The sequence below is a fragment of the Marimonas lutisalis genome, assembly GCF_005434965.1.
Lineage (GTDB): Bacteria > Pseudomonadota > Alphaproteobacteria > Rhodobacterales > Rhodobacteraceae > Marimonas_A > Marimonas_A lutisalis.
In genome coordinates this window covers 222,229-279,899 of record NZ_SKCI01000003.1, presented here as the reverse complement: position 1 = coordinate 279,899, position 57,671 = coordinate 222,229, and the positions used below count along the sequence as shown (strand labels likewise).

Sequence of the window (57,671 nt, the reverse complement as noted above, 5' to 3'; positions counted from 1 at the left end):
CCGCGGGCGGTGCCGAGGCCGTTCTGCACGCAGCCGGAATAGAGGCCGTCCTCGATCTCGCGCATGACGGAGACGCCGTTGAGCGAGAGGCAGAGGTGCCCGGCCCAGCTGTATTCCATCTTCATGCCCGCAAGCTGGGGAAAGCGGCTGTCGAATTTCGCGCGCATCACGCGTGAGGCGCGGGCAAGATCACCCGCACGCGCGGCGAGCCCCGAGCGCAGCACGGCGCAGGTGCGGGTGACGATGCGGTTGCCGCCCTGGTCGGTGTTGATCCGGCGCATGGTGGTGCCCATCGGATCGGAGGGCGTTATGCCCCAGCGGGGATGCCCACCCAGCCGGGCCAGCGCGTCGGCGTCGAGTTCGGGGGTCATCGTGGCGAAGAGGAAAAGCTGCATCAGCCGCCCGGCGGTGATGCCGAAGCTTTCGAGATGGCCGTTGACGGTGAGGATCACCTTGCCCGCCGCAAGTCTGGCCCTGGGCGTTTGAATGCGCCAGTTGCTGCCCACGCGGGCAAACCCGGTGGCCGGCGTGTTTTCATGGATCGCGACACCGGCGCGCGCAAGGCCGTCGGCCATTCCAAGGACAAAGCCCGCGGGTTGCAGCATCACCGTACCGGGGGTGTAGAGCCCGGACTGGTAGTGGGGGCTGCCGGTCATCTCGGCCATCTGCCGGGCATCGAGCATCCGAGAGGTTTCGCCGAGGCTGTCGAGATGGCGGGCATAGCTGACGTTATGGGCGTGGGCGGCTTCGCTGGCGGCGCCGTTCACCTTGCCGGCGCGGTCGAAATAGTTCGGGTCGATGCCATACTCTTCGACCGCCTGCGCGGCAAAGGCCTGGGCTGCGCGGTTGAGCGCGATCAGCGTGCGGTCGTCGCCCGTGCCGGCATAATCTTCGCTGGTCAGTTCGTGCGGCAGGTCGATCATGAAGCCCGAGTTGCGGCCCGAGGCGCCTTGGGCCACGCGGCCGGCCTCGAGCACGGCGATGCGCGCGCCCGAGGCAAGCTGAGTGAGCCTGCGCGCCGCGGCCAAGCCGGCAAAACCGCCGCCGATGATGGCGAAATCGACGGTCCGATCGGTGTCGAGCGCGGGGCGCGCCGCGCGCGGCGGCAGGATCGCGTCCCACGCCGCCGGGCCGCGATGCGCGGGCAGTTGGCGTGCGCGGTAGGCGGTCAATCCACCGCCTCGTCCGCGTCATCGGCGAGATCGATCCAGATGGTTTTCAACTGGGTGTACTGGTCATGCGCATGCAGGCCGTTGTCGCGCCCGCCGAAACCTGACTGTTTGAACCCGCCGAAGGGGGTGGTGATGTCGCCCTCGCCGAAACTGTTGACCGTCACCGTGCCCGCGCGCAGGCCGCGCGCGCCGCGGATCGCGCGTTTGACATTGGCGGTGAAGAGCGCGGCGCAGAGGCCGTAGTCGGTATCGTTGGCGATGCCGATGGCTTCGTCGAAGCCCGAGACCTCGATCACGCTGAGCACGGGGCCGAAGATCTCCTCGCGGGCGAGGGCGACATCGTTGCCGGGCAGTTCTACCACCGTGGCCTCGACAAAGCCGTTCTCGGCCTTGCCGCCCAGAACGATGTTCTCGGCCTGGTCGAGATAGCCGCAGACCTTGTCGAAATGCGCCTTGGACACCAGCGCGCCCATGCGGGTTTCGGGATCGAGCGGATCGCCGAGGTTCCAGTGTTTCGCATGGTGGGCGATACGCTCGAGCAGGTCGGACTTGACCGATTTATGCACGATCAGCCGCGATGAAGCCGAACAGTTTTCACCCATGTTCCAGAACGCGCCGTTGACCACGTGCTGGGCGACGCGGTCGAGGTTCTCGGCGTCGTCCATGACGATGGCGGGGTTCTTGCCGCCCATTTCCAGCACGACTTCTTTGGCGTTCGATTCTGCAGAGTATTGCAGGAAGCGCTTGCCGGTGACGGTGGAGCCGGTGAAGGAGACCGCGTCGATATCCATGTGCCGGCCGATAGGTTCGCCCACCTCGGCACCGCCGCCGGGCAACACGTTCAGCACGCCGCGCGGCAGGCCGACCTCCATCGCCAGTTCGGCAAGGCGCAGGGCCGTGAGCGAGGTCTCCTGCGCGGGTTTCACGATCACCGAGCAGCCGGCGGCGAGCGCCGGGCCGATTTTCCACGCCAGCATGAGCAGCGGGAAGTTCCACGGCAGCACCAGGCCCACCACGCCGATGGGTTCGCGCACGACCATGGCGATGTGATCGTCGGAAGCAGGCGAGACCTGATCGTAGATCTTGTCGATCGCCTCGGCATGCCATTTCAGGCAGTGGATGGTTTCGGGCAGATCGACGGTTTCGCAATCAAAGATCGCTTTGCCGCTGTCGAGGCTTTCCATCACCGCCAGTTCACGGGCGTTTCGTGTCACCAGCTTGGCCAGCCGGATCAGCACGTCCTTGCGTTCGGACGGGTGCAGGCGCGACCAGCGGCCGTCGTCGAAGGCCTCGCGCGCCTTGGTAACGGCGAAATTCACGTCCTCGGGCCCGCAGGCGGCGATGTCGGCCAGTTTTTCGCCCGTGGCGGGATTGATGGATTCAAAGGTCTTGCCCGAGGCCGCGGGGCGAAAGGCGCCGTCGATGAAGGCGGCGGTGGGCAGGTCGAGCCCGGCGGCGATGGCCTTGTATTCGTCTTTTGTCAGCAGTCCCATGTCTCAGCCCTCTGCCCGGATGGTTGCAATTGTGGTTTTCAGCACGCGAACCACCTGTTCGAGTTCGCGCTTGTCGTCCTTGTTCAGTCCCTTGAGGGGCGCGCGCATGGCGCCGGCGGCGATGCCGTTCATGGTGACGCCGTGCTTGATCGTCTGGATGAACTTGCCGCCCTGTTCCAGCACGCGCATCAGCGGCATCATCGCCGACATGATGCGCCGGCCCTTGGCGAAATCGCCTTCCAGAACGCAGGCCTCGTAGAGCGCGACGTGTTCGTCAGGCAGGAAGTTCGACCCGCCGCAGACCCAGAAGGGCGCGCCCCAGGCGAAAAATTCGAGCGCCTGGTCATCCATGCCGCAGCCAAGCGCGATATGCGGGTAGTCGCGCGCCAGCATGTGCACGCGGTTGATATCGCCCGAGCTTTCCTTGATTCCGCAGAAATTGCGCGAGCGGCCGACCCGGTCGAGAAACTCCTCGCCCATCATGGTGCCGGTGCGATGGGGGTAGTTATAGAGCATCACCGGCAGATCCGCGGCCTTGTCGATGGCGAGCGCGTTCAAGGCGTTTTCGCGGTCGGTCGGCACGGCATAGGGCGGGCTGGCCAGCAGGATGGCATCGGCGCGCATTTCCTTCGCCCCGGTAGCCAACGCGATGGAATCGGCAGTGAGCATCGCTCCGGTGCCGATAACCAGCGGCAGGCGGCCCTTGATCCGGTCTTGGGTGAAGCGCGCGATCTCGAGCCGCTCGGCCACCGTCTGGGCATAGTTTTCGCCGGTTGAACCGCCGGAGATGAGCCCGTGCACGCCCCTGGAAATCAGGAATTCGATCACGTCGGCAAGCGCGTCCCAGTTGGTGCTGCCATCGTCGTGATAGGGGGTCACGACCGGGGTGTAGATCCCTTGGAATTCGAAGATCGGTGTCATGGCTGTCTTTCTCAGGCGGAGTTTTTCGGGAAGGTGCCCAAGGGCATGTCGAGCGGGGCGGGCATCACGAACATCTCGATCTGGTCGCGCGAGAGCTTCCAGTGTTCATCAGCGAGACGCGCGGCGGCGTCGGCATCGCGCGCTTCGATCGCGGCGATGATGGCATCGTGCTGGTCGCTGGCGGCGGTCAGGTTCCCGGCCATTTCGTTGTTCTGCGGGCGATAGAAGGTCATGCCGATGCGGGCATGATCGATCAGCAGGCGATAGAAGGAGGGCAGCAGGTAGACATTGCCTGCCATTTCGCCGGTGATTTCGTGAAAGCGGTTGTTGGCCAGCGCGCGCGCGGCGGCATCGCCGGTGCGCAGCGCGGTCCTGAACCTGTCCTGTGCCGTCCTGAGTTCCTCGATCTGCCGGGGCGATGCATTGAGCGCGGCAAGCCGCAGGATCGCGCCATAGATCATCGGCGCGGCGAGGAAGAAATCGCGCACCGTGGTGTGGGACATGCCGCTTACGCGGGCACCGCGGCCGGCGTGCAGTTCGAGATAGCCTTCGCCGGCAAGTTCGCGAAACACTTCGCGCAGGGGGGTGCGGGAGAGGCCGAAGCTGGTGCTGAGGTCTGCCTCGTCGAGATCGCTGCCGGGGTCCAGCGCGAGGGTGAGGATCGAGGTCTTGAGGTGATCGTAGAGCGCGGCTTTGCGGTTTTTCACGGTATCGGTCATGGCGCCCCCTGTGGTGTCGTGCGGAGTTTTCTGGCGTTCCGCGACTCGGTATTCGCATAAAATACAACTTGTATACAATAGAAATTCGTGCTGCATGACAGATGCGGCGCGAAACTACGCCGATTTTTGAGAGCAAAGCCCATGACGCAGACGCAGCATTATGCTTTCGCCCTGGTGGAAGATTTTTCGCACCTCGCGTTTTCCTGCGCGGTTGAACCGCTGAGGATTGCCAACCTGATCAGCGGAAAGGCGCTTTACCGTTGGTCGTTCCTGTCGGAGGACGGGCAGGGCGCGACAAGTTCGAACGGATCGGTGACGCTGGTGCATCAAGGGTTTTCCGACGTTCCGGATTGCGACCGTCTTTTCGTTCTGTCGGGGATCAACATGAACAGGCATATCACCCGGCCGCTGACCGCGATGCTGCGGCGAGAGAAGACCCATGGCCGGGCAATCGGGGCGTTGTGTTCAGGTGCCTGGGTGCTGGCCGAGCTGGGGTATCTCGACGGGATGAAGGCAGCGATCCACTGGGAATACCATGACAGCTTCATGGAGAAGTTTCCCGAGGTGAACCTGGTGCGCAACGTCTTCGTGGCCGATGAAACCCACCTGACCGCCTCGGGCGGGACAGCGACGGCGGACCTGATGCTGCACCTGATCGAACGCGAGCATGGGTATGACCTGTCGGTCGCGGTGGCCGACCAGATGGTCTACAGCGCGGTGCGCGAGGCGACGGCGGCGCAAAGGGTTTCGCTGCAATCGCGCAACGGGATGCGCAACAGCCATCTTGCGCGGGCGATCGAGAAGATGCGCGAGGCGATCGAGACGCCCCTGTCACCGTCGGTGATCGCGGCGGAGATCGGGATTTCGACCCGGCAGCTGGAGCGGCTGTTTGGCAAGTACCTGAATACCTCGCCCAAGAAATACTACATGGAAATGCGGCTGGAACGGGCGCGGCACCTGCTGGTTCAGACCGAACGGTCGGTGATCGACATCGCCTTTGCCTGCGGGTTCGAAAGCCCGGGGCATTTTTCCAGGGTCTACAAGGCGGCCTTTGGCATCACGCCGATGCAGCAGAAGGGCCGCCTGGGGTGAAATGGGGCGGCGCGGGTGCCGCGCGCCCCGGGAACTTCAGCGCAGATCGTCGGGCAGCAGCGCGTCGGGCATGTTCTGGTAGCAGACCGGCCGCAGGAAACGGCGGATCGCCAGCGTGCCCACCGAGGTGTGGCCGAAATTCGTGCTGGCCGGGTAGGGGCCGCCATGCACCATGGCATCGCAGACCTCGACCCCGGTGGGATAGCCATTGGCCAGAACCCGGCCTGCCTTGCGTTCGAGGATCGGCATCAGGCTTTGCCCGGCCTCGGTATCCGCGTCGTCGAGGTGCAGTGTGCAGGTGAGCTGCCCCTGCAGTGAACGGGCGATGGTGCGCATTTCCTCCATGTCCGCCACCCGGATGATGAGGCCGAGCGGGCCGAACACCTCTTCGCCGAGGGCTTCGTTGGCAAACCATTCGGCGCCGGTGGTGGCGAAGAGGTAGGGCGTGGCGTTGCGCATGTCGCACATCGAGGTCAGCACCTCCTGCACGCCCTTGGTACCGGCGACGCGATCACGGCCGGCACGGTAGGCGGCGGCGATGCCATCGGTCAGCATGGTCTGCGCGCCGATCGGTTCGAGCGCGCGGGTGGCGGCGTCGATGAAGGCGTCGGCATCGGGCCCGTCGATGACCACGGCGATGCCGGGATTGGTGCAGAACTGCCCCGCGCCCATGGTGAGCGACCCGGCCCAGCCTTCGGCCAGTTGCGCGCCCCGCGCTGCGAGTGCGGCTGGCAACAGGAACATCGGGTTGACGCTGCCAAGCTCGCCGAAGAAGGGGATGGGGGCTTCGCGTTGGGCACAGAGATCGAAGAGCGCCCGACCGCCCGCGAGCGAGCCGGTGAAGCCCACGGCATTGATCAGCGGGTGCTGGACAAGTGCCGTGCCGACATCACGCTTGCCGCCCTGAATGAGGCTGAAGACGCCGGGATGCACCCCGCATCTGGCGATGGCGGCATGGATCGCTTCGGCCACGATTTCGCTGGTGCCGGGATGGGCGGAATGACCCTTGACCACGACAGGACAGCCGGCGGCCAGCGCCGAGGCGGTATCGCCCCCGGCAGTGGAGAAGGCCAGCGGGAAGTTCGAGGCGCCAAACACGGCCACGGGGCCGAGCGGGCGCTGGACCATTTTCAGATCGGGCCGGGGCAGCGGCGCACGGTCGGGCACGGCCGCGTCATGGCGGCGATCGAGGTAATCGCCCTGCGCGATATGCTGGGCAAAGAGGCGCAGCTGTCCGGTGGTGCGGCCGCGTTCGCCTTCGAGACGGGCCTCGGGCAGGCCGGTTTCCTGCGTGCCGATCTCGGTGATTTCCGGCCCGCGGGCCTCGATCTCGTCGGCGATGGCGTCGAGGAATTCGGCCCTTGCTGCGCGGCTGGAATAGCCATAGCTCCAGAACGCTTCTTCTGCCGCCTTGCAGGCCTGATCGACAAGCGCGGGTGTGCCCACCGAAAACGCATGCGCCGGCCCGTGGGCGGGCTCGGAGGTGAATGTCGTTTCGCCAGCGATCCAATTGCCCGCGATCAGGTGTTTGCCGTGCGGGGTGAATTTCATTTCGTCGCGCATGTCGTGCTCCTGTGTGGTGTTCGGGATCGCGCCGGCTGGCCGGTACGCCTTTTGCAGCATTCATGATCGCAGCGCAGGCTGCAACTGCTGACGGCGCGTTGCAAGGTGCCCTCAGTTGATTTCGGGCTCTGGCACAGGCGCACCGAAATCGGTGCGCAGGAAGTCGAAATCGCAGCCCCTGTCGGCCTGTTCGACATGTTGCGAGAACATCCTGCCATAGCCGCGTTCATAGCGCGGGGCGGGTGGTGCCCATTTCGCGCGGCGGGCGGCAAGTTCCGCATCGGAGAGCAGGACGTTGAGGGTGCGGTTGGGGATGTCCATCTCGATGATATCGCCGGTTTCGATCAGCGCAAGCGGGCCACCGATGAAGGCCTCGGGGGCGACATGCAGGACACAGGCGCCATAGGAGGTGCCCGACATCCGCGCATCAGACAGGCGCATCATGTCGCGATGCCCCTGTTTCAAAAGCGCCTTGGGCATGGGGATCATGCCCCATTCGGGCATGCCCGGCCCACCCTGCGGCCCGGCATTGCGCAGCACGAGGACATGGTCGGGGGTCATCGGGTAATTTTCGTCGTTGATGATTTCCTTGAGCGCGGCATAGCTGTCGGCGACGATGGCAGGGCCCTTGTGTTTCTGGAACCGCGGGTCCATCGCTGCGGGTTTGATCACCGCGCCATCGGGGGCGAGGTTGCCCCTGAGCACGGCAAGGCTGCCCTCGTGATAGACCGGGTTCGAGAGCGGGCGGATCACGTCGTCGTTGTAGTTCACGGCACCCGCGATGTTGTCGCCCAGCGTGCGGCGGTTCACCGTGGTGGCCGACAGCTCCAGCATGTCGCCCAGTTCCATCATCAGCGCGGGCAGGCCGCCGGCATAGAAGAAATCCTCCATCAGGTATTGCTTGCCCGAGGGGCGGATATTGGCGAGCACGGGGGTGGTGTGGCCGATCTCGTCGAGATGATCGAGGGTTAGGCCGATCCCGGCGCGGCGGGCCATGGCGATGAGGTGGATGATCGCATTGGTCGAACAGCCCGTGGCCATGGCCACCGTCACCGCGTTGCGGGTGCTTTGCCAAGTCATGATCTGTGCGGGGGTCAGATCCTCCCAGACCATGTCGACGATGCGGCGGCCACAGGCGGCGGCCATGCGTTTGTGCCCGGCGTCGGGGGCCGGGATGGCCGAGGCGCCGGGCAGGGTGAGGCCCCAGGCTTCCGCGATGGACATCATCGTCGAGGCGGTGCCCATCGTCATACAGGTGCCATAGCTGCGCGCGATGCCGCCCTGCACGCCGTCCCACTCCTGCTTTGAAATCGTCCCGGCGCGGCGTTCGTCCCAGTATTTCCAGACATCGGTGCCGCTGCCGAGCGTCTGACCGGCATAGTTTCCGCGCAGCATGGCGCCGGCGGGCAGGAAGATGAAGGGCAGGCCCATGCTGACCGCGCCCATGATCAGCGCCGGGGTGGACTTATCACAGCCGCCCAGAAGCACGGCACCGTCGATCGGGTGGGCGCGCAGGGTTTCCTCGACCTCGAGCGCGCCCATGTTGCGATACAGCATCGAGGTGGGTTTGAGGAATTGTTCGCTGAACGAATGCACCGGCATTTCCACCGGCATGCCGCCGGCCTGAAGGACGCCGCGTTTCACATGTTCGGCCCGGTCGCGCAGGTGGTGGTGGCAGGGCGAGAGATCGGACCAGGTGTTGATGATCGCGATGACCGGCTTGCCCTCCCAATCGGCGCCATCGAGACCCATCTGCATGGCGCGCGAGCGATGGCCCATTGAACGCAGATCGTCAGGGGCGAACCAACGGGCGGAGCGGAGCTCTTCGGGGGTTTTAGGCATGGGGCCTCCTCGCGGGATGGTGAGACGTGGGGCATTTCTGCGTCATCATGCCACCGAAGGCGGGAATGCCCAAGGGCCAAGCCGAGCGGGTGACTTACCCCCGGGATTTGCGCAGGACGAGATCGGCGCAGGCCAGGTCCTGGGCGGCAATACCCAACGAGCGGTAGAGCGTGATCGCGTCGGGGCCGCTGCGCCCGGGATGCTGGCCCTGGTAGACTTCGCCGATTTCGGCGCGGATATGCTCGGTGCCCATGGCGCCGGTTTCCAGCGCGGTCATGATCTCGCGCGCCTGGGCAAGCGCGGAGGGTTTGTAATCGACGAAGAGCTGGGATTTGAGCACCAGCGCCTCGTCGATTTCCTGCAGCACCGGGATCGAGGCGCCGACGGCGTTCACATGCGTGCCAGGGTCGATCCAGTCGCCGTGAAGCACGAGGGTCGGCGACGAGGTGACGGTGCAGACGATATCGGCGACCTCGACGGCCGACTTCGCGTTTTCGGCAGCGATGAAGTTTTGGCGCGGGTGATGCGGCGCGACCTTCTCAATGAAAGCGGCCGCGCGCTGCGGGGTGCGCCCGGCAATGCGGATGTCCGTGATGGGGCGGACCCGGCAGAGCGCATCGATATGGGTTTCGGCCTGTTCGCCGGTTCCGATGATGGCGAGCGTGCGGGTCTTGGGGCGGGCAAGCGCACGGGTGGCGGCGGCGGTGGCGGCGGCGGTGCGGATCGCGGTGATCGCGTCGGCGTCGAGCGTTGCGATGGGCGCGCCGGTGTCGGGGTCAAACAGCACGACAACGCCGATATGCGAGGACAGGCCCCTGGCCGGATTGCCGGGAAAGAGGCTGAGCAGTTTCACGCCATAGACCGTGGGATCGCTCAGCGCGCCAGGCATAAGGCCCAGCTTGTTCGTACCGTCGATATCCATGAGCGAGCGCAGGGGCAGGTTGGCCTTGCCCTGCGAGACGGCGATCATCGTCTGCTCAACGGTTTCAATGGCCTCGGTCATGGGCAGGAGGCGGCGAACGTCATCGGCGGAGAGGTGGATCATCAGCAATTATGCCTTTTGCAGGAGACGTGCGGGCAAAAGGCTTGCAGGATCAAGCCCTTCGGCGAGGATGTCATCGGGTGCGGGCAGGTCCAGAACCTGGCTTGCGGCGAAACGCGACAGCGCGGGGGCGGACTGGATGCCATAACCGCCCTGGCCGGCGAGCCAGAAGAAACCGGGTGCAGTTGCGGAATAGCCCACGACCGGGCATTTGTCGGCCACGAAGCTGCGCAGGCCGGCCCATTTGTTTTCGATCCGCCGCACGCTGAGATCGAAGGCGGTTTCGATGCGGTCGACGCAGATCGCGATGTCGAGCTCCTCGGGCTGAGCGTCGCAGGGCGGGGAGGGGGTTTCATCGGCGGGCGAAATCAACAGGCGCCCGGCGTCGGGCTTAAGATAGAAGTCTTCCTCGATGTCGATGGTGATCGGGTAGGCATCGGGTTGCACGCCATCGGGGGCCGCGACCATCAGTGCGGTGCGGCGTTTGGGGGTGAGGCCGATGGGTTCTGCCCCGGCCATGTCGCCCAGTTCATTGGCCCAGGCTCCGGCGGTGTTGACAATGCGCCTGGCGGTGAATTCACCGCCCGGGGTTTCGATCCGCCAAAGTGCGCCGTCATGGGCGAGACCGGTGACAGGGCTGCGCAGGTGCATTTCGCCGCCCGCGGCCTTGAACATGCGCAGGTAACCCTGATGCAGGCCGGCGACATCGATGTCCTGTCCGTTCGTATCCAGCATCGCGGCAGTGGCATAGCCGGCGCGCACCAGCGGGTTGGCGGCGCGCAGGGCGGGTTCGTCGATTTCCGAGACGCTGGCAGCATCGCCCACTTCTGCCAGGAGCGCATCAAGCGCGGCGCGCTGGTCGGGGCGGGCGATCATCATGATCAGCCTGGGCGAAAACAGCGAGCTTTCGCAAAAGCCCGCGGGCGGGGCGCGGAAGAAACCCTCCGAGGCGCGGGTCAGTGCGCGGATCGGGGCAGGGCCATAGATCGGTGCGAAAACGGCGGCCGAACGGCCCGTGGTGTGATAACCAGGCTGCGCCTCCATTTCGAGGAGGGCAACAGAGCCTTGCAGCCCGGGATGGGCGGCCAGTTCGGCCGCAACGGACGCGCCGGCGATACCGCCGCCGATCACGGCTATTTCATAGTCTTGTCGGGTCATGGCTGCCTGTCCTGTCATGTCGCGATCCTACGGGTCCCTTGTGGCCGATCAGGGCCCGCGTTTCAAATGCTGTGGCGGGCGAGGGGCAGAAGCCCGAAAGCAGGTCGTCTCAGGGCAGCAATTCGAACCGTGTGACATCGACCATGCCGCGATCGGTGATCTTCAGTGCCGGAATCACCGGCAGGGCCAGAAAGGCAAGCTGCAGAAACGGTTCTTTCAGGGTGACGCCCAGTGAGCGGGCCGCAGAGCGCAACTCTTCGAGCCTGAGGCGGACCGTTTCGAAAGGCTCGAGGCTCATCAGTCCGGCGACGGGCAGCGCAAGCTCGGCCAGAACCGCGCCCTGCCGGGCGACGACGAAACCGCCCTCGATCTGCGAGAGCCTGTTCGCCGCAAGCGCCATGTCGTCGTAATCGATGCCGACGCAGGCGATGTTGTGGTGATCGTGGCAGACCGTCGAGGCAATCGCCCCGGCCTGTAGCCCGAAACCGCGAACGAAGCCGGTGGCGATGTTCCCGTTGATGCCGTGCCGTTCGATCACCGCGATGCGCGCCAGATCGCGTGCCGGATCGGGCTGTTTGTCGCCATCTACGATGGAAACGGTTTCGTGCAGGTGCTCGGTCAGGATCTTGCCTTCGAGAATGCCGATGACATCGGTGTGTTCGCGGTTCGCTGTTGTGCGGAAGCTGCGGGCGGTGACGTGCGGCGCCTTGACCGAATTGCGTCCCACCGGCGGGATGGTTCGGCGTGCATCAAAGGCGGCTGGGGTGATCTGAACACCGCCGGCGAAAACCGTCTCGACGGTGCAGGTTTCGACATCCGAGAGGGCCACGATATCGGCGCGCAGGCCGGGTGCGATCTGGCCGCGGTCCCGGAGCCCGAAGGCTTCGGCCGCCGAGAGCGACGCCGCGCGATAGGCGGCCAGCGGCGGCGTGCCGAGCCGGATCAGCTCGGCGATCATATGGTTCAGGTGGCCCTCTTCGCCGATATCGAGCGGATTGCGGTCGTCGGTGCAAAGGCACATGTAGGGGGCGGTGGTTTCCGTCAGTAGCGGCTGCAGCGCATGCAGGTCCTTCGAAACCGAGCCTTCGCGGATCAGCACCCGCATACCCTTTTGCAGCTTTTCGCGCGCTTCCTGCGCGGTCGTGGCTTCGTGCTCGGTCCGGATGCCGGCGGCGATATAGGCGTTGAGATCGCGACCCGTGAGAAGCGGGCAATGTCCGTCGATATGGCCGCCCTGGAAAAGCTGTAGCTTGGCCATCGCGGCGGGGTCGCGGTGGATCACGCCGGGGTAGTTCATGAACTCGGCCAGCCCGATGCCCGAGGGATGGCCCATGAGGTCGGCAAGGTCCGCGGCCTCGATCCGGGCACCGGCGGTTTCCATGTCGGTCGAGGGCACGCAGGAAGAAAGCTGAACCCGGATATCCATCAGCGTGTGCTGGCTGGCCTCCTGGAAATAGCGAATTCCCTCGGGGCCGATCACGTTGGCGATCTCGTGCGGGTCGCAGATGGCGGTGGTGATGCCCAGCGGCGCGACGCAGCGGTCGAACTCGAACGGCGTGACCAGGGAGCTTTCGATATGCAGGTGGGTGTCGATGAAGCCGGGCACCAGCGTCAGGCCGGTGACATCGACGATATGCCGGCCTTCATAAGTTGCACCGATGCCGACGATCGTACCGTCGCAGATGGCCACATCGCCGGCAATACGGCTGTCGGTGACGAGGTCCCAGACGGTGCCGCCCCGCAGGACAAGATCGGCCGGCTCATCGCCACGCCCCTGCGCGATACGCGTTTCCAGATCCGCCATGGCATGCCCTCGCCGCTCTTGTGCCCGGCCGCTGTTCGCATGGCGGCCGGGAGACGTGTGACCGACAGAAAAGCCGATATGGCAGGCGTGGTCCAGAGGTGGTGGATTATTCCGCCGCGATCGCGCGGTCGATGCCGGCCTCTTCTATGAAGGGTGACCACTGCAGATTGCCGTCATATCGCCAGGCAAACTGGCCGTCGCCATCCATCGCGATCAGATGCAGCCAGCGATTGTCGAACAGGTCCCGCACATCCGGATGCCGCCGGAGAATATCGCTCATCGCTTCGCGCGGCGCCTCGATGATGACCGCCAGGCGGAGGGGATCGTGCTGGAAGCCGTCGCCGTCATGCACGGATTGCCAGGGAAGGCCGGGCCGCAGCGCGCCACCATTACCCTCGAGCACGCCGATGCCACCGACGACATTGTGCAGGAGCTTGTTGCCGCCGCCGAAGAGACGTGGGGCCACGGTCGAGCCATAATATTGCAGGCTGATCCAGCTGGCGACAACGACCGGGGCGGTCATGATCAGTTCCAGCACGCCGAACCCCTCGTCGGCCTGCCAATCGTAGCTGTGCAGGAAGGCCTGTCCCGAAAGCGACGTTTCGGCGGTCCGATGGCGCGGCGCGGCGATGAAGGCGCGGCAACCGGCGAGGCCCCATTCCGGGCGCAGCTCGGCCCAGTCGGCCGCGCGCCGTGCGATATCGCCTTCGGATCGGGCGCGTGGCAGGCGCTGGGCGCGCTCGGCGCGGGCCAGCCGGCCGGTGGCGATGAGCCACTTGCGCAACTGGTCGATCTCCGCCTGCCACTGTCCGACCGCGATGTCGTGATCGAACAGCGTGACGGCGTCGGTGGTGGTGTTGTGCAACGCTGCGAGAAACAGGGTGTCGGCTGGGATGTCGATGCCATCCTGTGCCAGCCCCCGGCGCACCTGCGGGTCATTCAGAAGCCCCGCCAGAAGGCGCGCGTTGACATCGCCGGCATGGCCGCCGCACGCGCCGCACTGAAGCGCGCTTTCATGCGGGTTGTTGGTTACATCGGCACCGTGACCCGCAAGCAGGACGATACGCGCGAAGTTTCGCGTGAGTGACATGGCGCTGAGAATGGAGCGGGCCATGCCGACGCGTGTTTCCAGGTCGATTGCGGGATCGAGCCTTGGTGCGGGGTCGGGTTTCGTGCGGTGTTTGCCTCCAAGCGCATCGCGCAACAGTTTGCCGGCGTAGACAGGCCCCGTGGCCTCGACGAAGGCGAAGGACGACACTGCCGCCAGTTTGAACCGGCCCCATGCGCGGCGGGCGCGCGCCGCATAGCGGCGATCAAGATCGGCCTGCATGGGTTCGGCGGCGCAGGAGGTTACGCCGGTGGGCAGGAGGACCGGCCCACGCGACTCGATCTCGTCCGAGCCGGCGGCCTTGTGGGCGCTGGCGATACCGAAGAACCCGGCGAACCCGATGGTTTCGATCGCGGCGTCCTGGGTTTCGAGCGCGCGGCGGAACACCTCCGAGCGCACATCGATGCAGAATGCCGCCTGCAGGGCGGGGCGCCCGTTGACCCGGCGCGGTTCGCCTTGTCCGAGGGATTGAGCCAGCCGGCGTTGCTGCGCCCTTTCGGCCGCGTCCTGCAGGATCGCGTCGATGACCAGATCGCGGTTGGGTGTCACCGGTGCCGCGTGTTGGGCGACGATGTCGGCCCAGCGTGTGGCGATTCGGTCTTCGTATAGTCCGAACAGGGCTTCGTCGAAAACCATGCGGATCGCCAGAAGCTCGGTCACGGTGTTGTCCGACCCGCCGTTGAGTTCGGCCTGCCAGAGCAGGTGACGCGCATATTGTGCCCAGCCGCCCAACGTCACGAGCCAGCGGTGAAACGCGGTTCCGGCGGCCGGGGCCGTCAGTCCCAGGACCTCGGCTGCGCGGCCGATGGCCCGCCAATGCGAGCGGTTGGTCGCGGTGACAAAAGCGCCAAACCCTTTCAGGCCGTGGATTTCCGGTGTCAGGTCGCGCGAGGCGAAATCGCGCCAGGCGCTGAAGGTGCCGCCGGTGCGGTTGGACTGCCAAAGGGCCTGGCCCTGATCGAAATGGCTGGCCGCCCAGGCGCCGATGCGTTCCTCGATCAGGCCGGGCCAATCTATGCCCGAGACATCAGCGGCTAGGTCCGCCACCGTCGGCAGAGCTTCAACCGGGGTGCTCTCGCCCTGAAGCGCGGCCCTCAGATCGGCGAGTTCCGGACGACCGAACCGGCCTTCGGCAGAAGAAAGAGCTGCGCGCAGGTCCTCGTCAGTGATTTCGCCGGCATCGATCTTGGCGGCCCAGTGCGCGCGTTCAGGCATGATGCGCGTGCCGGCGACCCGCGCGTAACGGGCAGCGGTGACGGCCAAGGACTCGCCGGTCTGTCCAAGGAAGGGGTTCACCGCTACGTTGGACGCGAGCGGAAACAACGGCGGGATCGCCCCGGCGGCGGTGTTTGCTTCGGCCACGAGTTCGAGAAGGGCTGCAGGGTAGGTTTCGTGCTTCATGAACATGTCAGGTCTCCGGTTCAGGCGGTCTTGCGCCGCGACCAGCCATCAAGCAGGCGGTCGAAGACGGCGTTTGCGTAAAGTCCGTTCGACAGGTGCACCCGGATGCCGGCGGCGGCGGGGTGCGTGGCCCAGAGCGGGAAAGTGGCCTGTGCCACGGCGACGACCGCGAAACTGATCAGAGCCAGAATGACGAGCGCCCATTCCAGAGGTCCCGGTGCGGGTGTCGAAGGCAAGGTGCCGGCGGTAAGTTTCAGTGCCGCCATCTGCAGCAGGAAGTAGCTGACCGAGGTGACCGAGGCGTAGATCACGGTACGGCGGGTCAGCGCGCCGGGCGCGGCATCGGCCAGGCCCTGCGCCAGCAGGTAGGCGACGCCGAAGATCAGGATGACGCCGAGGGCGACGGCCTGCACGGATTTGCCGTCAAAGCCGAAAACCATGCCGATCAGGCTGTAGATCGCGATGCCGATGACGAAAGCGTGCAGCACGTTGCGCGCGCTTGGTACGGCGACGGGGCCGGGGCGGCGGATCGCGGCGATGTTCCGAACCGCTTCGCCAGCGCTGAGGAAGGCATGCGCCTTGTAGAGAGAATGCGCAACGATATGCAGCAGCGCCAGGGGAAAGAGCGCCAGGCCGCATTGCATGATCATGAAGGCCATCTGCGCTATGGTGGACCACGCCAGCGATGTCTTGACCGCTGGTTGCGTCAGCATCACCAACCCGGCGAAAAGCGCGGTGAACCCGCCCAGCATGACCAGAAGGGCCATCACGCCCGGGGCGGCCAGCATCACGTCGGCAAAGCGGATCAACAGGAAGCCACCGGAATTGATCACGCCTGCATGCAGTAGCGCCGAAACAGGTGTGGGGGCTTCCATCACCTCGGTCAGCCAGCCGTGGATCGGGAATTGAGCCGAGGCCAGGACGGCAGCGAGCGCAATCATAAACGCGGCCGTCATCGTGATGAGGTCAGGCCGGGCCGACGACAGAATTGCGGAGATGTCGGACGTGCCGTAGGCAAAAGCCAACAGAAGGACCGCAATGCCGAGCGCGGCTTCGCTTGTCCGTGCGACGAGAGCCTTTTTCCGGGCGGCGCGTCGGGCGGTGGTGCGCTCGGGGTAGAACAGCAGCAAGCGGTGCAGGGTGAGGCTGGTCATTGTCCACGCCGCGAGCAGCTGGGCGAGGTTGCCCGACATCACCAGAAACAGAACCGCGGCAAGGGTGGCCGACATCCAGCCGGTGAACGCGCCTTGCCGCGCCTCACCATCCATGTAGGTGGCCGCGTAGCGCATGACGATCCAGCCGATGAAGCTGACCAGTACCAGCATGGTCGCGCTGACCGCATCCAGCCGGACAGATATGCCGACCCCCAGGAAGCCGATCAGCGCAGAGGTGCCCGGCCCATTCAGGACAAGCAAGGCAGCCGACATCGCGGCGATGCCGAAGGCGGTGAGCGCCGCCCATTCGGAAAGACGCGGCACCCGTCCCGGGCGCAGGCCGGGGTGCCGGACCGCATAGAGGGCAGTGGCGAGCAGTATCAGCGGACTCAACAGCGGCAGGAAAAGGTAGCTCATGGTTCATGGTCCCGAATTGGAAGGGGCAGGGCCCGTTCCGTCCGGGGGTAAGGCAACCGGGAGATTAATAAAAATACATTGTTATTCACATATCGTTCAATTAAGTCGAATAATATGCCATTAAACTATCACCACTTGCGTTACTTCTGGGCCGTCGCCCATGACGGGAACCTGACGCGCACGGCGCAGCGACTGAACCTGTCGCAATCGGCATTGTCCGTGCAGATCAAGCAGTTGGAAGAACGCCTCGGGCATCCGCTGTTTGAACGCCGGGGGCGTCAATTGCACCTGACCGAAGCGGGGCGGATCGCGCTGGATCATGCCGACGCGATCTTTTCCACCGGTCAGGAACTGGTCGCGACGTTGCAGGAAACCGGTCGCACCAGAAAGGCGCTGCGCGTCGGGGCGCTTGCCACGCTGTCGCGCAATTTCCAGATCGGGTTCCTGCGGCCGATCCTCGCGCGGATGGATGTCGAGGTGATCCTGAGATCGGGCAGCCCGACAGAGCTTCTGGAGGGGTTGGCGACGCTCAACCTCGATCTTGTTCTTATGAACCGCGAAGCTCCGGACGACAGCCTGACCCCGTTTGAGACCCATCGCATTGCCGAGCAGGAAGTCAGCATCGTCGGGACGCCGACGCGGCTTGACCCGGATCGGCCGATCCGTGAGCTGCTTGGCGAACAACCATTTATCCTGCCGACCACGGACAGCTCCGTGCGCACGGCCTTCGATGCCATGGCCAGCCGCATGTCGGTGCGGCCGCAAGTGGCGGCGGAAGTGGACGACATGGCGATGATGCGGCTTCTGGCACGCGAGGATATCGGTCTCAGCCTCGTGGCGCCGATCGTCGTGCAGGACGAGCTGGCATCGGGGCGTTTGGTAGAAGCCCGGGAGCACCCGCGGATCACCGAGACCTTTTATGCCATTACCTTGCGGCGGAGATTTCCTAATCCGCTGGTGCAAGAGCTATTGACCACAAGCGCCAACCCGGGGAGCGCGGCGCGATGACGCGACCGGACCTCGAGGATTCCGGGTGGTTTTGCATCCCTGCGAGACAGCCGCCGCTTTGAGCCGTCAAGGGTATTTAACCCGATCATGTTGGTCGAAGACCAGACAGACCGCGCGAAACCGTATGGCCTTCTTTCCGCTGATGACGCACTTGCTCAGGGCTTCAAGACCAAGTGCGATACTCAGAGGGGGCATGCCTGCCTCCGGGACCGTTTTTCACGGTTGCTGCCCAAGCGCTATCCATCGTGACTATCGGGGGCTTTCGACTGGCGGCGCTGACAGGTATACGTGATTGCCGCCGAGCACCTGTTCGCGCAGGGGGCGGGGTGGCGGTCATCCTGTCCTGCTTCTACCAGATGCACTGCCGGCCCGGTGCAACAAGAAACGGCCGAGGAGATCGCTGAATGTCTTCGAATGCAGCTATTCGGGCCGCCCGACTGTCTGTTGCCCCGATGATGGACTGGACAGATCGGCATTGCCGGTACTTTCATCGACTGATCAGCCGCGATGCGCTTCTTTGTACCGAAATGGTGACAGCGCCGGCTCTGGTGCGGGGCGGAGCGTTGCATTTGCTTGATTTCTCGCCCGAGGAACACCCCGTGGCGCTTCAGCTTGGCGGATCGGATCCTGCCGAGCTGGCACAGGCCGCGCGGTTCGGACAGGACGCGGGTTATGACGAGATCAACCTGAACGTCGGCTGTCCCAGTGACAGGGTGCAATCGGGCACGTTCGGTGCGGTGTTGATGAAGGATCCGGGTCTGGTGGCGGAGTGCTGCGCCGCAATGCGCGCGGCGGTGGATGTGGAGGTGACGGTGAAATGCCGGATCGGGGTGGATGACCAGGACCCCGAAGAGGTGCTTCCCGAGTTCATTGCGCGTGTCGCCGCCACCGGGGTTGGGCGCTTCACCATCCATGCGCGCAAGGCCTGGCTGGAAGGGCTCTCTCCAAAGGAAAACAGGGATATCCCACCGCTCGACTATGACCTCGTGCGGCGCATGAAAGGGCTGTTCCCGGCGCTGCACCTGTCAATCAACGGCGGGGTAACCTCGCTCGATCAGGCCGAGGCATTCCTGGAAGCAGGGCTTGATGGTGTGATGATAGGGCGGGCTGCTTATCATCAGCCCTATGACATCCTGGGCCGGGCCGATGCGCGCTTGTTCGGCGGACAACCCGCCCCACAGCGCGAGGAGATCGCGCGGGACATGCTTCCCTATATCGAGACGCATCTTGCCGGGGGCGGGAAGCTGGCACAGGTCACACGGCACATGCTGGGCCTCTTTGCCGGGCAGCCGGGCGCGCGGATGTGGCGGCGGGTGCTGTCGGAGGGGGCGCATCGCGAAGGCGCCGGGCCCGAACTGATCGAAGCGGCACTGGCGCATGTCGCAGAGGCGCGCGGCGCGGCTTGATCGTGGCCTTCCGCTTGGCTGCCAGCCGGTGTAAGCCGAGGGTGCGGGCGAAGTGAGGGACAGACATGCCGGACATGACACTGCTGGTTGCCATGGTTGCCATGGTCGCCGTGATCGGGGCGTTTGCCGGGGTTCTGGCCGGGCTGTTGGGCGTTGGCGGGGGTATTGTGCTGGTGCCTGCGTTTTACTATGCATTTCAGACGCTTGGATATGACGGGCCGCAGCTGATGCAGGTGTGTCTGGCCACATCGCTGGCCACGATCGTGATTACCTCGGTGCGTTCGGTTCTGAGCCACAACAAAAAGGGTGCGGTGGACTGGGAGATCCTGAAAGGCTGGGCCCCGGGCATTGCCGCCGGGGCGGTTCTGGGCATGTTGACGGCGGCCAGCCTGCGCTCGTCCACGCTTCAGGCGTTGTTTGGCATCCTTGGAATCCTCGTCGGCGCATATCTGGGGTTGGGTCGCAGCCACTGGCGATTGGGCGAAGCGATGCCCAAGGGATTGAAAAGAATTGTGATTTCCCCAGTTGTCGGGTTTCTTTCCGTGCTGATGGGGATTGGCGGAGGCAGCTTTGGCGTTCCGCTCATGACGCTTTACGGAACCCCCATTCACCGGGCGGTGGCCACGGCGGCCGGATTTGGCGTGATTATCGCGGTGCCGTCGGTCATCGGATTCCTGTTCATGCCGGTCCAAGACCCGCCGCCGTTTTCAGTTGGCGCCGTGAATTTCGTGGCATTTCCGCTGGTTATCGCGATGACGCTGATCACGGCCCCGATCGGGGTGCGTTTGGCGCACGCGACGGATGCAGCGCGGTTGAAGCGAATCTTCGCGATTTTCGTGACGATCGTGGCCCTGAACATGCTGCGCAAGGCAATGGGATGGTAGCGGACCTGCTGGAGCGGGGATACGCGCTTTTTCCGCACGATTCGGCCCTGGCGGCCTGGGTGCGGGCCGTGCGGCCGGCTGCGCAGGCGGCAATCGAGGATGAAGAGCTTCGGGCCAAGTGGTTGGTGTGCAAGGGAACCTGGTTCGTAGGCGTTGACGCGTTGGCCAATGATGCGAGCGGATCGGTAGATGGTTCGGGGCCGCTGACGGGGGCGGCGATCGAGGTGGCGCAGGGACTGTTCGGGTCCCTGGCCCTGCATCCGGCGCAGTTGTCTGTGGTTTGGCCGGGATACCCGCAACCACGCGATGGTGAAAGCGAGGCGGCCTTTCGATTCCGGCTGAAGAGGGACGCGGCGCACCTTGATGGGATAAAGGCGCAAGGCCCTGAAAGGAAACGCTTTATCGACGAGTTGCATGCCTGGATCCTGGGTGTGCCGTTGAACGAAACCGCAGCGGGGGCAAGCCCCATGGTGATTTGGGACGGCAGCCACGAGGTGATGCGGCGCGGGTTGCTCGGGGCGCTGGAGGAGGTGCCCGAATCGCGCTGGCACGAGGTCGACCTGACTGCCGCCTATCAAGCGGCACGGCGCGAAGTTTTCGAGACTTGTCAAAGGGTTGAGCTGCATGCCCGGCCTGGTGAAGCGTATCTTCTTCACAGGCTGTGCCTACATGGCGTGGCGCCTTGGCGGGCGGGGGCGGATGAGGCGGGGCGCGTGGTGGCGTATTTCCGGCCGGAACTGCCGGGCGGCGTGGGAAAATGGCTGCGCGCGCCGTAGATACTTCCTGATTGTTGCAGGGGCAGGGCCAATCACGTTCCGCGGGTGAAATTGAGTTCCGGACAAGCAACAAAAGACGGCAATAAAGCGTTGATTTTATGTCGAAAATGTGGCGTTTTCAGCTCCGGTCAACACACTGGGGAGACCACGTTGTTTGAGTTGCTGACGCTGTTGGGGCTGGCTGGGATCGGATCCGTTTTCGGGTCTGACCTGGATGATTCGACGAGATCGCAGACCAGAGCCGCGTCGGGTGGGGCGAGTGACGTGTCCGACCAGGAGTTGACCGATGAGTCGCAGGAGGTCGATACGCGGATCCCGGATCTGCTGAACACGACCGATGCGGGCCTTGCCGGCGCCACGGGGGCGGCGCCGGACATCGCCGGGGGCGCTGAAAGCCCGGACCCGTTCGACGCGGGGGTCTGGGCCGACGCAGCGCATCCGGCGCAGGTGGCCGGCTTCGTCAGTGGCGAGGATTCATTGGTTCTGATCACGCCCGAGACCTATGCGGGCGCGGGCGGGGTCAGCGTGGACGTCACGGACACGGGCGAAAGCGAAATCCGCCTCGATGGGATCCGGCTGGCCGTTGTGGGGGCCGTGCCGGGCAGTGCCATCGTGGCCGAGGACGTGTCGGTCGTGGCGATGGAAATGGATGCCGCGGCCGCTGCCTGACGCAGTTTTGTGAGGTAATGGTTAACGCCCGTGAGGGCGGATGGGTACCGGGGGGTGACATACGTGCACCCCCCGGCTGACATCCGGCTGCCGGCAAAACCGGGCGCGTTGTGCCCCGGCCAATCGTTGACACAACGCGCGGTGCCAGTGGTTTTCAAGTGGTTTTCAAAAGGTGAAGAGGGCGGGCGCTTAGCGCTTGAGCCGGGCCGCGCGCCCGCCGCGGCGTTTGCGCAGTTGCGCGCCGCGCGCAGGCAATTCATCCATCACCGCGCGGCGTTCCTCGGGGGTCATGCGTGACCAGCGGGTGATCTCGTCGATCGAACGCAGGCAACCCGTGCAGATCCGCGCTTCGGAATGGACGACGCAGACCTTGATACAAGGGCTTTCGATCTCGTCGCGTTTCCAGACGTCATCGTGTTTCATGTCTCACCCGATATGCCTTAGGCGGTCCAGCAGTCCCTGCAGGATATAGGAGGCCGCGACGTGGTCGATCACCTCGGCGCGACGTTTTCGTGTCGTATCCGCCTCAAGCAGGGCCCTTTCGGCGGCGACGGTGGAGAGCCGTTCATCCCAGAAGGTGATCGGCAGCTCGGTCAGCCGCGCGAGGTTGCGGGCAAAGGCGCGGGTCGACTGGCAGCGCGGGCCTTCGGTGCCGTCCATGTTGCGCGGCAGGCCCAGCACGATGCCCGAGATGTCGCGCGCGGCGAGGATGGCAATGAGCGCCTCGGCATCGGCGGTGAATTTCTTGCGCCGGATGGTTTCGAGCGGCGTCGCGACCGAGCGCATGCCGTCGGAGACGGCGACACCGATGGTGCGATCGCCGAGATCGAGCCCGGCCAGCGCCCGCATCGGCGGCAGGGCGGCGGCGAAATCCTCGATCTCGTCGAAGATCATTCGGTGAGTCCCGCGCGCCGGGCGGCCGCGTCGAGCGTGGCGCGCGCGGTGGTATTTTCGCCATGCGCGGCGAGCGCCGCGTCATAGGCCGCCTGCGCCGCGTCACGATCGCCCAGGATCGCCTGCGAGGTGATGAGCCGTGCCCATTCCTGCGCGCTGCCGCCGTCGGCAGTCAGGCGCTCGGAGAGCTGGGCGACCATGCCGCGGATCATTTCCTGGCGGTCTTCGGCGCTCATTTCCTCGGCGTTCTGCATGTCTTCGGCGGTGGGGCCGGGCAGTTCGGCCGCCGGGGCGGGCGATTGCAGCAGGCCCGCCTGCACTGCGCCGCCGCGCACGATGGCGAGCATCTGCGGCTTGTCGGCAAAGATGCGTTGCGCTTCGTCCCAGATCGCCTGGGCGCGGTCGGTCTGGCCCAGCACACCAAGCGCGCCAATCAGGCGGGCCCATTCCTGGGGCGTGCCGCCTTCGTTGGCGAGCTTGTCGTTGAGACGCTCGACCATGCCGCGGATCATGTCCTGGCGTTCTTCCGGCGTCATTTCGGCGGCGTTCTGCATGTCTTCGGCGCTGGGGCCGGGCAGGGCGGCGGGGGGCGTATAGTTCTTGATCCCGGCAAGCCAGGCGATTTCCTCGATCTGGCTGCGGATCGCGGGCACCCAGGGTGCGGTTTCCGGGCCTTCCTTCAGGAGGGCATCCCACAGGCGGAAGGCCATGTCGGGGCGATCAACCTGCCGGGCAAGATGGCCAAGGTAATAGCGGGCAATCGGGTTGCCGGGCTGTTTTTCCAGCGCGGTGCGCAGGGCGGTTTCGGCCTCGGGCGAGACATAGCCCTGGGCGGCGGTGATCATCAGGTCGGCCTGAAGCACGTAATCATCGGCGGTGACGGTATCGCCCTTGAGCGCGATCACCTTTTCCTGCGCCTGCCAGGCGGCGGTGTAGTTGCCAAGTGCGGCTTCGTTGCGGGCCAGAAGCATCTGGCCCTGGAGATCGTCGGGCCGCTGGGCGACGGTTTCGCGCAGTTTCGCCATCAGGTCGGCAAATTCGGCGCTGGGGGCGGGGCCGGCGGGCGCGGCGGGAAGCTGGGCCACGAAATCGGCCTGAGAGGCACGGGTGGTGCGCAGTTCCTCGGAGGCCTCGATCCGCGTGGCGCGGGGCAGATCGCGCATGCCGGGCGCGCCCAGCTGCGGGTAGATCGCCAAGGTGCCGCCGACGAGGGCGACGGCGATGATCCCGATCAGGGCGTAGGTTGCGCCGCGGGGCTGATCGGCGCCGGCCTGGGCCTTTTGCAGCTGGGCATCGGCGGCCAGCACCCGGCGGCCGACCTCGGCGCGGATGCGCTCGGCATCGGCTTCGGAGAGCACGCCACGGGCGAGATCGCGGTCGACCTCGGTGAGCTGGTCGCGATAGACGCGCAGATCGTAGGCGGCAGGATGTTCCTCGTCGCGCTTGGCGCGCAGAAGCGTCATCGCGAGGATGACGGCGACGAAGATGGCCAGCGCGGCGGCGGTGATCCAGAAAACCATGAACGAGCCCCGGTTAATGCTTAGTCTCGCCTGCATGTAATGTGGGCGGCGGCCGGGTGAAAGGGTAAATGCCCAATCCGCCGCCCGATGTCGCATTCGGCGTGAATTGTGACGGATAGAAACGTGGGGAAATCCGCGCCGCGCGGCACTAGGGTGGCGCATGACATGCCCAAGGGGAATCGGGACGCATGAGACGCTATTCAGCCTTTGCCGTTGCACGTGAAGCCGCCCGTTATCACACGGGGTGGGAGCGCGCGTGGCGGTCGCCGGAGCCGAAGAAGAAATACGACGTGATCATCGTGGGCGCGGGTGGCCACGGTCTGGCCACGGCGTTTTACCTCGGAAAAAACTTCGGCATCACCAATGTGGCGATCCTGGAAAAGGGCTGGCTGGGTGGTGGCAATACCGGGCGGAACACGACGATCATCCGCTCGAACTATCTGCAGGATCCGTCGGCGGCGATCTATGAAAAGGCGCGCTCGCTTTACGAGACGATGTCTCAGGACCTGAACTATAACGTGATGTTTTCGCCGCGCGGCGTGCTGATGCTGGCGCAGACCGAGCACGAGGTGCGCGGCTATCAGCGCACGGCGCATGCCAACATGCTGCAAGGGGTCGAGACCGAGTTTGTTTCGCCGCAGCGGGTGAAGGAACTGGTGCCGATCATCTCGCTTTCTGGGCCGCGTTACCCGGTGCTGGGCGGGCTGTGGCAGGCGCGCGGTGGTACCGGGCGGCATGACGCGGTCGCCTGGGGCTATGCGCGGGCGTGCTCGGACATGGGGATGGACATCATCCAGCAATGCGAAGTGACCGCGGTGCGCAAGGAGGGTGGCAAGGTTGTCGGCGTCGACACCACCAAGGGCGCGATCGATTGCGACAAGCTGGGCATCGTGGTGGCGGGGCATTCGGGGGTTCTGGCCGAGATGGCGGGCTTCCGGCTGCCGATTGAATCGGTGGCGCTGCAGGCGCTGGTCTCCGAGCCCATCAAACCCTGCATGGACATCGTGGTGATGGCCAACACCGTGCACGGCTACATGAGCCAGTCGGACAAGGGCGAGATGGTGATCGGCGGCGGCGCGGACGGGTATAACAACTATACCCAGCGGGGCAGCTTCCATCACATCGAGGAGACGGTGCGCGCGCTCATCGAGACCTTCCCGATGATTTCGCGGCTGAAGATGCTGCGGCAATGGGGCGGGATTGTGGACATGACCGGGGACCGCTCGCCGATCCTCAGCAAGACGCCGGTGGAGAACGTGTTCATCAACTGCGGCTGGGGCACCGGGGGCTTCAAGGCCATTCCGGGCTCGGGCTGGGGCATGGCCGAGCTGATGGCCAAGGGGCAGTCATCGCTGACCGAGGAGTTCGGGCTGAACCGGTTCCGCGAGGGGCGGTTCGTGGACGAAAGCGTGGCCGCGGGGGTGGCGCATTGATGGCTGTGAGCATGACAACGCGCGACGGCTTGGCGCAACGCAACATGATCGAGGGAGCACTGGCATGCTGATCCTTGAATGCCCCTATTGCGGGGTCAAAGGCGAAGAGACGGAATTCCACGGCGGGGGCGAGGCGCATCTGAAGCGGTTTGGGCCGGGATCGTCGGAGGAAGACTTCGAGGGTTACCTGTTTCACCGGGAGAACCCCAAGGGCGTGCACCTGGAGCGCTGGCGGCATGTGAATGGCTGCGGCAAGTGGTTTCACGTGGCGCGCGATACCGCGACGCTGGAGGTGTTCGGCAGCTACAGCGCGCAGGTGACCGAGCCGCCGCAAGAGATCAAGGATGCGATTTCGGCCAAGCGGCCGGGTTGGAGCTGGAGGGAGTTCGCATGAGCACGCGTCTGGCACAGGGCGGGCGGCGCATCGACCGCCGCAAATCCGTCGAGTTCCGCTTCAACGGCAAGCGGCTGAAAGGCTATGAGGGCGATACGCTGGCCTCGGCGCTGTTGGCCAATGACCAGATGATGGTGGGGCGCAGCTTCAAGTATCACCGCCCGCGCGGCATTGTGGCGAGCGGGGCGGAAGAGCCCAATGCGCTGTTCAACACCGGCGAGGGCGCGACCTTCGAGCCGAACCAGCGCGCGACGACGACCGAGATTTTCGCCGGGCTGGAGGCGAAGAGCCAGAACCACTGGCCGAGCCTGGAGTTCGACATCGGCGCGGTCAACGCGAAGCTGAGCCGGTTCCTGCCGGCGGGGTTCTACTACAAGACCTTCATGTTCCCGCGCTTTGCCTGGAAGCATCTTTACGAGCCGTTTATCCGCCAATCGGCCGGTCTGGGCCGCGCGCCCGAGGCCGAGGACCGCGATGGCGACACCTATGAGCATTTCTATGGCTTCTTCGATGTCGTGGTGATCGGCGGCGGCGTCGCGGGCCTGCAGGCGGCGAAGGCCGCGGGTGAGGCCGGCGCCAAGGTGCTGGTGATGGAACAGACCGCCCAGTGGGGCGGACGCGCCGCGGTGGATGGCGGCGAAGTCGATGGCGCGCCGGTGGCCGATTATATAGCCGCGACCGTCGCGGCGCTGGAGGCGATGGAAAACGTCACCCTGCGCAGGCGGATGATGGGCGCGGGCGTCTACGATCACGGCTACCTGCTGGCCTATGAGCGGTTGCGCGATCATTGCCCGGACGAGGCCGGACCGCGCCACCGGCTGTGGCGCATTCGTGCGGGGCGGATCGTGACGGCGACCGGCGCGATCGAACGGCCGCTGAGCTTTGCCGGCAACGACATTCCCGGCGTGATGCTGGCCAGCGCGGTGCGCGATTACATCGTTGATTACGGCGTCAGCCCCGGTGACCGCGTGGTCGTGGTGACCAACAACGACGATGCCTATCGCACCGCCATCGCAGTGAAAGAGGCGGGCCTGTCGGTGCCGGTGATCGTCGATGCCCGGGTGGGCGGCGGCGGGGCGCTGGCCGATCAGGCGCGCGCGCTGGGCATCCGGGTGGAGACCGGCAAGGGCATCGCCAAGGTGCATGGGACCAAGCGCGTCGAGGGCGTGGCGATCTGTGCCCAGGCGGGCGAAGGCGCGGTGCTTGACGAAGTGGGCTGTGACGTGGTTGCCATGTCGGGCGGCTGGTCGCCGGTGGTGCACCTGTGGTCGCATTGCGGTGGCAAGCTGAATTGGGACGAGGCGCAGGCCTGTTTCCGCCCCGACGGCAACCGCCCGCCGACCGACCAGGACGGCGAAGGCTTTGTTCTTCCGGCAGGGGCGGCGAATGGTGAGCTGGGCCTGGGCGCCGGGCTGACCGATGCCGATGCCGCCGGCAAGCGCGCGGCGGACGAGACCGGGCACAAGCCGGGCCGGGGCAAGGCGCCGGTGGCTGCCGATGTCGACGAAGCTGCGCTGGAGCCGGTATGGCTGATGCCGCAGGGGGCGGGTGCCAAGCTGCGGATGAAGGCCTGGCTGGATTACCAGAACGACGTGAAGGTGAGCGATGTGCAGCTCGCGGCGCGCGAAGGCTATGAATCGGTTGAGCACACCAAGCGCTATACCACGCTGGGCATGGCGACCGACCAGGGGAAACTGAGTAATATCAACGGGCTGGCGATCCTTTCCGATGCGCTGGGGCAACCCATCCCGCAGACCGGCACGACCACGTTCCGCCCGCCTTACACGCCGATTTCGATGGGCGCGATCGCGGGCGAGGCACGCGCCGAGATTTTCCAGCCGCTGCGGCGGACGCCGATGCATGACTGGCACGAGGCCAACGGCGCCCATTGGGAGCCGGTCGGCCAGTGGCGGCGGCCCTATTGCTATCCGAAGACGGGCGAGAGCCACGCGGCCGCCGTGGCGCGCGAGGTGATGGCGACACGCGAGAGCCTCGGGCTGCTCGATGCCTCGACCCTGGGCAAGCTGATCGTGAAGGGCCCGGATGCGGGCCGGTTCCTCGACATGCTTTACACCAACATGATGAGCACGCTGAAACCAGGCAAATGCCGTTACGGGCTGATGTGTTCGGAAAACGGGTTCCTGATCGACGATGGCGTGGTGGCGCGTTTGGACGACGATACATTCCTGTGCCACACCACCACCGGCGGGGCCGAGCGCATCCATGCGCATATGGAAGAGTGGCTGCAGACCGAGTGGTGGGACTGGAAAGTCTATGTTGCCAACGTGACCGAGCAATACGCCCAGATTGCCGTGGTGGGCCCGAACGCGCGGAAAGTGCTGGAGAAGCTGAGCGAGGACGACCTGAGCGCCGAGGGCTTCCCCTTCATGGCGTGGAAGGATGTGACGCTTAACCGCATCAAGACGCGAGTTTACCGTATTTCATTCTCGGGTGAGTTGAGTTACGAAATTTCCGTGCCTGCCAGCGAGGGTCGCGCCCTTTGGAATATGTTGCTGGAGGCGGGGGATGAGTATGGCGCGACTCCTTACGGCACCGAGGCGCTGCACGTGATGCGCGCCGAGAAGGGCTTTATCATGATCGGGGACGAGACCGACGGCACGGTCATCCCGCAGGATCTGGGCCTGCACTGGGCAATTTCCAAGAAGAAAGAGGATTTCCTGGGCAAGCGGGCGCAGGAGCGCAGCCACATGACCGATCCCAAGCGGTGGAAGCTGGTGGGGCTGGAGACGGTCGATGGTTCGGTTATCCCCGATGGCGCCTATGCGGTGGCGGACGGCACGAATGCCAACGGTCAGCGCAACGTGCAGGGGCGGGTGACCTCGACCTATTTCAGCCCGACGCTGGGGCGGGGCATTGCCATGGGACTGGTGCTGAACGGGCCGGACCGGATGGGCGAGGTGATTTCCTTCCCCGGTACTGACGGCAAGACCTATGACGCGAAGATCGTGGACCCGGTTTTCTATGACAAGGACGGGGAGAAGCAGAATGTCTGAGACCCTGAGCGCATTGAAGGGCGCCCGGTTTGCCGGGATCGCCGTGGTGACCGAGGCGGGCCTGCGCGGCATGATCACGGTGCGGGGCGATTTGGCCGACACCGACGTGAAGAACGCCGTGACCGGCGTGGCAGGCGTGGACATGCCGGGCCAGCGCGAGATCAACACGGTGGGCGAGCGCGGGATCGCGTGGATGTCGCCGGATGAACTGCTGGTGATGGTGCCGCATGGCGAGGCCGAGCAGGCGGTGGAGACGATGAACGCGGCGTTGACGGGCGCGCATGCGCTGGTGGTGAACGTTTCGGACGCGCGCGCGGTCTTTGATGTCACCGGTCCGCACGCGCGTGAGGTGCTGGGCAAGCTGATGCCGGTGGATTTCAGCGCGGTGGGTTTTGGCCCCGGCATGATCCGCCGAAGCCGCATGGCGCAGGTACCGGCGGCGGTGTGGATGACGGGCGAAGACGCGTTCCGCGTGGTCTGCTTCCGCTCGGTTGCGCAATACGTGTTCGACCTGCTCAAGGCCGCCGCGGCGGAGGGCAGCGAGGTCGGGCTTTACGCCTGATCGCAGTCTTTGCCGGTGATTGGTGACACCCGGACATGCGCGGCGAGGATGGCAACCGCCCGACTGGCGCAGTGCGATGACACGCAGCGAGGCCGGGCGCTCGGACCGTATGTGACCGGCGCTTCTGTGTTTTGCGCAGGGGATACCATCGGCAGGCCAACGAAACGGATGCTGTGATCGGCGCGAGCCGGGGCGGCGGGATTTGCCCGCTTTGAGCCATCTGGCGCTGTGATCCATGTCAATGCGGTGGTGGATGTCATCGGGAAAGATGGCGGCCCGGATCCACGCGGCTGGCCCGGCAGGGAACCAGCCGGCTTCATTTTCCTGGGTTAGACATATGAAGACGCATTTTCTGAAAATTCTGTTGATCGGGCTGCTGTCGTCGGTGCGGGTTTTCGCAGATGACGCGGCGCCGGACCTGCCTTTGCCGGTGGCCGTGATCGCAGGCAACCTGACGGCGGTCGAGCAACATATCGCGGCGGGGACAGATCTGAACCAGCGCGATGATTTCGGTTCGACGCCGCTGATCATCGCCGCGGTTTTCGATCGGCCAAAGGTGGCGGCGGTATTGCTGGCCGGGGGTGCAGATGCGGCATTGCGCGATGCGCAAGGGTCGACCCCCTTGCACATCGCGGCCTTTCTAGGACGAACCGAGGTTGTTCGGAGCCTGCTTGATGCCGGTGTGGACCGATATGCGCGCAGCGCGAACGGCGCGATGGCCTTTGACTACGCGGCGGCGCCTCTGCCCGAAGAGAAACCGGTTTTCGACGTGCTGCGCGCCCAGCTTGCCCCGATCGGGTTTCGCCTGGACGATGCCGAGGTCGCGGCCGCAAAGCCGGTGATCGCCGGGTTGCTGCGCCCATCGCGCGACGACCTGGAGGGGGTGACATTTACCCCTGTCGAACGCGACGGCTTCCCCGTGTCGACGCCCGAGGCCGAGGGGCTGGACCCGGCGCTGGTGGCCGAGATGTACCGCGAGGCCGAGGCGCTGCCGCGGCTGTTCAGCATTCTTGTCGTCAAGAATGGCAAGCTGGTGGCCGAGAAGTATTTCAACGACGGCGGGATCGACACGCCGTCGCTGATACAGTCTGTGGTGAAGTCCTATTATTCCGCCTTTGTCGGGGCCGCCCATGAACGTGGGTGCCTGCCCGATCTTGACTGGGCGGCGGTAGATTTCTTTCCGGAATTCGCCGGACAGATCACCGATCCGCGCACATTCGAGATCACGATCCGGCACTTGCTGCAGATGCGCAGCGGTCTTCCGTGGGAGGAGAGCGATCCGGCTTTGTGGGACAAGCTGATTACCGAGAACAACCTGAACCTACTGGTGGACTTTCCGCTGGTGAACGACCCGGGCGCGGCGTTCAACTATTCCAACATGTCGACGCGGTTGCTGGGCGTGATCGTCGCGCGGGCCTGTGACGTCGATTTGCGCGCCTTTGCCGAGGCAGCGGTAATCGAGCCGATTGGCGGAACGCTGGGCGATTGGGCCCGCGATCCGCAAGGCGAATATCATCCGGTTCTCGAGACGACCGCGCGCACCAACGCCAGGTTCGGGATGCTGTACCTGGAGGGCGGTGCCGCGCGCGGCCGCCGGGTGCTATCGGACGCGTGGATCGCGGCCTCGCTTGCCAACTATTCCGAGGATGCCTGGGTGACGCAGGAGCGGCTGAGCCATGCCGGCCGCTACTTCCGCGATCTTGGGTATGGCTATCAGTGGTGGCAGGCGAGCGTGGGTGACCGCCGGGTGAATTTTGCCTGGGGTCATGGCGGCCAGCTGATCGCGCTGATCGAAGATCTGGACATGGTGCTGGTCGTCACTGCCTATCCGGCCTGGCTTGAACATGATGGCGAGAACTGGCGCCACGAGCGCGCGCATCTGAATCTGGCGGGCAAGTTCATCTCACTTTTGCCATAGGGGAAACCCGGCAGTTGCGGGTTTCCTATTGTTTTCGTCGGGAAATTGCCGCGCGCCCCTTGACCTTGGCCGCGCTTGGCCCCCATGTGTAGGGCAATGACTTGAACGCGAACAACGAGGGGGGCTTACCCATGGCTTTCGAACTTCCTGATCTTCCCTATGCGCATGACGCGCTGGCCGACAAGGGCATGTCGAAGGAGACGCTGGAATATCACCACGACCTTCACCACAAGGCCTATGTCGACAACGGCAACAAGCTGATCGCGGGTACCGAGTGGGAAAACAAATCCCTCGAAGAGATCATCGTGGGCACCTATGACAAGGGCGCCGTGGCGCAGAATGGCATTTTCAACAACATCAGCCAGCTGTGGAACCACAACCAGTTCTGGGAGATGATGGGCCCTGGCGCGAGCCCGATGCCCGGCGAGCTGGAAAAGGCGCTGACCGAGGCGTTCGGTTCGGTCGAAAAGTTCAAGGAAGAGTTCAGCGCGGCGGGCGCGGGCCAGTTCGGCTCGGGCTGGTGCTGGCTGGTGCAGAATTCCGACGGGTCGCTGGCCGTGACCAAGACGGAAAACGGCGTGAACCCGCTCTGCTTTGGCCAGACCGCGCTTCTGGGCTGTGACGTGTGGGAGCATTCCTACTACATCGATTTCCGCAACAAGCGCCCGGCCTACCTGACCAACTTCCTGGACAACCTGGTGAACTGGGAAAACGTCGCCAGCCGTATGAAATAAGCTCCGTTGCGGGCTGAAAACGGACGCGGCCGCCCGGTGGGACGGCCGTTTTCGTTTCTGCGCGGCGCAGCGGGCGGCTCAGCCGATCTCGAGCACGATTTTTCCGATATAGCCCTTTTCGCCAAAAGCCGCCTGAGCCTCCGCGATTTGCCGAAGTGGATAGGTTGCGGCCACGAGCGGCGCGATCTCACCCCGTTCGATCCGGCGGACCAGGGCCGCGAACACCCCCGGATCAAGCACCGTGCAGCCGAAAAGGCTGAGATCCTTGAGATAGAGGGTGCGCACGTCGAGCGTGACGTGAGGCCCGGCGATGGCCCCGGCGACAGAATAGCGGCCGCCGGGGCGCAGCACGTCGAGCAGGGTTGGCCAGGTCGGCCCGGCGACCAGGTCGATGACGACATCGACGCTGTCGGGGCCCAGGGCCTGCACGAGATCGGCGCCGCGATCGACGGTTTTGTCGGCGCCGAGCGCGACGAGCGAAGGTGCCTTCGACGGGTGCGTGACGGCGAACACCCGGGCGCCACGGGCCCGTGCCAGCTGTAGCGCGGCCGAACCGACGCCGCCCGACGCGCCGGTGACCAGCACCGTGTCACCTGGCCCGACGTCGGCCCGGGTGAGCATGTTTTCAGCGGTCGAGTAGGAGCAGGGAAACGAGGCGAGCTGAACATCGGTGAGATCGCTTGCGATGCGATGGGCGTGGCGCGATGCAACGCGGGTATACTGGGCAAAGCCGCCATCGCATTCGGACCCGAGATACCAGGGCCGTTCGAGCCGTTGCCCATCGGCTTCGACAAGGCAGGGTTCGATCAGGATACGCTCGCCGATGCGAGCCGGATCGACGCCATCCCCCACGGCCACGATGGTGCCGCACACATCGGCGCCCTGGATGCGCGGGAAGGTCATCGGCGCGCCCGACCAGGTGGCATCGCCAGCCTCGGCATCGCCCTTGGAATACCAGGCCAGCCGGGTATTGATATCGGTATTGTTGACCGCGGCAGCGTGCACCCTGACAACAACGTCGCCTTTGCCCGCCCGCGGGATCGGAAGATCATCGCGCCAGCTGAGCATGTCCGGACCGCCGTGGCCGGTCAGGACGACGCCCGACATCGTGGTTCCGGTGTGCATGACGCCCCCCTGTGTGTGCCCGCGAAACGCTGACGGTGAAGCCGGCGCCTGTCAACCCGGGGGCGGGTTGACTTCGCGCGCGGCCGTGGCCCAAGTGGCGATGTCGACCGCAGGGCGTGACCCAGGCCCCGCGCGACATGCAGACGGCCCCAAACCCGAGGGAGACAGCGGTGAGCGAAGCGGGAAAAGGTGTTGCGGCAATGGTGGCGGCGGCCCTGCTGTGGGGGCTGGCGCCGCTATATTACAAGCTTCTGGTGCATATTGATGCGGTCGAGATCCTGGCGCATCGCACGGTGTGGTCGTTCTTGCTGTTTGCGCTTTTGCTGCTGGTGCAGGGGCGGCTGGGGCAGCTGCCCGCGGCGATGAACAGTGCGCGCGCGCTGGGGGTGATCGTGCTGGCGGCGGTGATGATTTCCACCAACTGGCTGCTCTTCATCCTGTCGGTGCAGTGGGGGATGACCACGCAGGCGGCGCTGGGATATTACATCTTCCCGCTGGTGGCGGTGATGCTGGGCTGGGTCGTGCTGGGCGAATGGCTGTCGCGGGCGCAGTGGAGCGCGGTGATGCTGGCGGCGCTGGGCGTGGGCGTTCTGACCTACGGGTTGGGCGTGGCGCCTTGGGTGTCGCTGGTGCTGGCGTTCAGCTTTGGCCTTTACGGCCTTGTCAAGAAACGGCTTTCGGTGGGGCCGACGGTGTCAGTTACCGCCGAAGTGGCGGTGCTGGCGCCGGTGGGGCTGGCCTGGCTGATGTGGCTGGAGACGCGGGGGGCGGGGGTGTTCGGCGAAGACATGCTGGACAGTTTCCTGCTGGTCTTTTCCGGTGTTCTGACGGCGACGCCGCTGATCCTCTTCTCCTATGCCGCGCGGCGGGTGAGCCTGTCGACGATCGGGCTGTTGCAATACATCAACCCGACCGGGCAGTTCCTGTGCGCGGTGGTGATTTTCGGCGAGCCGTTCAGCGGCTGGCACATGGCCGCCTTCGGCTGCATCTGGGTGGCGCTGGCGCTTTATTCGGTGTCGGCAGTGTCGCGAGAAAGGGCATCACGCAGGGTGGCGATGGCCGCGGCCGGGCCGTCGACCACGGTGATGAATTCGCGTAGCGAGGCATCGGCGAAGCCCTGAGCGATGACGTGGTCGACAAGGCCGGTCAGCGGATCCCAGTAGCCGTTGGTGTTCACCAGCAGGATCGGCTTGGCGTGCAGGCCGAGCTGTGCCCAGGTGAGGACCTCGAAGAACTCATCGAGCGATCCCGCGCCGCCGGGCAGCACGACGATGGCGTCGGAATTCATGAACATCACCTTCTTGCGCTCGTGCATGTTCTCGGTCACGACGAAGCGGGTGAGATCGCGTTTGCCAACCTCGAGCTGCATCAGGTGGGTGGGGATTACGCCGAACGTATCGCCGCCGGCCGCCTGTGCGGCGCGTGCCACCGCGCCCATGATCCCGACATCGCCAGCGCCGTAGACGAGCCGCCAGCCTTCGCCGGCCAGCGCGGTGCCGAATGTGGTGGCGTCGTCCATGTAGGCGGGCTGGGCGCCGGGGCGGGAGCCGCAATAGACGCAGATCGAAGGCTGTGGCGTGAATGTAGACATGTGGATGTATTCCCGATGGCGCGACAGAAGGTGTTTTGACCCGTGTTAGCCTTGTTGTTAAAGAGGCTCAACCGCGCATGCTGCCTAGGCGCGGAGGGGAAGGACGAACATGAGCAAACTGGCTGGTTTGACGGGCGTACAGGGCCTGACACTGGCGGGAGTCGCGGCGGTGGTGATCGCCGGGGCAGGGGCCTATTTTGCCGGCGTCTTCACGCCGGAACCGGTTGAGGAGCCGCAGCCTGTGGCGGTGGTGCCCGAGGCGGCGCCCAGTCAGCAGAGCGCGGCGGTGACGCCCGCGCCAGAGCCGGAGCCCGTGCCAGAGCCCGCGCCGGAGCCCGCCACCGAGGCGGATGCGCCACGCCGCCCCGCATTCGACCTTGTCCGGGTCGAGCCGGATGGCAGCACGATGGTGGCCGGGCGCGGGGAGCCCGGGGCAGAGATCGTGATCGAGCTGGATGGCGAAGAACTGGCCCGGGTGACGACGGGATCGGATGGCAATTTCGCAAGTTTCCTTCAGCTTCCCCCGGCCGAGATGGCCCGGGTGATGCGGCTGGTAATGCCTGTGGAGGGGGCCGAGCCGCTGACATCGGCGGAAGAGGCGATCCTGGCGCCGGTGCGGGTGGCGGTGGCCGAGGCTGTGACCGCCGAGGAACCGACGGCGGGCGAGAGTGAGCCTGCGGCAGCGGAGACCACGGCCCAGGAGGGGGCTGCAGAGGAACCCAAGGTTGAGATGGCCGCGTCGGAAACTCCGTCCGAACCCAAGGCTCCGACGGCCCCCGTGGCGCAATCGCAAACCGTTGTCATGATGACCAGCCAGGAAGGCGTGCGGGTGGTGCAACCGCCCGCGCCGCGCGAGGCCGCGCCGGAGGTGATGAGCGCCGTGGCAGTGGACACGATTTCCTATTCCGACGAGGGCGAGGTGCAGATCGCGGGACGCGGGCAGGGCAGCCGCTTTGTGCGGGTCTACCTGGACAACACGCCGATCACCACGTCGCGGATTGCCGAGGACGGCAACTGGCGCACCGATCTGCCGGACGTGGATACCGGTGTTTATACCCTGCGGGTGGACGAGATCGACGAAGAGGGCGCAGTGGTGAGCCGGGTCGAGACGCCGTTCAAGCGCGAGGATCAGCAGGTGGTGGCCGAGGCGGGCGAGGTGACGGCGATCACCGTGCAGCCGGGCAACACGCTCTGGGCCATCGCGCGCGAGAGATATGGCGAGGGCACGCTTTACGTGCGGCTGTTTGAGGCCAACAAGGACCGCATCCGCAACCCTGACCTGATCTATCCGGGCCAGGTGTTCGACATTCCGCAAGACTGATCTGCCCGTCAGGCGACGGGACGTCATGCAAGCGCCATACTGGCGCGGGCGCGGCGCTGTGACATACTGGGCCGACCAGCAAAGGGAGGCCGGGCATGCAGCGCATTCTTGTCGATCAATCCGATATTACACTTGTGGCGGCCGACGACGCCCCGGTGCCGGACCTGCAGGAGGGTGAGGCGCGGTTGCGGCTGGAGAGTTTCGCGCTGACCGCGAACAACGTGACCTATGCGGCCACGGGCCACGTGATCGGTTACTGGAAGTTCTTTCCCAGCGGGATCGACGGGCAGGGCATCGTGCCGGTCTGGGGCGTGGCGCGGGTGAGTGAGAGCCGCTCGGACGCGCTGGAGGAAGGCGCGCGGCTCTACGGCTTCTATCCCATGGCCGAGGAACTGGTGATCCGGCCCGAGGCCGAGGCGCCGGGCGTGGTGGTGGATGCCGCGGCGCACCGGGCCGACCTGCCGGCTGTCTACAACCGCTACACGATGGTGCGCGAGGGGGCGGCGCGCGACGATCACATGCGCGCGCTGTTGCAGCCGCTTCTGGCCACGTCCTACCTGCTCTTTGACTGGCTGGTCGACAACGGGATGTTCGGGGCAAGCCAGATCATCATCGGCAGCGCATCATCGAAGACCGGCCTGGGGCTGTGCAAGTTCCTGGCCGAACCGGAAGGGCGCGACTGGACCATTGTCGGGCTGACCGGGGCGGGTAATCGCGCCTTTGTCGAAGCGCTGGGTGCCTGTGACCATGTGCTGAGCTATGAAGAGATCGACCGGATCGCGCAGGTGCCATCGGTTTACGTGGACATGGCGGGCCATGCCGGGGTGAAGGCGGCGCTGCACCGGCACCTGGGTGACGCGCTGAAACACTCGGCGGCGGTGGGCACAAGCCACTGGGACAAGTTCGCGCCGCCCAAGGACCTGCCGGGGCCGAAGCCGCAGTTCTTTTTCGCGCCCGCGCAGATTGCCAAGCGGCGCGAGGAATGGGGCCCCGGGGTGATCGAAGCGCGTATCACCGAAGGCTGGAAACGCATCGCGGCGGATGCCGAGGCTTGGCTGGACCTGCGGGTGCACCAGGGACTGGCGGCGGCGCCGGATGTCTATCGCGCCTTGGCCGAGGGGCGGGCCGATCCGCGTGACGGGCATGTCTTTGAGCTGTGACGAGGAAACGTAACGGCGCAGGCACTGGCAATCCCCGGCGAAGCGGCCTATTTCTGGGGCCTTGAGTTCGAAGGGATCCGCCGATGCGCCGTGGCCGCCGCGTTTACACCAATGCCAACCTGAACAACGACCAGATCTCGGGGATGCGCACGATCCGCCGGGTGGCGCCCTATTTGTGGCCGAAAGAGCATGCGTGGGTGAAGCGGCGGGTGGTGCTGGCGATGATGGCGCTGGTGGCGTCGAAGCTGGTCGCCGTGTTCACGCCGATCCTGTACAAATACGCGGTCGACAGCCTGAGCGATGCGGGTGCGTCCGACCTGATGCTGGGGGCGGTGGGGCTGACGCTGGCCTATGGCATGGCGCGGCTGATGGCCAACGGGTTCCAGCAGCTGCGCGATGCGATCTTTGCCGCCGTGGGCCAGCGGGCGCTGCGGGCGCTGGCGCTGGAGACGTTCGAGCATATTCACAGGCTGTCGATGCGCTATCACATCACGCGCAAGACGGGGGGCCTTAGCCGGATCATCGAGCGTGGTGTGAAGGGCGTAGAGTTCCTGCTGCGCTTCCTGCTGTTTTCGATCGGGCCGCTGGTGCTGGAATTGCTGATGATCGCGGGGATCCTGTTTTTCCTGTTCGACGCCTGGTATCTGGCCGTGGTGGCGGTGACCATCGCGCTTTATGTCTGGTTCACCTTCAAGGTGACGGAATGGCGGGTGAAGCTGCGCCGCGAGATGAACGACCAGGACACCGATGCCAACCAGAAGGCGATCGACAGCCTGCTGAATTTCGAAACCGTCAAGTATTTCGGCGCCGAGGCGCGCGAGGCCGCGCGCTATGACAGCGCGATGGCGGCCTATGCGCGCGCGGCCCTGAAAACCGCCTATTCGCTGGCCTTCCTGAATTTCGGCCAGGCGTTTCTGATCACCGGCGGATTGGTCGGGGTGATGGTGATGGCGGCCATCGGCGTGCAGAACGGGCACCTGACGGTGGGCGATTTCGTGATGGTCAACGCCTACATGATCCAGATCACCATGCCGCTGAATTTCCTGGGCACGGTTTACCGCGAAATCCGCCAGGCGCTGGTGGACATGGGCGAGATGTTCGACCTGCTGGAGCAGCCGCCCGAGGTGGCCGACAAGCCCGGCGCGCCCGCGCTGAAGGTCGGGGGCGGCACCGTGCGGCTGGAGGATGTGCGGTTCGGCTATGAGCCCGAGCGGCCGATCCTGAAGGGCGTGAGCCTGGAGGTGCCGGCGGGTCAGAGCGTGGCCATCGTGGGCCCGTCGGGTAGCGGCAAGTCGACCATCGGGCGGCTCTTGTTCCGGTTCTACGACGTGCAGGGCGGCGCGCTGACCATCGACGGGCAGGACGTGCGCGACGTGACCCAGCAGAGCCTGCATGACGCGATTGGCGTGGTGCCGCAGGATACGGTGCTGTTCAACGACACGATCCGCTACAACATCGCCTATGGCCGCGACGGGGCCAGCGAAGAGGAGATCGTGGCGGCGGCAAAGGCGGCGCAGATCCACGACTTCATCCAGAGCCTGCCGCAGGGCTATGACACGGCCGTGGGCGAGCGGGGGCTGAAACTCTCGGGCGGGGAAAAGCAGCGCGTGGGCATTGCCCGGACGCTGTTGAAGAACCCGCCGATCCTGCTTCTCGATGAGGCGACGAGCGCGCTGGATACCGAGACCGAGCAGGAGATCCAGGGCGCGCTGAAACGTGCGGGCGAAGGGCGCACGGTGATCACCATCGCCCACCGGCTGAGCACGATCGCCGATGCCGACCGGATCATTGTGCTGGAAGCCGGCGAGATCGTGGAGGAAGGTAGCCACGAGGACCTGCTGGCGCGGCAGGGCCGCTACTGGAGCCTGTGGCAGCGCCAGGCGGCGGAGCGCGAAGAGGCGGCGTGACGGGCAAGAAGCGCGGGTAAAGCGCGAGGCAGACATTTCTGACAGGAGGGTTGCGTGCCTCCGGTCGTTTGGTCGGATCGTCACCGCGCCCTGGACGGCTGGATCAGGTCCTTCCCGAATACACCTGGATCGCGATGGCGAGGACATAGATGCAAAGAAGCGCGAGGCTTTCGAAGCCGATGCTTCCGGGTCCCTTCTTCTCTCGGAAGATGAGCCCCAGCATGAGGATCGCCGTCATCAGCATCCCCGTCGCCAGCCAGAAGAGATCCTGCGAGCCCACCGCATGGTATATCGACCCGCCGCGATAGCCGACATCTGAGATCGTGAGAAAGAGCGTGTCGAAAGTGTTGCCGCCGATGATCCCGCCAACGGCGAGCTGAAGCGCGCCCCGCCTTACGGCGGCGATGGTCGTGACGAGTTCGGGCAGGGAGGTGATAACGGCGGTGACGAGCGCGCCGACGAGCGAGGCCGAGAGCCCTAACCTGTCGACAAGCTGTGCGCCAACCTGACTGATGACCCAGCCCGCCGAGCCGAGAAACACCATGAGCAGCATAAACCCAAAGATGAGCCGGCGCGCCGGATTGCCCGGCGTGTCGCCATCCTCGGGTTCATCGGCGCGGGTCTCATCGGTCTCGACGGGCTGCCACATCGGCTTTTCGCGCAGGCGTGCCGTTGCGATGACGCCGTAGGCATAGACGATGGGCAGCACGAAAGACGCCGGGTGGACGCCCCAGATCGCGATTTCCGGAGCGGTGAAGGCCGCCGCCGGGATCACGAGAAGCAAGAGAAGCACGCCGCACTGGAAAACGTTCGCAAGCTCTGCCGCCGCGTGTTCGAGATTGGCGCGGCGATATACGATGTCGGCGATGGCGAGGAATGCTGTCTGTGCAGCGATACCGCCTATTCCGTTCGAGAAGGCGAGCGAAGCGCGCCCGTCAAGTGCCGCCGTGAATGACACGACGGTGCCCGAGAACGAAGTCGCAGCGCCAAGAAGCACGCCCCCCACCACCGCCTCGCCGAGGCCCGTGCGGTCGGCGATCCGATCCGCGAGTCCGGTCATGCGGAGGCCAACAAGCAGAATGACCAGCGCCGCGGAACTGCCAATCAACAGTAGGACAGGAAGGGAAAGGTCGTCGAACATGCTCCCAGAACGCCACCTTCGGGCGTCCGTTGCAAATCATTTCGCAACCATCACCGTGCAGGTGGCGGATAGAACATGCCGGGGATCCACCGTAATAGCCGGGCAATGGCGAGCGGCATGGCCGACGGTGGTGGAAGGCTGCGGTCCTCGTGCCCGGTGTGGAATTGGCAGCAGCGGCTGTCGCGTCGCAGGAAATCGAAGTGGCTGAACGACAACGCCTTCGCAGGCCGTGAATTGAATGACCGCGTCGTCCGCGTCACAGCCCTGCCGGTTGGTCAGGCCGCAACCAGAGCGCAGCCTTCGACAGTGATGCGGTGCATTTCGCGGCGGTATCCCTGGTAGTCGTTGATCGCCTTGTGCCAGGTGGCGCGGTTGTCCCACATGGTCACATCACCAGGCTGCCAGCGCACGCGGGCCTGGAATTCTGGTTTCTGGCAATGCTCGTAGATCGCGCCGAGGATGTGGCGGGACTCGATGGGCGAGAGGCCCTCGATCCGCGTGGTGAACTGGGGATTGACGAAGAGCGACTTGCGCCCCGAAAGCGGGTGGCGGATGACGACCGGGTGCAGCACGTCCTGCGTGGCCAGGTGCGCGTTGCCGATGCGGCCGGTCCTGGCGCTGTCGGTGTCGGCCACGTCGGCGCCGAAGACGTGGCGTGAACTGTGCCAGGCGTGGAGGCCTTCGAGCATGCGTTTGAACGGTTCGGACAGCGCATCATAGGCGGCGGTGGTCGAGGCGAAGATCGTATCGCCGCCATGGGGCGGGATGTCGATAGCGTGAAGGATGGACCCGGTTGCCGGTTCGGTGTCATAGGCATGATCGGTGTGCCATTCCTCGCCCACGGCGCCGGTCTGGTCGGCCTCTTTCACCACCAGCGAGATCTCGGGGTGGCTGTTGAGCGGTGCAAAGAAACGGTTGATGTTGATGGCGCCGAAGCGGCGGGCGAAGGCCAGGTGATCCTCGGGGGTGATGGTCTGGCCACGCAGGGTGATGACCGAATGATCGACAAAGGCCTGGCGGATGTCATCGAACTGGTTCGGATCGCGGATATCCGCGCCGAAGATCTCGGCGCCGAAAAGGCCTGTGAGGCGTTTGATGTCCATGGTTGTCCCCCCGCTGGTCAGGCGGCCTGAAGCGGCACGCCTTCGATCGTGATCCGGTGCATCATGCGGGCGTGGCCGTGATAGTCGTTGATCGCCTTGTGCAGCGTGGCGCGGTTGTCCCAGATGGTGATGTCGCCGGGGCTCCATCCCAGCCTAAGCTGGAATTCGGGTTGCTGGCAATGGGCGTAGAGAAAGCCAAGGAGCGCGTCGGATTCGGCCCGGCTGAACCCGTCGATATGCGTGGTGAAGCGCGGGTTGATGAAGAGCGTTCTGCGCCCGGTGAGCGGGTGGCGGATGACCACCGGGTGGAGCGCGTCCTGGGTGGCGGCCTCGGCATTGCCGGTGCGGCCCGAGCGCTGGGTTTCGCTGTCGCTTTTCGACGCGCCGAAGGCGTGGCGCGAGCTGTGCCAGGCGTTGAGGCCCGAGAGCATGTGTTTGAAGCGTTCGGAAAGCGCGTCATAGGCCGCGCCCATCGAGATGAAGACGGTGTCGCCGCCCACCGGCGGCAGATTGACCGCGTGGAGGATTGAGGCGGCGGCGGGGGCGGTATCGTAGGTGTGTTCGGCGTGCCAGATCTCGCCGATCGCCTCGCGCTGGTCGGGGGCTTTCTGGATCATGGCGATCTCGGGATGGTCGGGCAGGGCGGCGACGAACCGGTTGATGTTGATGTCGCCGAAGCGGCGGGCGAACGCCACAAGGCTGGCGGGATCGGCGCGTTGCGCGCGTAGTGCGATGACCGAGTGATCGGCGAAAGCTCGGTGGATGTCCTCGACCTGTGCCGGATCGGTGATGTCGGCGCCGGTGATCTCGGCGCCGAAGACGCCGGTGATTTGTCTGATCTGCATGGTTGCCCCCCATTTGCCGGCCCGGTCCGGGGCCGGGTAAAGGGGGTAGAGCAGATTGCGGCATTTCGCAATCGGAGGTTTAGTCGCGCCGGGACGGGCAAGCGGGATTATTCCGCCGCGCGCACCGTGTCATCGCCCTTGGGCTTTTCCTTGGTATCGTCGCTTTCGGCTGCATCGTCGGCGACATCGTCATCGGCCACGGGCGGCATGTCTTCGGTCGTGGTCTCGGTCCCGGCGTTTTCGTCTTCGCCTTCGGGGGCGGGCAGCTTGCCCAGGCGGGCGAAGACGCCTTTCACGTCTTCCGGCCCGGGTTCGGCGGTGCCGTCATGTGATTCCTCGAAATCGGCGAGGGCTTCGTCGAAATCCTCGGGCCAGAGCAATTCGGGCGCCTTGTAGCGGCGGGCAGCGCGGCGCAGGGCGAAATCCTGCGCAGCCGCCGAGGCGCGGCCGAGGCTGAGCGCCTTCAACCCGCGTGCGATCCAGCCGGCATAGGTCGAGAGCCAGACCCGAAGTGCCAGCATCGACGGCGTGAACACCAGCGTGAGCAGCGTGGCGACGCCCAGGCCGAAGACCACGGCGGTGGCCAGCTGTTTCCACCAAAGCGAGGTGGGGCTGTCGATCGAGTAGCCGCCATTCCAGAAGTCGAGCGACAGGCCGAACATCATCGGCGTGAGACCGGCCATGGTGGTGATCGTGGTCAGGAAGACGGGGCGGATGCGATCTTCGGCGGTGCGGATGATCGCCTCGATCCGGGGCATGTAGCCGGCGTAATCCTGGTAGGTGTCGATCAGAACGATGTTGTTGTTCACGACGATGCCTGCGAGGGCCACGATACCGACGCCGGTCATGATGACCGAAAAGCTCTGATCCATGACCAGCATACCGATCAGAACGCCGGTGGTGGACAGCACCACGGCAAGCAGCACCAGGACCGAGTTGTAGAAGCTGTTGAACTGCGCCAGCAGGATGATGAACATCAGCGCCAGCGCGCCGGCAAAGGCCGACATGAGGAAGGACTGGCTTTCTTTCTGGTCGTCCTGGTCGCCGGTCCATTCCCATTCCACCCCAGCGGGGAAGGGCGCGGTTTCGAGCCATTCGGTGAGCGTGGCGATACGTTCGTTGTCGTTGACGGGGACCAGGTTGTAATCGCTGCCAAGCAAATCGTCGATGGTTTGATCTTCGGCCGGGGTGACGATCGCGGGGCGATCATCGCCATCGGTGTCGGTCATGGTGACGGCCGAGGCGGGGACGGGTTTGGCAGGGTCAAGGAACTGCGCGGTGCCGAGTGTCGCGCCGCCGGTTGTCGCCTCGATCCGGAAGAACCCCTTTTTCACGCCCGCCTTGACGTCGAAATAGCGGGTCTGGTCGGTGCGGTTGATCTCGGCCAGCTTGGCGACGGGTTTGCGGGTGATGAAGTTCGACAGCGGCACGAGGCCGTCCTGGGTGCGCACCTTGAGCGTGTCGAGGGTGGAAAGCACGCGGTCGTTTTCCGGCAGGCGGACGCGGATCTCGATTTCCTCGTCCGAGCTTTCGACGCGCATGGTATCGAGCAGGATGCCGCGGGTGACGAGCTGAACCATGCCGCCGACGGTGGCAACGTCGGCGCCAAAGCGGCCGGCCTTTTCGACATCGACGTCGATCTGCCAGTCGATGCCGGGCAGGGGCAGCGTATCTTCGATCAGTTCCAGCGCCGGGGTTTCATCGAAGCGGGCGCGGGCGATTTCGGTGGCTGCGAGCAGGTTTTCCCAGTTGTCGCCCTTGAGCCGCAGGTGCACGGGCTTGGCCGAGGCGGGGCCACGGGCCTGGGCCAGGATTTCGACCTTGATGCCGGGGATCTGTTCAAGCTGGCGGGTGAGGTCGGCGATCACCACGTCGCCGTCAAGCTGGGCCAGTGTGATGTCGTCATGGGTGGCGGCATAGGCGGGGCGCGCCTCCCACGGGATGGTTTCGAGCTGGACCTGGCCGATCGTGTCCTTTGGGGGCTGGGCGCCGCCGGTGTTGTTGTTCAAGCCACCTTCGCCGGCGAAGGCAAAGGCGTTTTCGACGCCGGGATGCGCGAGGACGACCTGTTCGGCCTGGCGCACCAGCGCGTCCTTCTGCTGGATCGAGAGGTTGCCGCGGGCGCGGACATAGACGATGGCCTGTTCCGGTTCGCTGTCGACGAAGAAATCCACGCCATTGTTGTGTTCGCCGTAATAGGAAAAGACATTGGCGACGAGGAAGATGACCGCGCCGATGGTGACGAGCGGCATGATCGGGTTGCCGGCGATCAGCCTGGTGAACCAGCCGAAGAGCGTGCGGTGGCGGCGGCCGGCCACGGGCGGTTTGCGGCGGATGATCTTGGCTGCCGAGACGGTGATCGAGCTGGCCACGGCGCCGGCCAGGAAAATCGCGATGCCCGGCACATAGGCCATGAAACCCGAGAACGGAGAAGGCCCGCCGGTGAGCGGGCGGAAGAGGTAATCGGGGTTCAGCACCTGCATGGCGCCGAAGAAGATCATGTAGAGCGAGGGCGGCACGAGCAGGGCACGCACGACCCAGGGCGTGCGGCGGCGCAGCCAGTCCGAGGAGCGGGTGAACTTGCGGCTGACGCGGCCGGTGACGCCGCCCATCACCGGCAGGTAGATGAGCGCCACGATCAACGAGGCCGAAAGCACGAAGATCAGCGTGACCGGCAGCATGCCCATGAACTGCCCCGGCACGCCGGGCCAGAACAGCATGGGAAGAAAGGCGCAGAGCGTGGTGGCGGTGGAGCTGACCACGGGCCAGAACATCCGCTTGGCGGCCTCGACATAGGCGTGCATCGGGCCGGTGCCGTCCTGGATCCGCTTGTCGGCATATTCCACCACGACGATGGCGCCGTCGACCAGCATGCCGACGGCGAGGATCAGGCCGAACATCACGATGTTCGAGACCGCCACGTCCATCACCGCCAGAAGCGCGAAACACAGCAGGAACGACGTGGGAATGGCAAAGCCTACCAGCAATGCCGGGCGAACGCCGAGCGCGCCCAGAACCACGATCATGACCAATGCGATGGCGGTCAGCACCGAGCCTTCGAGCTGGCTGATCATCGAGCCCACGACGCGGGACTGATCGTTCGATGTGCCCACGGTGACCGCCGAGCGCAACTCGGGTGGCCAGTTTTCGGCCGCTTTGGCCACCGTGGCTTTCACCTCGACGGCCATGTCGAGAAGGTTGAAGCCCTTGCGTTTGACCACCTGCAGGGCGACGGTGTTTTCGCCGTTGAAGCGCGCCGTCGAGGCGCGATCCTCGAAGGTGAGGCGGATATCTGCCAGATCGCCCAGGGTGATCACCCTGTCGCCATTGGTCTTGACCGGCAGCGAATAGACATCCTGCGGTTCGTCGAAGCTGGACGGGATCTTGACCGAGAAGGCGCCGGTTTCGGTTTCGACTTCGCCCGCCGCGATCAGCTGGTTGTTGTTCTGCACCACGCGGATCAGTTCGCCCGCGGTGACATTGTAGGATTCGAGCTTGAGCGGGTCGATCACCACCTCGAGCATCTCGTCGCGGTTGCCGGCGATGCCGGCTTCGAGCACGGCATCGAGGCTTTCGAGCCGGTCCTGCAGATCCTTGGCGATGCGGTTCATCGTGCGTTCCGGCACCGCGCCGGTGAGATTGACGATCAGGACCGGGAATTCGGAAAAGTTGATCTCGTTGATCGAATATTTCTCGTAACCTTCGGGGAATTTGCCCTCGGCCGTGTTCATCGCCTCGCGGACATCCGCCATGGTCGAGGACTTGTCCCAGCCGAATTCGAATTCGAGAAAGATGCCGGCGTAGTTTTCCGCCGCGGTGGCGGTCATCGCTTCGAGCCCGTCGATATCGGCGAGCTCGGTCTCCATCACCTTGACGAGAAGGGTTTCGCTGTCGGCGGCCGAGATGCCGGGGAAGGGGACCGAGACGAAGAGGCCTGGGATCTGGATGTCGGGTTCGCCCTCTTTCGGCAGGGCGAAGTAGGAATAGGCGCCCGCCAGGATGGAGAGCGCGATGAAGGCCAACACCATCCGCGCGCGGGAGGCGGCCCAGTCGACCAGCCCGGTCATTGTTCGGCCTGCTGATAACTGGCCCGGACCGGCACCCCGTCGACCACGTATTCCTGGCCGATGACGATCACGTCGGCCTGATCGTCCAGCCCGGTGATCCACACGCCCTGGGCGGTGTCACGCAGCAGCGTGACCGGCTGGAACAGCGCATGGCTGTCCTCGCTCACGACGCGCACGCCCAGAATACCGTCATCGTTCAGCGTGAGGGCGGATTGCGGCACCAGGTGGGCCGCCGCCCCGTCTGAGGCGATGGCGATTTCGGCGGTCTGGCCGTCGCGAATCTGCAGGCCGTGATTGGGCACCTCGAGCTCGACCCGGAAGGTGCGGGTGAGCGGGTCGGCCGAGCGCGACAGGAAGGTGACGCGGCCGATGAGTTCTTCGCCATTGGTCAGGCGCGCGCCTGCCGGGGCGCCGATGTTCACGCGGTCAACCTCGGTTTCGGGCACGAAGCCCACGACTTTGATCGGATCGAGCTGTATCACGGTGGCGCAGAGCCCGCCGGGCTGCATCAGCGAGCCGAGTTCGGCGGTGTCGGATTCGAGCAGGCCCTCGAAGGGGGCGTGAAGCTCGAGCCGGGAGATTTCCTTTTCCGCCGCGGCCACCGCGGCCTCGGCCGACTGGATGGCGGCGCGGACGTTGAGCACGCCCGATTGCGCTGATTTCAGCCCGGCCTCGGCCGACTTCACCGACGCCTCGGCGGCGCGGATGGCGGCCTGCGCCGCGGCGACCCGCGTTTCCGACGCATAGCCGCCCTCGGCCAGTTTGCGCGCGGCGTTGTCGTTGATGCGCGCCTCTTCGAGCTGGGCGCGGGCTGTTTCGAGCTGGGCCTCGGCTGTCGGGATGCTGGCCTCGGCCTCGGGCATGCGGGCATGTGCCTCGGCCAGGCGGGCGCGCGTTTCGGCCAGCGACGCGTCGCGGGTGCCGGAATCGAGCCGGCAGAGCACATCGCCCTGATCGACATAGGCGCCCTTGCGCAGGGGATCGGAGATGACCAGGCCGGAGGTTTCGGCGCGCACATCGACCTGGCGGGCGGCCTCGGTCTGGCCGCGCAGGATGACGGCGCTGTCGATCACCTGGGCGGTGGAGTGGATGGCAACCACGCCGACGGTGCCGGTTGCCGTCTCTGGCGTGGCGGGTGCGGCCGGTTCGACGGCTGTCGTAGCGGTGGCGGTTTCTTCGCCGCGCGCGAAGGCGAAAAGCGTGTCGCGTTCGATGATGAGAAGATAGAGAAACGCCGTCACCAGAACCGCGGTGAGGAGCGGGAATAGTCGCATGTCACATGCCTTTCACGCGGTTGGCGGGCCGATGCCCGACCAGATAGGCAAATCCAGCCCCGTTGTGAACCCTTTGCAAGCTGCATTCGGGGCGGGAAATAGACCTGAATCGCCAAAACTGAACTGTCCGGTTCAGTTTAGCCATGCGGCCGGGCCGGTGCAAGCACACGATTGCGCGAGACCGCGACATCCAGAGCGGCCTTGGCAGGGCCGGGAGGCTGCGGTAAGAGGGGGCAAAAGTACGAAGGGGCGGATGCGTGAGCGACACCGACAGTTTCATTGACGAGGTGACCGAAGAGGTCCGGCGCGACAGGTTGTTCCGGCTGATGAAGCGCTATGGCTGGATTGCCGTTCTGGCGGTGCTTGTCCTGGTCGGGGGTGCGGCCTTTAACGAGTACCGCAAAGCGCAGGCCACGCGCGCCGCGCAAGAGACCGGCGACGCGATGATCGCGGCGCTGCGCAATGACGATCCGCTGAAGCGCGCCGAGGCATTGACCGCGCTGGCGCCGGAAAATGCCGGGGCGCAGGCCGTGGCCGCGCTGCTGGCAGCGGGCGAGCAGGTGAACGCGGGCGAGTTCGACGCCGCGGCGCAGGCTCTTGCGGCGATCGAGGCGAATGCCGATCTGCCGCTGATCTACCGGCAGATCGCGCTCTTCAAGAAGCTGGCGGTTCAGGCCGGGGGCCTGTCGGTCGAAGAGCGGCGGCAGGGCTACGAGTCGCTGATCGGGCCGAATTCGCGGCTGCGGCTGATGGCCGAGGAGCAGCTGGCGCTGATCGATATCGAGACCGGCGACACCGAAGCCGCGCTGGAGCGTCTGAAGATGATCGCATCGGATGCGGGGGCGACAGCGGGCTTGCGTCGGCGCGCAACACAGTTGATGGTGGCATTGGGGGCCGAGCCCGAGACAGGCGCGGCAACGGCGGCAGACGCGGCCACGAACGGCGGGTAACGCCGGTACGCAAGATAGGTGGGGCCATGATGAGGGCAGACATTTTCAGGAAAAGCGGTTGGGTGATGGGCCTTGCCGGCGCATTGGTGCTGGCGGCCTGCGGCGAGCGCGAGGAAATCCTGCCCGGCAAGCGCGAAAACCTGCGCGCCGTTCTGAGCGATGAACTGGCCGATATGCCCGAGGCAGTGGTGGAAGACCGCAGCGTGGCGGTGCAACTGCCGGCGGTGCAGAGCAATGCCAACTGGACCCAGCGGCCCGGCACGCCGGCAACGCGGGTGAGCCACCCCGCCTTTGGCGGTGCGATGCAGATGATGTGGCGCGCGCCGATCGGCCAGGGGGATTCGCGGCGCAAGCGCGTCACCGCCGACCCGGTCGTGGCCGGTGGACGTATCTACACGCTGGACGCCGAGGCGCGGGTCACGGCGACCGCCACAAACGGCGAAACCGTATGGACGGCCGACCTGGTGCCGCCGCGAGATGCGCCAAAGGATGCGTCGGGGGGCGGTCTGGCCTATGGCGACGGCGCGGTGTTCGTGTCTTCGAGCTTCGGCCTTCTGACGGCGTTGGACGCGGCGACGGGCCAGCAGCTGTGGCAGCAGAAACTGCAGGCCACGGGATCGGGCACGCCGACATTTCTGAACGGGGTCGTTTACCTGGTTGCGGGTGATACCACGGCCTGGGCGATCGACGCCAAGACCGGGCGGATCAACTGGCAGCTCGACTCCACGCCGAGCGCGCATAACGTGATGGGCGGCCCGGCCCCGGCGGTGAACGAGCGGGTTGCGATTTTCGCCTTCGGCTCGGGCGAGGTGCAGGCGGCGTTCCGCGGCGGCGGGTTGCGGTTGTGGGATTCGGTGATTTCGGGGCGGCGCAGCGGCATCACGCGGTCGCGGGTAACGGACATTACCGGCGATCCGGTCATTGTCGGCAACACGGTCTACGTGGGCAGCCATTCCGGCCGCCTGATCGCGCTGAACGCGGGCACGGGCGAGCGCCTGTGGACCGCCGAGGAAGGCCCGCTCAACCCGGTCTGGGTTGCCGGTGGGTCCGTGTTCCTCGTGTCGGACCAGAACGAGCTGGTGCGGCTGAACGCCGAGGATGGCAGCCGCATCTGGGGCAAGGAGCTGCCCTTCTTCGTCAAGAATCGCCCGCGGCGGCAGAAAGAGATCTTCCTGCATTACGGTCCGGTTCTGGCCGGTGGCCGCCTGATCGTGGCCAGTGGCGACGGCCTGATCCGGGCGTTCGACCCGGTTTCGGGCGATCTGACCGCGACGGCGGAGATCCCGGGCGGGGCCACGTCGAACCCGGTTTTCGCAGGCGGCGTGATGTATGTCGTCTCGCGCAATGGTGAGCTTTACGCTTTCCGTTGAACAACGCTTGGTGTATCGGGGCGGCCTGATACGCCCTGGAGCATGAAACATGACCTTTACCCTCGCCATCGTGGGACGTCCCAATGTGGGCAAGTCGACCCTGTTCAACAGGCTGGTCGGCAAGCGCCTTGCGCTGGTCGATGACCAGCCCGGGGTGACGCGCGACCTGCGCGAGGGCGAGGCGCGGCTGGGCGATCTGCGGTTCACCGTGATCGACACGGCGGGGCTGGAAGAGGCGACCGATGACAGCCTGCAGGGCCGGATGCGGCGGCTGACCGAGCGCGCGGTGGACATGGCCGATATCTGCCTCTTCATGATCGATGCGCGGGTGGGCGTGACGCCGGCAGACGAAGTGTTTGCCGACATCCTGCGCAAGCGCAGCGCGCACGTGATCCTGGCCGCCAACAAGGCCGAGGGCGCGGCGGCCGACGCCGGCGTGCTGGAGGCCTATGCGCTGGGCCTGGGCGAGCCAATCCGCCTTTCGGCCGAGCATGGCGAGGGCATGAACGAGCTTTATACCGTGCTGTCGCCGCTGGCCGATGAATATGCCGATCGCGCCGCCGAGCAGTCCCCGGAGACAGACGTGACGGTTGAGGAGGGCGAGGACCTCGAGGCCGTGCCGCAACCCACCAAGGCCAAGCCATTGCAGATCGCCGTGGTGGGCCGGCCAAACGCTGGAAAATCGACCCTCATCAACAAGATACTGGGCGAAGATCGTCTGCTGACCGGGCCTGAGGCGGGGATCACGCGGGACGCGATTTCGCTGAGCCTCGATTGGGACGGCACGCCAGTGCGGATTTTCGACACCGCGGGCATGCGCAAGCGCGCCAAGGTGCAGGACAAGGTTGAAAAACTCTCGGTGGCCGACGGCCTGCGGGCGGTGAAATTCGCCGAGGTGGTGATCGTGCTGCTGGATGCGGCGATCCCCTTTGAGCAACAGGACCTGCGCATCGCGGACCTGGCCGAGCGCGAAGGCCGCGCCGTTGTGGTCGCGGTGAACAAGTGGGACGTGGAGCCCGAGAAACAGCAGAAGCTGCGCGACCTGAAGGAGGCCTTCGAGCGGCTGTTGCCGCAGTTGAAGGGTGCGCCGCTGGTCACCGTGTCGGCCAAGACGGGCCGGGGGCTGGACCGGCTGCACCAGGCGGTGATGCGGGCCTATGACGTGTGGAACCGGCGCGTGCCGACCGCCGCGTTGAACCGCTGGCTGGGCGACATGATCGAGGCGCATCCGCCGCCCGCGCCGCAGGGCAAGCGGATCAAGCTGCGCTATATCACCCAGGCCAAGACGCGGCCGCCGGGGTTCGTGGTGATGTGCAGCCACCCCGACAAGATGCCCGAAAGTTATTCGCGTTACCTGGTCAACGGGCTGCGCGAGGATTTCGACATGCCGGGCACGCCGATCCGCCTGACCATGCGCGGACAGGGCGACAAGAACCCCTACAAGGGCCGCAAAAAGAAGGCGCCGTCGAAGCTGCGCAAGCACCTTGAGGGGCGCCGCGGCTGAGACCGCGCGGGCCACGGGCAGGGTTTTTCCTACTTGCGAGTTGAGCAGTGGGCGTTAACCTGCCCCCGTCGATTGATAGAAGGCGGCCGCCGGTTTTTTCTAAGCCGCAGGTAAAGAACGGGGGGAACGGTTTTCATGAATATTCGTGAGTTTTCGCGCCAGTACACGCAGAAGAACGACCGGATCGCGTGGTGGGAATTGTTCGTCACGATGACGGGGTATGCGCTGAGCCTGGGGCTGGCGATCACCTGGGCGGGAACCTGGTGGCTTGTCATTCCGCTGACGGCGCTGGCGGGGCTGTTCGGTGTGCGCGTCTATATGATCCAGCACGATTGCATGCACCGGGCCTTTTTTGCGTCGCGTCGGATGAACGATATCGTTGGCACGCTTATTTCCCCGATCTCGATGACGCCGTACCAGGCAACGAAATACAATCACAACCTGCACCACGCCCATGTGGGCGACCTGGACCATCGCGAGGCATTCGAGATCGACATCATGACGATCGAGGAATACCGCAACGCGCCGCTGGGCCGGCGGTTGTGGTACCGGTTCTATCGCAGCCCGTTCACGCTTCTGGTGGTTGGGCCATTCGTGCTTTACCTGATCCTGCGGCGGTTCCCGCGCCATGCGTTCAAGACCGGCATCTGGGACGTGGTCCTGCATGATCTGGCAATCCTTGCCTATTTCGCGGGGCTTTACTGGGCTGCGGGCTGGGCCGGTGTTCTGGTACTGCTGGGGTCGATCTATGTCGGCGCGACCTTTGGCGCGGTCATCCCTTACGTGGTGCATAATTTCGAGCAGGTCTATTGGGGCCGCAAGCCCGACTACACCTATGAAAAAGGTGCGCTTCAGGGGTCATCCGTGCTGCGGTTTGGCGACCTGTTCGACCGGCTGACGCTGAACATCGCCTATCATGACCTGCATCACCTGAACGCCAATATTCCGTGCTACAACCTGAAGCGCTGCTTCGAGGAGGCGGGCGACCTCCTGCACAGTTACGAGATCGGGTTTCGCGAGGCGATGAGCTGCTATGGCTGGAAGCTTTATGACGAGCAATCGCGGCGGATGGTGACCTTTGCCGCGGCGCGTGGCGCGGCCGGGCAGGCGGTTAACACGCCGGCGGAATAAATTCATTAATCTTACCGAACGGTCGTGCCTGACGCCCGAGGGCGTCAGGCACGATGCGTGCACAGTGCGTGCACGGCCCGTGCACCGGCGAAAAGGTTAACATCGCGCGGCCGCGGCCCGCGGGCAGGGGTTAACGCGGCGCGCGCATCGGCCAAATGGCGCCGATGGCAGGTGCGGGCGAAACGAATCCACTTGCACGACTCGGGGCGGAGGAGGATATCGCGCGTGAAGGCAAGTTCGCCTTTGACCCGTGGCGGCGTGAGGCCGCCCTTGGAGACCTTACGGAAATGAAAGCACATATCCTTGTGCTGGGTGCTGCGGTTCTGGCCGCGACCCAGGCATTTGCTGCCCCCGTGGACAGCGACGGCAATGGCACGTTCTCGATGGAAGAAATGTCGGAAGCTTATCCCAACCTGACGGAAGAGCAGTTCGCCGACATGGATGCCAACGAAGATGGCGAGATCGACGAGGTCGAGCTGAACGACGCGATCGAAAACGGGGTAATCGAAGGCTGATCCCCAGCGCCTTTGGTTTTATCCTGGACCCCGGGGCCGGCAACGGCGCCGGGGTTTTCTTTTACTGTCGCTGGGATTCGTTGCGCAGGGCCAGGATCAGAACGCAAAGCACGCCAAGGCCGGCCTGGCCGGCGACCAGGATGTTGAACGGGTCCAGGTTGGACGCAATGACGCCGGTGAGCGCCCAGATCACGCCGAAGGCATAAGCAAAGCTGTCGCGGCGCAGGCTGAGCACGCTGATCGCGATCAGGAGCGCAAGGCCGAGTGAGATGATCGCGGCGGTCGTGGGGCCGGTGACGCCGAACCCTGCAAGCATCAGCCCGACCGAGACCGACGAGGCGGCGGTGAGCCAGCCGGCATAGAGGCCGATGGGTTCGCGCAGGAGCCAGCGATCCTCGACCCCGGCGCGGTAGAGCGCGGCGAGCGCGGCCAGCAGCATGACGAAGATCAGCACCGTCGCCCAGAACACCGAGACCTGCGCGAGCGGAATCCAGAAGGCGCCGGCGACGAGGCTGAGAAACAGCATGGGCCGGGCGGTTTCCCATCCGGGGGCCCGGGGCCGGCGCAACAGGCCGAAGCCCGCGCCGATGATCAGCCAGAGATAGATGATGCCCCAGATCGAGAAGGCATAGCCTTCGGGCTGCACCGGCGGGTCGTTCTGCGGCACCGGAAACTGGTCGGGGGTGAAGCCGTTGAAGCCCGAACTGAGCAGGGGAGAAACGGCAAAGGCCACGGCGGCCAGGAAGGTGAGAAGCGCTGTGAGGTTCATGCGCCGGACAATCGGGGCAGGCGCGTTACCGCGCAAGCCCCGCTGTTCACGAAATTCAGACCAGTTGCCCGTCTGCCGCAAGTCGCGTCTTGCCGCGCAGGTAGGGGTGCAGGGCGCCCGGCAGCTCGACCGAGCCATCCGCCTGCTGGCCGTTTTCCAGAACCGCGATCAGGCAGCGGCCAACGGCCAGGCCCGAGCCGTTCAGAGTATGGACGAATTGCGGCTTGCCACCGTCGGCGGGTTTGAACCGGGCATTCATCCGCCGCGCCTGGAAATCGCCGCAGACCGACACCGAGGAGATTTCGCGATAGGTGTCCTGGCCTGGCAGCCAGACCTCGATATCGTGGGTGCGGCGTGCGCCAAAGCCCATGTCGCCGGTGCACAAGACAACGGTGCGGTAGGGCAGGCCGAGTTTTTCCAGGATGCCCTGGGCACAGCCGGTCATCCGGTCGAGCTCGTCCCGCGAGTGGTCGGGATGTGTGATCGAGACCATCTCGACCTTTTCGAACTGGTGCTGGCGCAGCATGCCGGCCGTGTCACGGCCGGCGCTGCCCGCCTCGGAGCGGAAGCATTGCGAATGCGCGCAGTAGCGGCGCGGCAGGCTGGACTCGTCCACGGTTTCGCCGTTGACGATGTTGGTCAGTGTCACCTCGGAGGTCGGGATCAGCCACCAGCCGTTGGTGGTCTGATAGCTGTCCTCGCCGAACTTGGGCAGCTGGCCGGTGCCATACATCATGTCCTCGCGTACGAGCACCGGGGTCCAGGTTTCCTGCAGGCCGTTTTCCTCGACATGGGTGTCGATCATGAATTGTGCGAGCGCGCGGTGAATGCGGGCGATGGCGCCCGAGAGGACCACGAAGCGCGAACCGGAGAGTTTTGCCGCGGTTTCGAAATCCATGCCGGGTTTCACGCCGTCGATCTCGTAATGCTCTTTCGGCTGGAAATCGAAGCTACGCGGCGTGCCCCAGCGGTGGATTTCCACGTTGTCCTCTTCATCCGCGCCTTGAGGCACGTCCTCGTAGGGCAGGTTGGGGATTGTGGCGAGCAGGTCATTGAGCTTCTGGTCGAGCTCCTTCGCCTCGGCCTGCATCTGGGCCACTTCGGCCTTTTTGGCCGACACTTCCTCGCGCAGGCGGTTGAATTCCGCATCGTTGCCGGCGGCCTTGGCGGCGCCGATTTCCTTGGCGGCCTTGTTCTGTGCCGCCTGGGCGGTCTCGGAGGCGAGGATCTTGGCGCGGCGCGCCTCGTCGATCTTCAGAATCTCGGACGAAACCGGCGCATCCCCGCGGCGGGCGACGGCCGCATCGAAGGCGGCGGGATTTTCGCGGATGGCACGAATGTCATGCATCGGTCTGGTCCTTCTGACTCGGGTTTATCGTGGCGGTCTTATGGACGATTTAAGGGGGGATGGTAAACGGGGGATTGAATAGGGCGGGGAAGGTGGGTTGAAAACCCACCCTACGGGGATTGCAAAGGGGCGCGCGCGGGCATAGGTTCCGCCAAACTTCGCGCGGGCGGTAGCCCGCTGCATGCCAAATATGGAAAGGGTTTCCCATGGAAGGTGGCGGCGCATTTGCCTCGTTTCTCCCGCTCATCCTGATCTTCGCGATCATGTATTTCCTGCTGATCCGGCCGCAGCAGAAGAAAATGAAAGAGCACCAGCAGATGGTCGAGGCGCTGCGCCGGGGCGACCAGGTGATCACCCAGGGCGGCATCATCGGCAAGGTGGCCAAGGTGAAGGAAGACGGCGAGATCGAGGTTGAGATCGCCGATGGCGTCAAGGTGCGGGTGGTCAAGGCCACGATCGCACAGGTGCTGAACAAGACCGAACCGGCGCAATCCTGAGCCCGAGGGCTCACTAACAGCGGCGCGGGGGCGCATCCATGCTTCAGATCGATACCTGGAAACGCGTTCTGATCTGGGCGACCGTCGTGGTCGGCCTGATCCTGGCGTTGCCCAACGCGTTCTACACGCGGGTCGAAACCCACAACGACGCGCTGGCGGCCATCGAGGCGGGCGGAGACGCGGCGGGGCTGGAGGCCCAGGTGGGGATGTGGCCCGACTGGCTTCCTTCCGGGCTGGTGAACCTGGGGCTTGACCTGCGCGGCGGGGCGCATCTGCTGGCCGAGGTGAAGGTCCAGGATGTCTACAAGGCCCGTATCCAGGCGATGTGGCCGGAAATCCGCGACATGCTGCGCGAGGAGCGCGCGACGATCGGCACGATCCGCCTGCAACCGGGCGCGGACGAGGAGCTGCGCATTCGCATCTCGGAGGCCGACCAGGTTGAGCGCGCGGCCTCGCTGGTGCGGGGGCTGGCCCGCCCGGTGGCGAGCCTGACCGGCGCGGGCGCCAGCGATATCGCGGTAAGCACCGAGGGCGACATGGTGATCGTTCAGCTGAGCGATGCCGAGAAGCTGGCCACGGATGACCGCACGGTGCGCCAGGCGCTGGAGATCATCCGCAACCGGATCGACGAGGTGGGCACGCGCGAGCCGACGATCCAGCGGCAGGGCGCCGAACGGATCCTGATCCAGGTGCCGGGCGTGGGCAGCGCGGCGGAACTGAAGCGGATCATCGGCACCACGGCGCAGCTGACCTTTCAGCCGGTGGTGACGCGCACCGCGGACGAAAACACCAACCCCGGCCCGGGCGAGCAACTGGTGCCGTCGCGCGACGAGCAGGGCCAGTTCTACGTGCTGGAATCCGCACCGGTGGTGACCGGCGAGGACCTGGTCGACGCGCAGCCCAGTTTCGACCAGAACGGCCGGCCGGCGGTGACCTTCCGCTTCGATCCGTCGGGCGCGCGGCGTTTTGGCGATTACACGGCGGAAAACATCGGCAAGCCCTTTGCCATCGTGCTGGACAACGAAGTGATCAGCGCGCCGACCATCCAGGACCACATCCCCGGCGGCTCGGGCATCATCACCGGACGGTTCACGCTGGAGGAATCGACGGAACTGGCCGTGCTGCTGCGCGCGGGCGCGCTGCCGGCGGGGCTGGATTTCCTCGAAGAGCGCACCATCGGGCCGGAACTGGGCGCCGACAGCATCGAGGCGGGCAAGGTTGCCACGATCGTGGCTTTCGTCGCCGTGCTGGTCTTCATGGCGCTGAGCTATGGCCTGTTCGGCGTCTTCGCGAACGTAGCGCTGATCATCAATATCGGGCTGATCTTCGGCCTGCTGAGCCTGATCGGGGCGACGCTGACCCTGCCGGGGATCGCGGGCATCGTTCTGACCGTGGGGATGGCGGTGGACGCCAACGTGCTGGTCTTCGAGCGGATTCGCGAGGAGCTGAAAACCGCGAAGGGCCCGGCGCGGGCGATCGACCTGGGCTATGAAAAGGCGCTGTCGGCGATCATCGACGCCAATATCACCACATTCATTACCGCGGTGATCCTCTATGCCGTGGGCTCGGGCCCGGTGCGGGGATTTGCCATCACGCTGGGGCTGGGCATCCTGACCTCGGTTTTCACGGCGATCTTTGTCACGCGGCTGATGGTGGTGATCTGGTTCGAACGCCGCCGCCCGAAAACGCTGGAGGTGTGAGATGCGCCTGAGACTCGTTCCGAAAGAGACCAAGTGGGATTTCTTCAGCCGCTCGAAGCTGTGGCTGGGCATCTCGGCGCTGCTGATGGTGGTGGCCTTTGCCAGCTTCCTGGTGCAGGGGCTGAACTATGGCATCGATTTCCGCGGTGGCACGACGATCCGCACGGAAAGCGCGCAGCCGATCGACATTGGTGTCTATCGAGGCGCGATCGACGCGCTGGAGCTGGGCGATGTTTCGATCACGGAAGTGTTCGA

The 57,671-nt window shown here is 65.3% G+C and carries 46 protein-coding genes and 1 pseudogene (2 of these 47 only partly in view); 24 read left to right on the top strand and 23 right to left on the bottom strand.

The window, feature by feature from the left end:
• The 4 genes in view from E0501_RS14485 to E0501_RS14470 are tightly spaced (at most 11 nt apart) and all read right to left on the bottom strand, a layout consistent with a single transcriptional unit that may run on beyond the window.
• Nucleotides 1–1,172: the 5' portion of an NAD(P)/FAD-dependent oxidoreductase gene (locus E0501_RS14485; RefSeq protein WP_137702096.1), read on the bottom strand. 169 nt of this gene lie to the left of the window's left edge; only the first 1,172 of its 1,341 coding nucleotides appear in the window; its start codon is at nucleotides 1,170–1,172; its stop codon lies beyond the left edge, outside the window.
• Complete coding sequence (locus tag E0501_RS14480; RefSeq protein WP_137702095.1) at nucleotides 1,169–2,665, bottom strand: aldehyde dehydrogenase; 1,497 nt, start codon at nucleotides 2,663–2,665, stop codon at nucleotides 1,169–1,171. Before E0501_RS14480 ends, E0501_RS14485 begins: the two co-directional genes overlap by 4 nt.
• Before the next feature lie 3 nt (nucleotides 2,666–2,668).
• Complete coding sequence (locus E0501_RS14475) at nucleotides 2,669–3,586, bottom strand: dihydrodipicolinate synthase family protein (protein WP_137702094.1); 918 nt, start codon at nucleotides 3,584–3,586, stop codon at nucleotides 2,669–2,671.
• 11 nt (nucleotides 3,587–3,597) lie between these two features.
• Nucleotides 3,598–4,305 (bottom strand): GntR family transcriptional regulator, encoded by a 708-nt coding sequence (locus tag E0501_RS14470; protein ID WP_137702093.1) that lies wholly within the window; start codon nucleotides 4,303–4,305, stop codon nucleotides 3,598–3,600.
• A gap of 141 nt (nucleotides 4,306–4,446) precedes the next feature.
• Between E0501_RS14470 and E0501_RS14465 the strand changes: the two genes are divergently transcribed.
• Nucleotides 4,447–5,397, top strand: a complete 951-nt coding sequence (locus E0501_RS14465) for a GlxA family transcriptional regulator (protein WP_137702092.1) — start codon at nucleotides 4,447–4,449, stop codon at nucleotides 5,395–5,397.
• Between the two features lie 36 nt (nucleotides 5,398–5,433).
• On the opposite strand, the gene E0501_RS14460 is transcribed toward E0501_RS14465, so the two are convergent.
• From E0501_RS14460 to E0501_RS14430, 7 genes are all read right to left on the bottom strand, one after another.
• Nucleotides 5,434–6,948, bottom strand: a complete 1,515-nt coding sequence (locus E0501_RS14460; protein ID WP_137702351.1) for an aldehyde dehydrogenase (NADP(+)) — start codon at nucleotides 6,946–6,948, stop codon at nucleotides 5,434–5,436.
• 123 nt (nucleotides 6,949–7,071) lie between these two features.
• Nucleotides 7,072–8,802: an L-arabinonate dehydratase gene (gene araD / locus E0501_RS14455; RefSeq protein WP_137702091.1), complete on the bottom strand. Its 1,731-nt coding sequence runs from the start codon at nucleotides 8,800–8,802 to the stop codon at nucleotides 7,072–7,074.
• 94 nt (nucleotides 8,803–8,896) lie between these two features.
• Nucleotides 8,897–9,847: an ornithine cyclodeaminase family protein gene (locus E0501_RS14450; RefSeq protein ID WP_137702090.1), complete on the bottom strand. Its 951-nt coding sequence runs from the start codon at nucleotides 9,845–9,847 to the stop codon at nucleotides 8,897–8,899.
• 6 nt (nucleotides 9,848–9,853) lie between these two features.
• Entirely contained in the window at nucleotides 9,854–11,002 is a 1,149-nt protein-coding gene (locus E0501_RS14445; protein WP_137702089.1) for an NAD(P)/FAD-dependent oxidoreductase, read from the bottom strand.
• A gap of 109 nt (nucleotides 11,003–11,111) precedes the next feature.
• The gene (ade, locus tag E0501_RS14440; protein ID WP_137702088.1) at nucleotides 11,112–12,806 is read right to left on the bottom strand and encodes an adenine deaminase; all 1,695 of its coding nucleotides are present in this window, start codon (nucleotides 12,804–12,806) and stop codon (nucleotides 11,112–11,114) included.
• A 106-nt stretch (nucleotides 12,807–12,912) separates the two neighbouring features.
• Nucleotides 12,913–15,321, bottom strand: a complete 2,409-nt coding sequence (locus tag E0501_RS14435) for a YbcC family protein (protein WP_137702087.1) — start codon at nucleotides 15,319–15,321, stop codon at nucleotides 12,913–12,915.
• A gap of 14 nt (nucleotides 15,322–15,335) precedes the next feature.
• On the bottom strand, nucleotides 15,336–16,886 hold the full coding sequence (locus tag E0501_RS14430; RefSeq protein ID WP_137702086.1) for a proton-conducting transporter transmembrane domain-containing protein: 1,551 nt from the start codon (nucleotides 16,884–16,886) through the stop codon (nucleotides 15,336–15,338).
• A 114-nt stretch (nucleotides 16,887–17,000) separates the two neighbouring features.
• Here E0501_RS14430 and E0501_RS14425 point away from each other — a divergent pair, with 114 nt between their 5' ends.
• The 5 genes from E0501_RS14425 (at nucleotide 17,001) to E0501_RS14405 (ending at nucleotide 21,629) form a co-directional block, all read left to right on the top strand.
• Nucleotides 17,001–17,894, top strand: a complete 894-nt coding sequence (locus E0501_RS14425) for a LysR family transcriptional regulator (protein ID WP_137702085.1) — start codon at nucleotides 17,001–17,003, stop codon at nucleotides 17,892–17,894.
• A gap of 404 nt (nucleotides 17,895–18,298) precedes the next feature.
• Complete coding sequence (gene dusA, locus E0501_RS14420) at nucleotides 18,299–19,300, top strand: tRNA dihydrouridine(20/20a) synthase DusA (protein ID WP_137702084.1); 1,002 nt, start codon at nucleotides 18,299–18,301, stop codon at nucleotides 19,298–19,300.
• A 65-nt stretch (nucleotides 19,301–19,365) separates the two neighbouring features.
• The gene (locus E0501_RS14415; RefSeq protein ID WP_137702083.1) at nucleotides 19,366–20,184 is read left to right on the top strand and encodes a sulfite exporter TauE/SafE family protein; all 819 of its coding nucleotides are present in this window, start codon (nucleotides 19,366–19,368) and stop codon (nucleotides 20,182–20,184) included.
• Nucleotides 20,178–20,960, top strand: coding sequence for a hypothetical protein (locus E0501_RS14410; RefSeq protein ID WP_137702082.1), 783 nt, complete (start codon nucleotides 20,178–20,180; stop codon nucleotides 20,958–20,960). Before E0501_RS14415 ends, E0501_RS14410 begins: the two co-directional genes overlap by 7 nt.
• Before the next feature lie 150 nt (nucleotides 20,961–21,110).
• Nucleotides 21,111–21,629 (top strand): hypothetical protein, encoded by a 519-nt coding sequence (locus tag E0501_RS14405; RefSeq protein ID WP_137702081.1) that lies wholly within the window; start codon nucleotides 21,111–21,113, stop codon nucleotides 21,627–21,629.
• A 189-nt stretch (nucleotides 21,630–21,818) separates the two neighbouring features.
• On the opposite strand, the gene E0501_RS14400 is transcribed toward E0501_RS14405, so the two are convergent.
• The 3 genes and pseudogenes from E0501_RS14400 to ccmI form a co-directional block, all read right to left on the bottom strand.
• A complete protein-coding gene (locus tag E0501_RS14400) occupies nucleotides 21,819–22,052 on the bottom strand; it encodes a DUF1289 domain-containing protein (protein WP_137702080.1) in 234 nt (77 codons plus the stop codon).
• Nucleotides 22,053–22,055: 3 nt separating this feature from the next.
• Nucleotides 22,056–22,523 carry a Holliday junction resolvase RuvX gene (gene ruvX / locus E0501_RS14395; protein WP_137702079.1) on the bottom strand — a complete coding sequence of 156 codons (468 nt, stop codon included), beginning with the start codon at nucleotides 22,521–22,523 and terminating at the stop codon, nucleotides 22,056–22,058.
• Between the two features lie 299 nt (nucleotides 22,524–22,822).
• Nucleotides 22,823–24,043 (bottom strand): annotated as a pseudogene (gene ccmI / locus E0501_RS14390) (c-type cytochrome biogenesis protein CcmI); the annotation flags it as partial.
• A gap of 188 nt (nucleotides 24,044–24,231) precedes the next feature.
• Here ccmI and E0501_RS14385 point away from each other — a divergent pair.
• From E0501_RS14385 to E0501_RS14360, 6 genes are all read left to right on the top strand, one after another.
• Nucleotides 24,232–25,476, top strand: a complete 1,245-nt coding sequence (locus E0501_RS14385; protein WP_137702077.1) for a sarcosine oxidase subunit beta family protein — start codon at nucleotides 24,232–24,234, stop codon at nucleotides 25,474–25,476.
• Nucleotides 25,477–25,540: 64 nt separating this feature from the next.
• The gene (locus E0501_RS14380; RefSeq protein WP_137702076.1) at nucleotides 25,541–25,870 is read left to right on the top strand and encodes a sarcosine oxidase subunit delta; all 330 of its coding nucleotides are present in this window, start codon (nucleotides 25,541–25,543) and stop codon (nucleotides 25,868–25,870) included.
• Entirely contained in the window at nucleotides 25,867–28,884 is a 3,018-nt protein-coding gene (locus E0501_RS14375; RefSeq protein WP_137702075.1) for a sarcosine oxidase subunit alpha family protein, read from the top strand. The genes E0501_RS14380 and E0501_RS14375 overlap by 4 nt, the downstream gene beginning before the upstream one ends.
• Nucleotides 28,877–29,446, top strand: coding sequence for a sarcosine oxidase subunit gamma (locus E0501_RS14370; RefSeq protein WP_137702074.1), 570 nt, complete (start codon nucleotides 28,877–28,879; stop codon nucleotides 29,444–29,446). Before E0501_RS14375 ends, E0501_RS14370 begins: the two co-directional genes overlap by 8 nt.
• Nucleotides 29,447–29,783: 337 nt before the next feature.
• A complete protein-coding gene (locus E0501_RS14365) occupies nucleotides 29,784–31,364 on the top strand; it encodes a serine hydrolase (protein ID WP_161594626.1) in 1,581 nt (526 codons plus the stop codon).
• A 131-nt stretch (nucleotides 31,365–31,495) separates the two neighbouring features.
• A complete protein-coding gene (locus E0501_RS14360) occupies nucleotides 31,496–32,098 on the top strand; it encodes a superoxide dismutase (protein ID WP_137702072.1) in 603 nt (200 codons plus the stop codon).
• A 78-nt stretch (nucleotides 32,099–32,176) separates the two neighbouring features.
• Here the strand turns inward: E0501_RS14360 and E0501_RS14355 are convergent, their stop codons facing one another.
• Nucleotides 32,177–33,223 (bottom strand): alcohol dehydrogenase family protein, encoded by a 1,047-nt coding sequence (locus tag E0501_RS14355; RefSeq protein WP_137702071.1) that lies wholly within the window; start codon nucleotides 33,221–33,223, stop codon nucleotides 32,177–32,179.
• A gap of 170 nt (nucleotides 33,224–33,393) precedes the next feature.
• Here E0501_RS14355 and rarD point away from each other — a divergent pair, with 170 nt between their 5' ends.
• Nucleotides 33,394–34,344, top strand: a complete 951-nt coding sequence (rarD, locus tag E0501_RS14350; RefSeq protein WP_137702070.1) for an EamA family transporter RarD — start codon at nucleotides 33,394–33,396, stop codon at nucleotides 34,342–34,344.
• On the opposite strand, the gene E0501_RS14345 is transcribed toward rarD, so the two are convergent.
• Entirely contained in the window at nucleotides 34,230–34,814 is a 585-nt protein-coding gene (locus E0501_RS14345) for an LOG family protein (RefSeq protein ID WP_137702069.1), read from the bottom strand. The two genes, rarD and E0501_RS14345, sit on opposite strands and share 115 nt — an antisense overlap.
• A gap of 109 nt (nucleotides 34,815–34,923) precedes the next feature.
• Here E0501_RS14345 and E0501_RS14340 point away from each other — a divergent pair, with 109 nt between their 5' ends.
• The 3 genes from E0501_RS14340 (at nucleotide 34,924) to E0501_RS14330 (ending at nucleotide 39,202) form a co-directional block, all read left to right on the top strand.
• The gene (locus E0501_RS14340; protein ID WP_137702068.1) at nucleotides 34,924–36,135 is read left to right on the top strand and encodes a LysM peptidoglycan-binding domain-containing protein; all 1,212 of its coding nucleotides are present in this window, start codon (nucleotides 34,924–34,926) and stop codon (nucleotides 36,133–36,135) included.
• 95 nt (nucleotides 36,136–36,230) lie between these two features.
• Nucleotides 36,231–37,295 carry a DUF2855 family protein gene (locus E0501_RS14335; protein WP_137702067.1) on the top strand — a complete coding sequence of 355 codons (1,065 nt, stop codon included), beginning with the start codon at nucleotides 36,231–36,233 and terminating at the stop codon, nucleotides 37,293–37,295.
• A gap of 83 nt (nucleotides 37,296–37,378) precedes the next feature.
• Nucleotides 37,379–39,202 carry an ABCB family ABC transporter ATP-binding protein/permease gene (locus tag E0501_RS14330; protein WP_137702066.1) on the top strand — a complete coding sequence of 608 codons (1,824 nt, stop codon included), beginning with the start codon at nucleotides 37,379–37,381 and terminating at the stop codon, nucleotides 39,200–39,202.
• Between the two features lie 103 nt (nucleotides 39,203–39,305).
• Here the strand turns inward: E0501_RS14330 and E0501_RS14325 are convergent, their stop codons facing one another.
• The 5 genes from E0501_RS14325 to E0501_RS14305 form a co-directional block, all read right to left on the bottom strand.
• A complete protein-coding gene (locus E0501_RS14325) occupies nucleotides 39,306–40,343 on the bottom strand; it encodes a sodium:calcium antiporter (RefSeq protein WP_137702065.1) in 1,038 nt (345 codons plus the stop codon).
• 275 nt (nucleotides 40,344–40,618) lie between these two features.
• Nucleotides 40,619–41,446 (bottom strand): TauD/TfdA dioxygenase family protein, encoded by an 828-nt coding sequence (locus tag E0501_RS14320; RefSeq protein ID WP_137702064.1) that lies wholly within the window; start codon nucleotides 41,444–41,446, stop codon nucleotides 40,619–40,621.
• A 17-nt stretch (nucleotides 41,447–41,463) separates the two neighbouring features.
• Entirely contained in the window at nucleotides 41,464–42,291 is an 828-nt protein-coding gene (locus tag E0501_RS14315; protein WP_137702063.1) for a TauD/TfdA dioxygenase family protein, read from the bottom strand.
• A gap of 107 nt (nucleotides 42,292–42,398) precedes the next feature.
• The gene (locus E0501_RS14310) at nucleotides 42,399–46,358 is read right to left on the bottom strand and encodes an efflux RND transporter permease subunit (RefSeq protein ID WP_137702062.1); all 3,960 of its coding nucleotides are present in this window, start codon (nucleotides 46,356–46,358) and stop codon (nucleotides 42,399–42,401) included.
• Nucleotides 46,355–47,632 (bottom strand): efflux RND transporter periplasmic adaptor subunit, encoded by a 1,278-nt coding sequence (locus E0501_RS14305; RefSeq protein WP_137702061.1) that lies wholly within the window; start codon nucleotides 47,630–47,632, stop codon nucleotides 46,355–46,357. The genes E0501_RS14310 and E0501_RS14305 overlap by 4 nt, the downstream gene beginning before the upstream one ends.
• Before the next feature lie 257 nt (nucleotides 47,633–47,889).
• Between E0501_RS14305 and E0501_RS14300 the strand changes: the two genes are divergently transcribed.
• From E0501_RS14300 to E0501_RS14280, 5 genes are all read left to right on the top strand, one after another.
• On the top strand, nucleotides 47,890–48,582 hold the full coding sequence (locus E0501_RS14300; RefSeq protein WP_137702060.1) for a tetratricopeptide repeat protein: 693 nt from the start codon (nucleotides 47,890–47,892) through the stop codon (nucleotides 48,580–48,582).
• 29 nt (nucleotides 48,583–48,611) lie between these two features.
• Nucleotides 48,612–49,952, top strand: a complete 1,341-nt coding sequence (locus tag E0501_RS14295; protein ID WP_235857864.1) for a PQQ-like beta-propeller repeat protein — start codon at nucleotides 48,612–48,614, stop codon at nucleotides 49,950–49,952.
• Between the two features lie 49 nt (nucleotides 49,953–50,001).
• Entirely contained in the window at nucleotides 50,002–51,456 is a 1,455-nt protein-coding gene (gene der, locus E0501_RS14290; protein WP_137702059.1) for a ribosome biogenesis GTPase Der, read from the top strand.
• 135 nt (nucleotides 51,457–51,591) lie between these two features.
• Nucleotides 51,592–52,587: a fatty acid desaturase gene (locus E0501_RS14285; RefSeq protein WP_137702058.1), complete on the top strand. Its 996-nt coding sequence runs from the start codon at nucleotides 51,592–51,594 to the stop codon at nucleotides 52,585–52,587.
• A gap of 287 nt (nucleotides 52,588–52,874) precedes the next feature.
• Nucleotides 52,875–53,102: a penta-EF hand family protein gene (locus tag E0501_RS14280; RefSeq protein WP_137702057.1), complete on the top strand. Its 228-nt coding sequence runs from the start codon at nucleotides 52,875–52,877 to the stop codon at nucleotides 53,100–53,102.
• A 61-nt stretch (nucleotides 53,103–53,163) separates the two neighbouring features.
• On the opposite strand, the gene E0501_RS14275 is transcribed toward E0501_RS14280, so the two are convergent.
• A complete protein-coding gene (locus E0501_RS14275; protein WP_137702056.1) occupies nucleotides 53,164–53,871 on the bottom strand; it encodes a hypothetical protein in 708 nt (235 codons plus the stop codon).
• Nucleotides 53,872–53,926: 55 nt separating this feature from the next.
• Nucleotides 53,927–55,219 carry a serine--tRNA ligase gene (gene serS, locus E0501_RS14270; protein WP_137702055.1) on the bottom strand — a complete coding sequence of 431 codons (1,293 nt, stop codon included), beginning with the start codon at nucleotides 55,217–55,219 and terminating at the stop codon, nucleotides 53,927–53,929.
• 206 nt (nucleotides 55,220–55,425) lie between these two features.
• Between serS and yajC the strand changes: the two genes are divergently transcribed.
• The 3 genes in view from yajC to secF are tightly spaced (at most 38 nt apart) and all read left to right on the top strand, a layout consistent with a single transcriptional unit that may run on beyond the window.
• Nucleotides 55,426–55,716: a preprotein translocase subunit YajC gene (gene yajC / locus E0501_RS14265; RefSeq protein WP_137702054.1), complete on the top strand. Its 291-nt coding sequence runs from the start codon at nucleotides 55,426–55,428 to the stop codon at nucleotides 55,714–55,716.
• A 38-nt stretch (nucleotides 55,717–55,754) separates the two neighbouring features.
• Nucleotides 55,755–57,416, top strand: coding sequence for a protein translocase subunit SecD (secD, locus tag E0501_RS14260; protein ID WP_137702053.1), 1,662 nt, complete (start codon nucleotides 55,755–55,757; stop codon nucleotides 57,414–57,416).
• A gap of 1 nt (nucleotide 57,417) precedes the next feature.
• Nucleotides 57,418–57,671, top strand: the start of a protein-coding gene (secF, locus tag E0501_RS14255) for a protein translocase subunit SecF (protein ID WP_137702052.1). The gene runs 715 nt beyond the window's last position; the window shows 254 of its 969 coding nt (coding positions 1–254); it begins with the start codon at nucleotides 57,418–57,420; the stop codon falls past the right edge of the window.

Bases quoted from the DNA above. Each gene is read 5' to 3' on its own strand.
- E0501_RS14480 (WP_137702095.1), bottom strand. From the start codon at position 2,665: ATGGGACTGCTGACAAAAGACGAATACAAGGCCATCGCCGCCGGGCTC.
- E0501_RS14475 (WP_137702094.1), bottom strand. From the start codon at position 3,586: ATGACACCGATCTTCGAATTCCAAGGGATCTACACCCCGGTCGTGACC.
- E0501_RS14470 (WP_137702093.1), bottom strand. From the start codon at position 4,305: ATGACCGATACCGTGAAAAACCGCAAAGCCGCGCTCTACGATCACCTC.
- E0501_RS14465 (WP_137702092.1), top strand. From the start codon at position 4,447: ATGACGCAGACGCAGCATTATGCTTTCGCCCTGGTGGAAGATTTTTCG.
- E0501_RS14460 (WP_137702351.1), bottom strand. From the start codon at position 6,948: ATGAAATTCACCCCGCACGGCAAACACCTGATCGCGGGCAATTGGATC.
- araD (WP_137702091.1), bottom strand. From the start codon at position 8,802: ATGCCTAAAACCCCCGAAGAGCTCCGCTCCGCCCGTTGGTTCGCCCCT.
- E0501_RS14450 (WP_137702090.1), bottom strand. From the start codon at position 9,847: ATGATCCACCTCTCCGCCGATGACGTTCGCCGCCTCCTGCCCATGACC.
- E0501_RS14445 (WP_137702089.1), bottom strand. From the start codon at position 11,002: ATGACCCGACAAGACTATGAAATAGCCGTGATCGGCGGCGGTATCGCC.
- ade (WP_137702088.1), bottom strand. From the start codon at position 12,806: ATGGCGGATCTGGAAACGCGTATCGCGCAGGGGCGTGGCGATGAGCCG.
- E0501_RS14435 (WP_137702087.1), bottom strand. From the start codon at position 15,321: ATGTTCATGAAGCACGAAACCTACCCTGCAGCCCTTCTCGAACTCGTG.
- E0501_RS14430 (WP_137702086.1), bottom strand. From the start codon at position 16,886: ATGAGCTACCTTTTCCTGCCGCTGTTGAGTCCGCTGATACTGCTCGCC.
- E0501_RS14425 (WP_137702085.1), top strand. From the start codon at position 17,001: ATGCCATTAAACTATCACCACTTGCGTTACTTCTGGGCCGTCGCCCAT.
- dusA (WP_137702084.1), top strand. From the start codon at position 18,299: ATGTCTTCGAATGCAGCTATTCGGGCCGCCCGACTGTCTGTTGCCCCG.
- E0501_RS14415 (WP_137702083.1), top strand. From the start codon at position 19,366: ATGCCGGACATGACACTGCTGGTTGCCATGGTTGCCATGGTCGCCGTG.
- E0501_RS14410 (WP_137702082.1), top strand. From the start codon at position 20,178: ATGGTAGCGGACCTGCTGGAGCGGGGATACGCGCTTTTTCCGCACGAT.
- E0501_RS14400 (WP_137702080.1), bottom strand. From the start codon at position 22,052: ATGAAACACGATGACGTCTGGAAACGCGACGAGATCGAAAGCCCTTGT.
- ruvX (WP_137702079.1), bottom strand. From the start codon at position 22,523: ATGATCTTCGACGAGATCGAGGATTTCGCCGCCGCCCTGCCGCCGATG.
- E0501_RS14385 (WP_137702077.1), top strand. From the start codon at position 24,232: ATGAGACGCTATTCAGCCTTTGCCGTTGCACGTGAAGCCGCCCGTTAT.
- E0501_RS14380 (WP_137702076.1), top strand. From the start codon at position 25,541: ATGCTGATCCTTGAATGCCCCTATTGCGGGGTCAAAGGCGAAGAGACG.
- E0501_RS14375 (WP_137702075.1), top strand. From the start codon at position 25,867: ATGAGCACGCGTCTGGCACAGGGCGGGCGGCGCATCGACCGCCGCAAA.
- E0501_RS14370 (WP_137702074.1), top strand. From the start codon at position 28,877: ATGTCTGAGACCCTGAGCGCATTGAAGGGCGCCCGGTTTGCCGGGATC.
- E0501_RS14365 (WP_161594626.1), top strand. From the start codon at position 29,784: ATGAAGACGCATTTTCTGAAAATTCTGTTGATCGGGCTGCTGTCGTCG.
- E0501_RS14360 (WP_137702072.1), top strand. From the start codon at position 31,496: ATGGCTTTCGAACTTCCTGATCTTCCCTATGCGCATGACGCGCTGGCC.
- E0501_RS14355 (WP_137702071.1), bottom strand. From the start codon at position 33,223: ATGCACACCGGAACCACGATGTCGGGCGTCGTCCTGACCGGCCACGGC.
- E0501_RS14345 (WP_137702069.1), bottom strand. From the start codon at position 34,814: ATGTCTACATTCACGCCACAGCCTTCGATCTGCGTCTATTGCGGCTCC.
- E0501_RS14340 (WP_137702068.1), top strand. From the start codon at position 34,924: ATGAGCAAACTGGCTGGTTTGACGGGCGTACAGGGCCTGACACTGGCG.
- E0501_RS14335 (WP_137702067.1), top strand. From the start codon at position 36,231: ATGCAGCGCATTCTTGTCGATCAATCCGATATTACACTTGTGGCGGCC.
- E0501_RS14330 (WP_137702066.1), top strand. From the start codon at position 37,379: ATGCGCCGTGGCCGCCGCGTTTACACCAATGCCAACCTGAACAACGAC.
- E0501_RS14325 (WP_137702065.1), bottom strand. From the start codon at position 40,343: ATGTTCGACGACCTTTCCCTTCCTGTCCTACTGTTGATTGGCAGTTCC.
- E0501_RS14320 (WP_137702064.1), bottom strand. From the start codon at position 41,446: ATGGACATCAAACGCCTCACAGGCCTTTTCGGCGCCGAGATCTTCGGC.
- E0501_RS14315 (WP_137702063.1), bottom strand. From the start codon at position 42,291: ATGCAGATCAGACAAATCACCGGCGTCTTCGGCGCCGAGATCACCGGC.
- E0501_RS14310 (WP_137702062.1), bottom strand. From the start codon at position 46,358: ATGACCGGGCTGGTCGACTGGGCCGCCTCCCGCGCGCGGATGGTGTTG.
- E0501_RS14305 (WP_137702061.1), bottom strand. From the start codon at position 47,632: ATGCGACTATTCCCGCTCCTCACCGCGGTTCTGGTGACGGCGTTTCTC.
- E0501_RS14295 (WP_235857864.1), top strand. From the start codon at position 48,612: ATGAGGGCAGACATTTTCAGGAAAAGCGGTTGGGTGATGGGCCTTGCC.
- der (WP_137702059.1), top strand. From the start codon at position 50,002: ATGACCTTTACCCTCGCCATCGTGGGACGTCCCAATGTGGGCAAGTCG.
- E0501_RS14285 (WP_137702058.1), top strand. From the start codon at position 51,592: ATGAATATTCGTGAGTTTTCGCGCCAGTACACGCAGAAGAACGACCGG.
- E0501_RS14280 (WP_137702057.1), top strand. From the start codon at position 52,875: ATGAAAGCACATATCCTTGTGCTGGGTGCTGCGGTTCTGGCCGCGACC.
- E0501_RS14275 (WP_137702056.1), bottom strand. From the start codon at position 53,871: ATGAACCTCACAGCGCTTCTCACCTTCCTGGCCGCCGTGGCCTTTGCC.
- serS (WP_137702055.1), bottom strand. From the start codon at position 55,219: ATGCATGACATTCGTGCCATCCGCGAAAATCCCGCCGCCTTCGATGCG.
- yajC (WP_137702054.1), top strand. From the start codon at position 55,426: ATGGAAGGTGGCGGCGCATTTGCCTCGTTTCTCCCGCTCATCCTGATC.
- secD (WP_137702053.1), top strand. From the start codon at position 55,755: ATGCTTCAGATCGATACCTGGAAACGCGTTCTGATCTGGGCGACCGTC.